We start from the raw sequence: 57,409 nt of genomic DNA, 5'->3' as shown, positions 1-57,409 counted from the left end.
TATGAAGAGACAAAAAAAATGGTTGTTGATATTTTGAAGACGGATGATGGAAAGAAAGCTCTTCAGGAAGTTATGAAAGATGATGGCATGAAACAAGAGCTTGTTATGGATCAAGCTATTGTCTCTCAAACAATAGAGACTACTCTTACTTCTGATAAAGGAACTGAGTTTTGGAAAAAGTCTTTCGAAGATCCTAAGTTTGCAGAAAGTGTCGCTAAGAGCATGAAAGCCGAACACGAGGCCCTTCTAAAATCTTTAATGAAGGATCCTGAATATAAAGCGATGATGATAGAAGTACTGAAGGACCCGGAGATTACAAAGGAAGTCACCACCTTATTAAAAAGCAAAGAATACAGAGAACATTTACAGAAAGTCATGACAGAGACATTCGAAAGTCCTCTCTACAAAGCAAAGATACAAGATATTCTTTTAAAAGCAGCTGCTGAGCAATCTGAAGGTGAGGAGAAAAAAGAAAAAGAAGAAGAAGCAGGTTCAGCATAGGAGTACTTTACAGACAATAAAGGACCTCTTCCAAACGGAAGAGGTCCTATTTATTTATCTTAGCCTAATTTCTCAACTACTTTTTCAGCTATACTTTGATAGATCTTACCGATTTTATGATCTTCTTGATAAATAGATGGTGCAAAATCCTTATCGTCCCAATCAGGTTGTCCAAGCGGCAGCTGACCTAACACTTCAGTTTGAAGTTCTTCGGCTAGTTTATCTCCTCCGCCTTGACCGAAAACAAGTTCTTTCTCACCTGTTACCTTACTTTCAAAATAAGCCATGTTTTCAATGACGCCCAATATCTCATGATCTGTCTTTAATGCCATCGCACCAGCTCGAGCCGCAACAAAAGCTGCAGTTGGATGTGGTGTTGTCACAATCACTTCTTTACATGCTGGGAGCATGCTATGAACATCAAGTGCTACATCACCTGTACCTGGAGGTAAGTCTAATAGTAAATAATCAACTTCTCCCCATTCTACTTCACTGAAGAAGCTGTTAAGCATTTTCCCAAGCATAGGACCACGCCAGATAATAGGAGCATTATCTTCAACAAAGAATCCCATTGAGATGACTTTTACTCCGTAGCGTTCTACCGGAATAATCTTTTCTCCTCTAACCACAGGTCGTTTTGTAATTCCCATCATATCAGGAACACTAAAGCCGTAAATATCTGCATCAATTAATCCAACTTTTTTCCCGAGCCGCGCTAGAGATACAGCTAAATTAACCGAAACAGTTGATTTTCCTACTCCACCCTTACCGCTTGCGATCGCAATGAACGTCGTTTTACTGTTAGGGGATAGTAGATTATCTGAATCATCCTCCTGCTGAGCAGTCTGATGCTGTGCCAGAACCTCACTTGGAAGTTCAGAAAATCTGATCCCAACTGTCGCTGCACCAGCTTCCTTCAGCGCATTTACTATTTCCTGTTGTAATTGCAGCTGCTCTGCGGTACCAGTTTTAGCAATGGCTACCTTTACACTCACATGATTTTTCTCTTCTTTTATTTTAATTTCCTCAATTGCATTCAATTCTTCTAACGTTTTATGTAAAAATGGTTCCTTCAATCCGTTTAGAATTTCAACAACTTTAGCTTCTGTAATCATGAATGTCACTCCTTTTGTATTCGTTTCCAACAACAGTATAACATATATCACATCTTTTACTGTTATTTCAATCACACCGCCATATGGAAAAAAATAAAAAGAAGGCGCAAACAGTGTACACCTTCTTTACTCTTCAATAACCAATTCTTTTTCATTAGAATAATAACGAAGAATCCCTTTATAAATAGAAGCAGCTACTTTTTCTTGATATTCTTCTTTTTTCAAATTTTGTTTTTCGGCTGGATTTGATAAGAACCCTACCTCCACTAATGCACCTGGCTTTTTTGCATATTTTAAAATATAAACATGATTAATTGGTTTTGCTTTTCTTGTAGTATTCTCCAAGTTAATAATAAGCTCATCTTGTATAAATTTCGCCGCCCGGGCATTCTCCTTCAACTGAGGCGCATAGAACGTTTGTGCTCCGCTCCACCTTGGAGAAGGAATCGCATTAAGATGAATGCTGACAAAAAAATCAGCCTCTGACTCATTAATTAATTTAAGACGTTTCTGAAGGTCTTCCGTCTTCCTTCTGCTTAACCCCCGTGTTCCTTCGCTAGCTAGGTCTTTATCTTCCTCTCTTGTCATCATGACGAGAGCACCTTGCTGCTGTAGATAATCACGCAGGATCAATGACACATTTAAAGCTATATCTTTTTCTAATGCATCCTGGTCACCGGCACCTCCATCAGGACCACCATGCCCAGGGTCTAAAAGGATAATCTCTCCAGATAAAGGCAGACTCCACGAGTTCATGGAATCTTTATCCTCGAAGTCATACTGCAGGATAAAAAATAACAGAGTAAGACCTACAATAAAGGCAGCTATTTTTATCTTCTTGTTCATTTGTCCTAATCAATCCTTCCCGGCTCGTCCTCAATTCAATATATGGGACAAAAAGGATGAATAGAACAGGTATTAAACTAAAATGATTGCTCCTTAAAAGTGTTAAGGCGACCGTTTAGTGAAGTCTTAGTTTATGTCTCCTTTCACCTTTTCGGAAACCTTCCATCCACCAGCTTTCAACGTATTGTTCGCATAAGTAATAGAGGGATTCACTATAGACACCTTCCATTCCCTTCCCCCAATAGAGCATGAAGTTATATAGTGTATCAATCAAGTGTTTTTCTTCTTTTATACACCTTCTTTTGACATCTTCAACAGATTCACCATAATAACCAAACTTACTAAAATGTGCCCCCAATAAATAGGCCTCTATCGCAACATCATAACAAGCTTCCTCTATACCTGAATGCATAATTAAGCTGGATGTTAAATCGGAACTCCCAAAGTATAGTTTCACCTTTTCTTTTAAGGCTTTTATGGAAATTTCCCTCAGTACCGATTTTTCATACTTAAGCTGTTTTTCTCTCCTTTTATCAACAAAGGTTGTAATCACTTTCACTAGATTGCTCACCCCTTTTGAATAGTTTCTATCTAGTCACATACAGTAATTCTGGCAATTGGTGACAAATACAGAAACCTGAGTATGAAGAGAAGGTATGTCACTTCCTTGAACTGCTTTAAAGCGCAAAAAAGCCCCCAACCAAATTGGTTGAGAGCTTTGATAAGCGATAATTAACGCTTTGAGAACTGAGGTGCACGACGAGCGCCTTTAAGACCGTATTTTTTACGTTCTTTCATGCGAGCATCACGAGTTAATAATCCAGCGCGCTTAAGTGTTGGACGGTATTCTGGGTCAGCTTGAAGTAACGCACGAGCGATACCATGACGGATAGCACCAGCTTGACCAGTGTAACCTCCACCTTTAACGTTAACAAGAACGTCGTAGCTGCCTAGAGTTTCAGTAGCATTTAGAGGTTGTTTAACAACTTCACGTAATGCTTCGAATGGAATGTAATCTTCGATTTGACGATCGTTTACTGTAATTTTACCGCTGCCTGGAACTAAACGAACTCGTGCAACGGAGCTCTTACGACGACCAGTACCAATATATTGAACCTGTGCCATATATAAAATCCTCCCTTAATTACCCACGAAGTTCGTAAACTTCAGGTTGTTGTGCTTGATGTGGATGCTCTGATCCAGCATATACATGTAACTTTTTAAACATTTGACGTCCCAAAGAGTTCTTTGGAAGCATACCTTTAATAGCAAGTTCTAACATTTGCTCAGGGTATTTTGTACGCATTTCATAAGCAGTTCTTGTTTTTAATCCGCCTGGGTGCATTGAATGACGGTAGTAGATTTTATCATTTAACTTATTACCAGTTAACTCGATTTTTGAAGCATTAATAATAATCACATGATCACCAGTGTCAACATGTGGTGTGAAAGTTGGTTTATGTTTTCCACGTAGAATTGAAGCTACTTCAGAAGTAAGACGACCTAATGTCTTGCCTGCAGCATCAACTACGTACCATTTACGTTCGATGTTGTTAGCGTTAGCCATAAACGTTGTACGCATGAGTTTCCCTCCTAAGATTCCTGTTCAATTTTGAATTCGTATATTCTTTATCACAATAAGTTCCGGGGCTTATCGTGGGATTAAAATTACATACCATATTATGATAAAGCACTGATAATCATATGTCAAGAAAATGTTACACCAGGTTTAGTTGTCATAGAAAAAATTTTTAGTTATAAAAAACTTGCCATAAATACAGGCCTTGAGGTGGTGCAGTCTTACCTGCTAATGTACGGTCTTTTCCTTCAAGGATTTCTTTTACCTTTTCATGATGTATATCTCCAGAACCAACCTGCAGCAATGTACCTACTAAAATTCTGACCATATTATATAAGAATCCATTACCAATAAACCGGAAGACGAGCATATCATCCTCTTGGTAAATATCAATTGTTTTAATTTCTCGAACTCGATTGATCACTTCTGTCTTTGCTGAGCAAAAGCTGGTGAAGTCATGAGTTCCTAAGAAAGCTTTACTAGCTTCGTTTATAGCAGACATTTCTAGGTCGTATGTGTATCGATAAGCATAAAAACGTTTAAAAGGATCTCTTACTTTCGATAAATGAACAAAGTAGCGATATTCCTTTCCGACTGCACTATATCTTGCGTGAAACTCAGGATCTGCTTTTTCTACAGATAAAATAGAGACGTCATCTGGCAAGAGGGAATTTAGCGCTATTTGCCACTTCTCTAACGGGATCGTTAAGGGAGAATCAAAATGGATAACTTGACCCCTGGCATGTACCCCGGCATCTGTCCTTCCCGATGCTGTTACTTTCACTTCAATGCCTTTGTGAAGCTTTTGCAGCGCCTTTTCCATTTCACCTTGAACAGTTCTTTTCTTCGGTTGTATTTGATAACCGTTAAATTGTGATCCATCATAGGAAATGGTACATTTTATCCTGTGCATTACCCTCACCTTACATTCTGAAAACAGCCAGCAGCAGAGTAACAAGCGCTAATAAAATCAGCATGCCTGTATCAAGCAGGCTCCATTGCAGAAGTCTGTATTTGGTTCGTCCCTCTCCACCTCTATATCCTCTTGCTTCCATCGCAACAGCGAGCTCCTCAGCTCTTTTAAACGAACTGATAAATAACGGGATAAGGAGTGGAATAATCGAATTTATACGTTCCTTTATCGTACCGCCTGAAAAATCTACACCTCTAGCTGTTTGAGCTTTCATAATTTTGTCAGTTTCGTCCATCAGCGTCGGGATAAACCGCAATGAAATGGACATCATCAAAGCAAGCTCATGAACTGGAAATTTAAATTTTTTCAATGGACCAAGCAATTCCTCAAGTCCATCTGTAATTTCAATTGGAGTAGTAGTCAACGTAAGCAAAGAAGTCATTAATATCAGCAAGAAGAATCGCATCGAAATAAAGATACCCTGCCGTAGACCACCTTCATAGACTGTAAACCAGCCCCATTGAAATAGGATGTCCCCTTCTTTCGTTAAAAAAAGATGAAGAATCATCGTGAATAGAATAAGCCAAAAAACAATTTTCAGACCGCCCATAATATATCTAAAGGGAACTTTTGAGGCAAATACCATTAAGAAAGTATAAACAGCTAAAATGCCATAGGTAATCGCATTATTCGCGAGAAAAACAATACATACAAATAGAAAAACAATCATTAACTTCGCCCTGGGATCCATACGGTGTAAGGGAGACTCTACTGGTATATATCTACCGATAATCATTTTTTCCATCATGTGAGTTCACCAACCTTTTTAAAAAGCCGGTGTATCTCTTCTGTTAACTCTTCTAATGTGACACAAGTCTTTGAGAATTTCACATGGAAGGTATCCTCGAGCTTGTTCTGAAATCTGACCACTTCCGGTACATCTAAGCCTAGTTCCATTAGTCCAACAGGTGATTGGAAAATTTCACGCGGGCTGCCTTTTTTGAATACCTTCCCTTGATGCATGACCACAATTTGATCCGCATAAAGCGCTGCATCCTCCATACTATGTGTAACTAGAATAGTCGATAGGTTTCTATCTTTATGCAAACGGTAAAACATATCCATAATTTCTTTACGGCCACGTGGATCCAAACCAGCCGTAGGCTCATCTAATACAATCACATCTGGTTCCATCGCCAATACCCCTGCAATCGCTACACGTCTCATTTGACCTCCGGATAAATCAAAAGGTGATTTGGCAAGAATCTCTTCGGATAGACCAACTTGAAGGATTGCCTCTCTAGCTCTCCTCTTTGCCTCAGATTCAGACACACCAAAATTCATTGGTCCAAAACAGATATCCTTTTCAACTGTTTCTTCAAAAAGCTGATGCTCAGGAAACTGAAAGACAATACCTACCTTTTTACGAATACTTTTTAAGTTCTTTTGTTTTTTTGCATTTGTTACTTCTTGATCTCCAATTATCACTTTTCCTTTAGTGGGCTTAAGAATTGCATTCAAATGCTGAAGAATCGTTGATTTTCCAGAACCTGTATGACCAATAATCGCTAGATATGTTCCAGAAGGAATATCAATCGAAACATCTTCTAAAGCTAAGTGTTCAAAAGGAGAGTTTACCTGATACCTGTACTCTACTTGTTGGAGTGAGATGTCCATAATTGTGCCACCAACTCTTCTTCTGTTAAGTAATGTTTATTAATGGGTATTCCTTTGCTTTTTAACAACTTACTCATTTTAACAGGGAAAGGAATATCAAGTCCTAACTCCACAAGTTCTTCATCCATTTGAAAGATTTCTTCAGGAGTACCTTCGCGGTATAATTGCCCTTTATTCATCACAATGATCCGATCAGCCTTTGCTGCTTCTTCGAGATCATGTGTAATAGAGACAACGGTCATTTGATTGCTTTCTTTTAATTCTCTAATGGTTTGCAAGACTTCTTCACGGCCCCGCGGATCAAGCATGGAAGTAGCTTCATCTAGCAGAATAATTTTCGGCCTTAGTGCCAGAACACCGGCAATCGCAACCCTTTGCTTTTGACCGCCTGATAAATGGTGTGGCTCTTGATCGAGAAACTTGTCCATTTTAACTTTTTCAAGGGACGTCTTCACTCGCTGAACCATTTCTTCTCTAGGCACACCGTTATTTTCTAAACCAAAAGCCACATCATCTTGAACCGTAGACCCGACAAACTGATTATCAGGATTCTGAAAAACCATACCTATTTGTTTTCTTGTATCCCAGACAGTTTCCTCAGTCAATTCAATCCCACATATTTGAATACTACCTTCTGAAGGAGTTTGCAGGCCGTTCAAAAGTTTTGCCATCGTGGACTTCCCTGACCCATTATGACCAACAATTGCGAGCCATTCCCCATCATTAATATGAAGCGAAACATTATTCAAAGCAAAATCAGACTGACCATCATACTTAAAGGACACATTCTCAATCCTAACAACAGCATCCGTCATAAAGGCCCTCCTCCCCTATATAAAAGGTACCAGGTACCATCAAAAGACACAATCCACTCCAGGCGGACAGGTGAGGATTGCTGATAGTACAAAGAAAACTCGCCATTTGGCGAGCCTTTCTATATGAAGACATTATTTAAATATTTACGATATAAAGATAAAAAATATATAATACCCATATTAATAAATGAGAATGTCTTCCTACTTGGCTCAACATTAAATGAACTGTGAATTATTAAGAAAGCCTGCACCTCTTAAAAAGAGGTGCATGAGCTAAACGAGACATGTTCACCTTATAACCCTTCCAAAATAACAAATACCAGTAAAGGATATCTAAAATATAAGTGTCCATAATATATGAATACAACATGCTCATCATAACACTCAGAAATGGCTTAGAAAACTAATAGTGGAATTGATACTACAGAAAAAGGGCATAGAACAAGTTTCTGTTCAAACTGTCCAAGCCCTTGTTGTCTGTTAGAAAAATTAAACTAACTCGATAATTACCATTGGAGCACCATCACCGCGACGTGGTCCAAGTTTCATGATACGAGTATATCCACCTTGACGCTCTTGATAACGAGTAGCGATATCAGAGAATAGTTTTTGTACAGCATCTTGGTTTTCTTCAGCATTAGCAACCTCATTACGAATATAAGCAGCAGCTTGACGACGAGCATGAAGATCTCCACGCTTACCAAGAGTAATCATTTTTTCTACAACTGAACGAAGTTCTTTCGCACGAGCTTCAGTTGTTTCAATACGCTCATTGATGATTAAGTCTGTAGCTAAGTCACGTAACATTGCTTTACGCTGAGCACTAGTGCGTCCTAACTTTCTGTATCCCATGAAAGTTTCCCTCCTTTGTTGAAGTCATCTTTGTCGCTTGGGGTTATCTCACATCAAGTTGACGATTACCTCAATCATCCTTGCGTAAGCCTAATCCAAGTTCCTCTAGTTTATGTTTTACTTCTTCAAGAGATTTCCGTCCTAAATTACGAACCTTCATCATATCTTCTTCAGTCTTGTTAGCAAGTTCCTGAACAGTATTAATTCCAGCACGCTTTAAGCAGTTATATGAACGAACAGATAAATCTAGTTCTTCAATCGTCATCTCTAAGACTTTTTCTTTTTGATCTTCTTCTTTTTCAACCATGATTTCTGCATTTTGTGCTTCATCTGTTAGACCAACAAAGATGTTCAAGTGCTCTGTGAATATCTTAGCTCCAAGCGCAATTGCATCCTGCGGGCCAGTACTTCCATCAGTCCAAACATCCAAAGTCAGCTTATCATAGTTTGTCAATTGACCAACACGTGTACTTTCAACTTGATAAGACACACGTGAAACTGGAGTATAGATAGAATCGATTGGAATGACACCGATCGGTTGATCTTCTCTTTTGTTTTGATCAGCAGGCGTATATCCTCGGCCGCGTTTAGCCGTAAGACGCATACGCAGATTACCATTCGCACCAAGTGTCGCAATGTGTAGATCTGGGTTTAGAATCTCCACATCACTATCATGAGTAATGTCAGCAGCAGTTACAACACCTTCACCTTGAATATCAATTTCTAAAGTTTTCTCTTCATCTGAGTAGATTTTTAGAGCTAACTTCTTAATATTAAGAATTATAGATGTTACGTCCTCAACGACACCTTCAATCGTTTGAAATTCATGAAGAACACCATCAGCTTGAATCGATGTGACAGCAGCACCTGGGAGAGACGATAGTAGGATACGACGTAAGGAGTTACCCAAAGTAGTACCATATCCACGTTCAAGTGGCTCTACGACGAACTTCCCGTACTTGGCATCATCGCTGATCTCAACCGTTTCGATTTTTGGTTTTTCTATTTCGATCATCAAATACACCCTCCTTCAAAACGTCGAAACCCCGGTTAAAACCTTTAACCGAAATTCCCCCTGTATACGTTCCCGATTGTGCACAACAACTGGTTTATTTCATTCTGTATTTATCTAGAAAAATTTGTTACATATCCCATTATAGACAGGGATACAAATTCTATACAGAAAAATTACACACGGCGACGTTTTGGTGGACGGCATCCGTTATGAGGAACAGGAGTTACGTCTCTGATAGCTGTAACTTCTAGACCTGCAGCTTGAAGAGCACGAATTGCTGCTTCACGGCCGGCACCAGGACCTTTAACAGTTACTTCAAGAGTTTTCATACCGTGTTCCATAGAAGATTTAGCTGCAGTTTCAGCTGCCATTTGCGCTGCAAAAGGAGTAGATTTACGAGAACCTTTAAATCCTAGAGCACCAGCACTTGACCATGAAAGAGCATTTCCATGAACGTCAGTAATAGTTACAATTGTGTTATTAAAAGTAGAACGAATGTGTGCAACACCTTGTTCAATATTCTTTTTAACACGACGTTTGCGTGTATTAGTTTTACGAGCCATTTAAAGTACCTCCTTTACAGATTATTTCTTCTTGTTAGCTACAGTTTTACGTGGGCCTTTACGCGTACGAGCATTGTTCTTCGTATTTTGACCACGAACAGGTAAACCACGACGATGACGAAGACCACGATAGCTTCCGATCTCCATTAAACGCTTGATGTTTAGTGATACTTCACGGCGAAGGTCACCTTCAACCTTTAATTTATCAATGATATCACGGATTTTGTTTAATTCATCTTCTGTTAAATCACGAACGCGAGTATCCTCAGAAACTCCAGCCTCAGCTAGTACCTTTTGAGCAGTACTTTTACCAATTCCATAAATGTATGTTAATGAGATAACTACACGCTTCTCACGTGGAACGTCTACACCAGCAATACGTGCCATTATATGCGCACCTCCTTAATATTAACCTTGTTTTTGTTTATGTTTAGGGTTTTCACATATAACCATAACTTTTCCGCGTCTACGGATAACTTTACATTTCTCGCAGATCGGTTTTACAGATGGTCTTACTTTCATTATCCTAACCTCCTTGGTAGTACGGAGTGCAATAGATTTATTTAAAACGGTAAGTAATTCTTCCGCGTGTTAAATCATATGGGGAAAGCTCAACAGTTACTTTATCTCCTGGCAGAATACGAATGAAGTGCATGCGGATCTTACCAGAAACATGAGCTAACACTGTATGACCATTTTCCAATTCTACCTTAAACATTGCATTTGGCAAAGTTTCAAGTACTGTACCTTCAATTTCAATTACATCATCTTTCGCCATCGAACTAGTCTCCCTTCTTTTAAAAAATATACGAACTTCCATAATGCAGTCTTTAGCTTTCCATTAGTAACATGACCGGATAGAATAAAATTCTATGAACTTTAGGTGAAAATAATTAGTAAGTTGGAGACGGAGAAATTATTTCTTTCTCAATCGTTCGTCAAACGCCCGACATGTTGTTTATTATGTTAACAAGCCATTCATCTGTCAACCTTACAATTATAGCATACAGACTTGTATCTCGTCCCCCGTAATTAAAACTAATTGCATTAATTTTGGACGCGAGTCAAAGTAAACCAATGGAACCACCTACATATTACGCTTGCGTTAAAATCTCGTAACCTGTTTCAGTGATAGCAATTGTATGTTCAAAGTGAGCACACCTGCTTCCGTCAATCGTTACAACAGTCCAATTATCGGCTAATGTTTTAACGTAACGGCTCCCTGCATTCACCATCGGTTCAATACATAGTACCATTCCCGGCTTTAAGCGTGGACCTTTATTAGGAGGACCAAAATGAGGGATTTGAGGATCCTCATGTAAGTCTTGCCCTATTCCATGTCCAACATACTCACGTACAATAGAAAAAGCGTTAGATTCTACATACGTTTGGATCGCATGGGAGATGTTCGAAAGACGTTCCCCTGGCTTAGCTTCATTAAGACCTTTATATAGTGATTCTTCCGTTATTTCTAAAAGATGAATCGTTTCTTTATCCACTGTGCCAACAGGATATGTCCATGCAGAATCACCGTGGTACCCATTATACTTAGCACCAATATCGATGCTGATAATGTCGCCCTCGTTTAAAACACGTTCCCCAGGAATGCCGTGAACGAGTTCATCGTTCACAGATGCGCAAATACTGCCAGAAAACCCATTGTACCCTTTGAAAGAAGGAATTGCACCATGATCACGAATAAAATTATCAGCAATTTTATCCAAGTCTTTTGTTTTAATTCCAGGTACAATATGTTTCTTCAATTCCTGATGTGTTAACGCAACGATACGGCCAGCTTCACGCATGATTTCGATCTCTCTTGGAGTCTTGCATATAATCATTAAGTCAAGCTCCCAAGAAGTTGGTCAACATCGACAAATACTTTGTCAATATCTTGCTGCCCATTTATATTCTTTAAATATCCTTTAGTTTCGTAAAAGTCTAAGAGTGGTTTTGATTGTTCAATATTAACTTGCAGACGATTATTAACTGTTTCAGCATTATCATCAGCTCGTTGATAAAGTTCTCCACCACAGCGATCACAAGTGCCTTCCTTAGATGGAGGGTTGAACACTAAGTGGTAAGTTGCACCACAGCTTTTACAAATACGACGTCCAGTTAAACGTTCCATTAAGATTTCTTGATCTACATCAATATTAATGACATAATCTATCTTCTTGTTTAGTTCAGTAAGAATATCTTCAAGTGCTTCTGCTTGTGGTACCGTTCTAGGGAATCCATCAAGTAGAAAACCTTTTTGACAATCTTCTTTACTTAAACGTTCACGAACAATTCCGATTGTTACTTCATCTGGAACAAGAGCACCTTGATCCATAAAAGATTTTGCTTTTAAACCAAGCTCCGTGCCTTCTTTCATAGCTGCACGAAACATGTCACCTGTTGAAATATGAGGAATGCCGTATTTTTCTACGATTTTCTCAGCTTGTGTTCCTTTACCGGCACCCGGAAGACCCATTAATACTAAATTCACACGAATTCCTCCTCAGTCCCTAATACGGTTTTGGGAACTTTTGTTGTCCCCAATACCGAATTATTTGATAAATCCTTTATAATGACGTTTAACAAGCTGTGCTTCAAGCTGTTTCATCGTCTCAAGCGCAACACCGACAACGATGAGCAAGCTTGTTCCGCCGATTTGAGCAGACTGTGGTAAACCAGCAAAGTTTATAAAAAACACCGGTAAAATAGCAATGACTGCTAAGAAAATCGAACCGACAAAAGTTAAACGATATAAGACACGAGTAAGATATGACTGCGTATCTTTTCCAGGACGAATACCCGGAATATATCCACCTTGTTTCTTCAAGTTTTCAGTGACTTGCTCAGGATTCACTTGGATAAAGGCATAGAAATACGTAAATGCGATGATTAACGCACTATATATCACCATACCAATCGGTTGTGTATAATCAAATACCCTTTGTATCCACAACGTTACATCATTTTGTTCAAAGAACTGTGCAATCGTCGTTGGTGTTACAATAAATGAAATCGCAAAGATTACTGGAATAACACCTGCAGCATTTACCTTTAAAGGTAGATGAGTAGATTGACCTGTAGGCATTCTTCCTGCTACCATACGCTTCGCATATTGAATAGGAATCTTACGTAATGCCTGATTGACAAATATAACACCAACCACAACAGCAACGATAGCGATAAGGATCAACAATACTGTAACAATTCGTAAAAATAATTGCTCACCCGCATCTTCAAATTGCTGAACGTAAATTTGATTTACGGTTGATGGGATACCAGCGACAATCCCAGCAAAGATGATAATAGAAATCCCATTACCTACACCCTTTGAAGTGATTTGTTCACCAAGCCACATCAAAAAAGCAGTACCAGCAGTTAACACAGTTGCGATTAGTAAATAGGATGCAATTCCGGGATTATCAATCAGCATACCACCTGCAAGATTGTTAAACCCGTATGACATTCCTAATGCCTGGATAAACCCAAGCACTATTGTAAAATAACGAGTAAACTGAGCTAACTTACGACGTCCGACATCTCCTTGCTTTGACCATTCCGTAAATTTTGGTACAACATCCATTTGCAGTAACTGAATAATAATGGACGCTGTAATATACGGCATTATCCCCATAGCCAAGATTGAGAAATTAAGAAGCGCACCGCCGCCGAATGTATTCAGGACCCCAAAGACATTCACTTGATCTTGTGCTTTAAGGACATCTGCATTTACGCCCGGAACAGGAATAAATGTACCGATACGAAATACAATCAACATTAAAAGGGTGAATATGATTTTTTGTCTTATATCACCCACACGCATAAAATTGGAGAATGTCTGAAACATTAAATCACCTCAGTTTTACCGCCGGCAGCTTCAATTGCTTCCTTTGCAGCAGAGGAGAATTTATGAGCTTTCACAGAAAGCTTTTTCTCAACTTTGCCTTTAGCAAGAATCTTAATTCCTGCTTTTTCGTTACTTACAACTCCTGTTTCAATTAATAATTCAGGAGTTACTTCAGTTCCGTCTTCGAAACGATTTAGGACGTCAAGATTCACGATAGCGAATTCTTTACGGTTAATGTTTGTGAAACCACGTTTAGGTAAACGACGATATAAAGGTGTTTGACCACCCTCGAATCCAGGGCGTACACCGCCGCCAGAACGAGCATTTTGACCTTTATGACCTTTACCAGCAGTTTTACCTTGCCCAGAACCGATACCACGACCTAGACGTTTACGTTCTTTACGAGAACCCTCTGCAGGTTTTAATTCATGAAGTTTCATGTTGGCACCTCCTTATTTTGAAGAAGAATGAAATTATATTTCTTTAACCGTTACTAAGTGAGCAACTTTGTTGATCATACCGCGGATAGCAGCATTATCATCTTTTTGTACAGTTTGGTTCGTTTTACGTAGACCAAGTGCTTTAACTGTATCTTTTTGATCTTGTGGGCGACCAATCACACTGCGAGTGAGGGTAATTTCTAATTTATTAGCCATTTGATTTCCCTCCTTATCCTAACAGTTCTTCTACTGATTTTCCACGTAATTTCGCTACGTCTTCAGCACGTTTTAATTGTTTTAGTCCATCGATAGTAGCACGGACCATATTAATTGGTGTGTTTGTTCCTAATGATTTAGAAAGGATATCACCTACACCAGCTAATTCTAGTACCGCACGAACAGGACCACCAGCGATTACTCCTGTACCTTCAGCAGCAGGTTTTAGAAGAATCTCACCCGCACCAAAGTGTCCGATAACTTGGTGAGGAAGTGTTGTTCCTACCATAGGTACTTCGATTAAGTTTTTCTTAGCATCTTCAATAGCTTTGCGGATTGCATCTGGTACTTCTTGTGCTTTACCAGTTCCGAAACCAACGTGACCGTTTTTGTCTCCAACCACTACAAGTGCAGTGAAACGGAAACGACGACCACCTTTAACAACCTTCGCAACACGATTGACTGTAACTACACGCTCTTCAAGTTCAAGTTTGTTTGGATCGATACGACGCATTCTTTTGTCCCTCCTTTATCTATTAAAATTCTAAGCCGTTCTCACGTGCCGCATCTGCTAATGCTTTAACACGTCCGTGATATAAATATCCTCCACGGTCAAACACTACAGATTTAATACCCTTTTCAACTGCACGTTTAGCAACTAGTTCACCGACCATTACTGCTGCATCTACGTTAGAAGTAGAGTCAAGACTTACTTCTTTATCTTTAGTTGAAGCACTCGCTAGAGTTACTCCATTTACATCGTCGATTAATTGTGCATAAATGTGTTTGTTTGAACGGAACACATTTAAACGAGGACGAGCTGCAGTACCACTAAGTTTAGAACGCACACGTGCGTGTCTTTTCTTACGTGTAGCATTTTTATCAGCCTTCGTAATCATTTAGGTCACTCCTTTCGTTTACCTATGAGGCATTACTTACCTGTTTTACCTTCTTTACGGCGTACATATTCACCTTCGTAGCGAATTCCTTTACCTTTATAAGGCTCTGGAGGACGTACATCGCGGATATTAGCAGCTAATGCACCAACACGTTCCTTGTCAATACCTTTTACTGATACCTTTGTGTTAGAAGCAACTTCAACTTCTACACCTTCTTCAGGTTCGATTTCAACAGGGTGAGAATAACCAACGTTTAAGACTAGTTTTTTACCTTGCTTAGCAGCACGGTAACCTACACCGATCAATTCTAGATTCTTCTCAAAACCTTTAGAAACACCTTCAACCATGTTTGCAAGTAAAGCACGAGTAGTTCCGTGTACTGTACGATGTTCTTTTGAATCAGAAGGACGAGTAACGTTCATTACGTTATCTTCAACCTTAATTTCCATATCAGGATTGAATGTACGAGTCAATTCACCTTTAGGACCTTTTACTGTAACAGTATTTCCATTCATAGTAATGGTAACACCAGTTGGGATTTCAATTGGTTTTTTACCTACACGAGACATTTATTGCACCTCCATTCTTTAAAAAACTCGATTACCAAACGTATGCTAAAACTTCTCCGCCGACTTGTTTAGCGCGAGCTTCTTTGTCTGTAAGAACGCCTTGAGAAGTAGATACTAAAGCGATTCCTAAGCCGTTTAATACGCGTGGAACTTCATCAGCTTTTGCATAAACACGAAGACCAGGCTTACTGATACGCTTTAGACCAGTAATAACACGATCGTTGTTATGACCGTACTTTAAGAAAATACGGATGATACCTTGTTTGTTATCTTCGATATATTCAACATCACGCACGAAACCTTCACGCTTTAAAATTTCAGCGATTTCTTTCTTGATATTAGAAGCAGGAACCTCTAATTTTTCGTGACGAACCATGTTCGCATTACGGATGCGAGTGAGCAAATCTGCAATTGGATCTGTCATGACCATTGTTTTTACCTCCTTCCCAATAATGGGTTTTACCAGCTAGCTTTTTTCACACCAGGAATTTGTCCTTTATATGCTAATTCACGGAAACAAATACGGCAAAGCTTAAATTTACGGTATACAGAATGTGGACGTCCACAACGTTCGCAACGTGTATATTCTTGAACCTTAAATTTAGGCGTGCGCTTTTGCTTCGCAATCATTGACTTTTTAGCCACATTTTCGCCTCCCTTATTTTAGCGATTACTTTTGGAATGGCATTCCAAATTGAGTTAAAAGTTCACGAGCTTCTTCATCAGTATTAGCTGTAGTTACGATAACAATATCCATACCACGAACTTTGCTTACTTTATCGTAATCAATTTCAGGGAAGATTAACTGTTCTTTTACACCTAAAGTGTAGTTTCCACGTCCGTCAAATGACTTTTTAGAGATACCACGGAAGTCACGTACACGCGGTAAAGAAACAGAAACCAATTTATCGAAGAATTCGTACATACGCTCTCCACGAAGAGTAACCTTCGCACCGATTGGCATACCTTCACGCAGACGGAAACCAGCGATAGATTTCTTCGCACGAGTAACCACTGGCTTTTGACCAGTAATTAACGCTAGCTCTTCAACAGCATTGTCAAGTGCTTTTGCGTTTTGTACTGCATCACCAATACCCATATTGATAACGATCTTTTCAAGCTTTGGTACTTGCATTACTGATTTATAGTTAAACTTGCTCATTAGAGCAGGAGTAATTTCTTTTGAATACTTTTCTTTTAGGCGGTTCATTCATTGTACCTCCCTTCTTCTTTTGACTATTTATCTAGAACTTCACCGGATTTTTTTGCAATACGTACTTTCTTGCCATCTTCCACTTTGTAGCCTACACGTGTTGGCTCACCAGATTTAGGATCGATAGGCATTACATTTGACACATGAATAGGTGCCTCCTGGCTGATGATTCCTCCATTTGGATTCATCTGGGATGGCTTAGAGTGTTTTTTCACGACGTTTACGCCTTCTACTAGCACGCGGTCTTTCTTAGGGAAAGCAGCTAGAATTACACCCGTTTTGCCTTTATCCTTACCAGAGATGACCATTACTTTATCACCTTTTTTTACATGCATCTGATCGCACCTCCTTAAAGGCAAATTGATTTGATATTATAGTACTTCTGGAGCTAATGATACGATTTTCATGAAGTTGTTTTCACGTAATTCACGTGCAACAGGTCCGAAAATACGAGTTCCGCGTGGGCTTTTGTCATCACGGATAATTACACATGCGTTTTCATCGAAACGAATGTATGAACCGTCACTACGGCGAGCACCACTCTTAGTACGAACGATAACTGCCTTAACAACGTCTCCTTTTTTAACAACGCCTCCTGGTGTTGCTTGTTTCACAGTACAAACGATAACATCACCAATATTAGCAGTCTTGCGGCCAGAACCACCAAGAACTTTAATAGTCAATACTTCACGAGCACCTGAGTTGTCAGCAACTTTTAAACGTGTTTCTTGTTGAATCATGTGTGTAACCTCCCTTCGGGATAAACCTTATTCCGAACAATTAGATAATAACTGCTTTCTCAACAACTTCTACTAGACGGAAGCGTTTTGTCGCAGATAAAGGACGAGTTTCCATAATACGAACTACATCGCCAATGTTAGCTTGGTTTTGCTCATCATGAGCTTTGTACTTTTTAGAGTACTTAACGCGTTTACCATATAAAGGATGCTTTTTGTATGTTTCGACAAGTACAGTAACAGTCTTATCCATTTTGTCAGAAACAACACGTCCTGTGTAAACTTTGCGTTGATTGCGTTCACTCATCGTGTGACCCTCCTCTCAGGTTATCGATTATTAACGCCGATCTCTCTTTCACGAATAACAGTTTTCATGCGAGCAATCGCTTTGCGTACTTCACGAATGCGAGCTGTGTTTTCAAGTTGTCCAGTCGCCAATTGAAAGCGAAGGTTGAAAAGCTCTTCTTTTAATGATTTAACTTTTTGTTCTATTTCGGCAGTGGTTAGGTCACGAATTTCATTAGCTTTCATTTGATTCACCACCAATTTCTTCTCGTTTTACAAACTTACACTTAACAGGAAGTTTGTGTGCTGCAAGACGTAATGCTTCACGAGCGATCTCTTCAGATACACCAGCGATTTCAAACATTACTTTACCTGGTTTAACAACTGCAACCCATCCTTCTGGAGCACCTTTACCGGAACCCATGCGGACTTCAAGAGGCTTAGCTGTGTATGGCTTATGCGGGAAAATTTTAATCCAAACTTTACCGCCACGTTTCATATAACGAGTCATTGCAATACGTGCAGCTTCGATTTGACGGTTTGTAATCCATGATGCTTCTGTTGCTTGTAGACCGAATTCACCAAATGTTACTTCAGTTCCGCCTTTCGCTTGACCGCGCATTTTCCCACGGTGTTGACGACGATATTTAACGCGTTTTGGCACTAACATATTATTTGCCTCCTTCCTCAGTTTTCTTCTTAGTTGGAAGGACTTCCCCTTTATAGATCCATACTTTTACGCCTAGCTTACCGTAAGTAGTATCTGCTTCTGCAGTTGCATAATCGATGTCTGCACGAAGAGTATGAAGTGGAACAGTACCTTCACTGTAAGATTCAGAACGAGCGATATCCGCACCACCAAGACGTCCAGATACCATTGTTTTGATACCTTTAGCACCAGCGCGCATAGCACGTTGAATTACTTGTTTTTGAGCACGACGGAAAGATACGCGGTTTTCTAATTGACGAGCAATGTTTTCCGCAACTAATTTCGCATCGATATCAGCTTTTTTGATTTCAAGAATATTGATGTGTACACGTTTGCCTGTTAGTGAGTTAAGAGCTTTACGAAGCGCTTCAACCTCAGTACCACCTTTACCAATAACCATTCCTGGCTTCGCTGTGTGGATTGTGATGTTTAAACGGTTCGCTGCACGTTCGATTTCTACTTTAGAAACAGAAGCATCGCTTAAACGCTTTGTGATATACTCACGAACTCTTAGGTCTTCGTGTAAAAGATCAGCATAGTCTTTACCTGCGTACCACTTAGACTCCCAATCACGGATGACTCCGATACGCAAACCGACTGGATTTACTTTTTGACCCACTGATTATCCCTCCTTCTTTTCTGATAGTACGATAGTAATATGGCTAGTACGCTTATTAATTGCACTCGCACGACCCATTGCACGAGGACGGAAACGTTTTAAAGTTGGTCCTTCGTCAACGAATGCTTGAGCTACTACTAAATTATTTACATCCATCTCGTAGTTATGCTCTGCGTTTGCTAATGCAGAATTTAACAATTTTTCAACGACTGGAGAAGCTGCTTTTGGAGTATGTTTCAAAATCGCAACCGCTTCACCAACTTGCTTTCCTCGAATTAGATCCACAACTAAACGAACTTTACGAGGAGCAATACGAACTGTTCTTGCAACAGCTTTTGCTTGCATTAGAATGCCCTCCTCTCATTAACGTCTTGTTTTCTTATCATCACTTGCGTGACCTTTGTAAGCACGTGTTGGAGCGAATTCTCCAAGTTTGTGACCAACCATGTCTTCAGTGATATATACAGGAACATGTTTACGACCATCATAAACAGCAATTGTGTGTCCGATAAATTGTGGGAAGATCGTAGAACGGCGTGACCAAGTTTTAACAACCTGTTTGCCTTCAGTTTCATTAAGCTTTTCGATCTTTGTCATTAAATGATCATCAACAAAAGGTCCTTTTTTCAAGCTGCGACCCATGTGTGAACCTCCCTTCGTGATTGCCCTACGGCTCTCTCACTGAACCGTAGCTCAATCTCGTTATTTTTTACGACTACGTACGATAAATTTATCTGATTTCTTGTTTTTCTTACGTGTCTTAGCACCAAGTGTAGGTTTACCCCATGGAGACATTGGTGATTTACGTCCGATTGGTGCACGTCCTTCACCACCACCGTGTGGGTGATCGTTAGGGTTCATAACAGATCCACGTACAGTTGGACGCTTACCTAACCAGCGAGAACGACCAGCTTTACCAATATTGATAAGCTCATGTTGTTCATTACCAACTTGACCTACAGTTGCGCGACACTCAGCAAGAATCATACGAACTTCACCAGAGTTCAAACGAACTAGAACGTATTTACCTTCTTTACCAAGAACTTGTGCAGATGTACCAGCAGAACGTACTAACTGTCCACCGCGACCTGGTTTTAATTCAATGTTGTGGATAACTGTACCAACAGGAATGTTTACAAGTGGTAATGCATTCCCTACTTTGATATCAGCAGTTGGCCCAGACATTACTTCCATACCAACTACTAAGTTCTTAGGAGCTAGGATGTAACGCTTTTCACCATCCACATAGTTAATTAATGCGATGTTCGCAGAACGATTCGGATCATATTCGATCGTAGCAACGCGTCCTGGAATGCCGTCTTTGTTACGTTTAAAATCGATAATACGATATTGACGTTTATGACCGCCAGCTTGATGACGAACTGTAATCTTACCTTGGTTGTTACGGCCTGCTTGTTTCTTTAAAGGAGCAAGCAATGACTTTTCTGGTTTATCTGTAGTGATTTCAGCAAAATCAGATGAAGTCATACCGCGACGACCATTAGAGGTTGGTTTATACTTCTTAATCGCCATTTATTTTCCCTCCTCTTCTATTTTCAAATTAAGCTTCGAAATATTCGATTTCTTTGCTATCAGCTGTTAATTTAACAATCGCTTTACGACGTTTGCTAGTATATCCACCAAAACGTCCCATACGCTTAAATTTACCCTTGTAGTTTTGAACATTTACTTTCTCAACTTTAACACCGAAGATTTCTTCTACAGCGTCTTTAACTTGAGTTTTATTTGCTCTAACATCAACTTCAAAAGTATATTTCTTTTCAGCCATTAGATCAGTAGTACGTTCAGTGATAACGGGGCGCTTAATGATATCGCGTGCATCCATTATGCAAGCACCTCCTCTACTTTTTCAACCGCTGCTTTTGTAATGATTAGTTTATCATGACCTAAAACATCTAGAACGTTAATTCCGTTTGCAGTCACTACTGTTACTCCAGGGATGTTACGTGCAGATAATGCTACGTTTTCATCTAGATCAGCTGTTACAATAAGTGCCTTAGAATCAACTGAAAGTCCTTTTAAAAGACCTTTGAAATCTTTTGTTTTTGGTGCATCAAAAGCAAGGTTTTCTAATACTAGGATATTTTCTTCTGCTACCTTAGATGATAAAGCAGATTTAATCGCTAGACGACGAACCTTCTTAGGTAATTTATAGCTATAGCTGCGTGGTACTGGTCCGAATACTGTTCCACCTCCGCGCCATTGTGGTGAACGGATAGAACCTTGACGAGCACGACCAGTTCCTTTTTGACGCCATGGCTTACGACCACCGCCCGCTACTTCAGAACGAATTTTTGTTTTATGAGTTCCCTGACGCAAAGATGCTCTTTGCATAACAACAGCTTCGAAAAGAACATGGCTGTTAGGCTCAATACCAAAGATTGAATCGTTAAGTTCGATTTCACCAACTTTAGATCCAGCTTGGTTAAACATTGCTACTTTAGGCATTCTTATTTCCTCCTTTCCGAATAAAAGTATTACGCTTTAACCGCACTTTTAATTTTGATTAGAGCTTTTCTAGCTCCTGGAACATTACCTTTAATTAATAGTAGATTGCGTTCTGTATCTACTTTTACAATTTCAAGGTTTTGAACAGTGATTTGCTCTCCGCCCATGCGTCCAGGTAGTAATTTACCTTTGAATACGCGGTTTGGAGCAACAGGACCCATTGAACCTGGGCGACGGTGGTAACGAGAACCGTGTGCCATTGGTCCGCGGGATTGTCCGTGGCGCTTGATTGCACCTTGGAATCCTTTACCTTTTGAAATTCCTGTTACATCAACTGTATCGCCTTCGGCGAAAATATCTACTTTGACTTCCTGACCAACTTCTAACTCACCTAATCCTTCTCCGCGGAATTCACGAACGAAGCGCTTAGGAGCAGTATTCGCTTTTGCAGTATGGCCTTTTTCAGGTTTGTTAGATAGCTTTTCACGCTTATCTTCAAATCCAAGCTGCACAGATACATAACCATCTGTTTCAACTGATTTCTTTTGAAGAACTACGTTCGGAACTGCTTCGATAACAGTAACCGGGATAAGGTCACCATTTTCAGCAAATACTTGAGTCATACCGATTTTTCTTCCTAAGATTCCTTTGGTCATTATAGTCACACCTCCTGTAAGTTTTCATATTTATTCATTAAAGTTTAATTTCAATATCTACACCAGATGGTAAATCTAAACGCATTAATGAATCAACAGTTTGTGGTGTTGGATTCACGATGTCGATTAGACGCTTATGAGTACGCATCTCAAATTGCTCACGAGAATCTTTGTACTTATGAACCGCACGAAGGATTGTGTAAATTGACTTTTCAGTTGGCAGCGGAATCGGACCTGATACAGCTGCACCTGAACGTTTTGCAGTTTCAACAATCTTCTCAGCAGATTGATCGAGAATTCTGTGATCATATGCTTTTAAACGGATACGAATTTTTTGTTTTGCCATTATTTTCCCTCCTTTTCGCCTATTTTAAAATAGACATTCTCCGTGAAAATTTCCCACACACTCGCCATGGCAAAGCGGCCGGGTGTGTCAGCAACCTTCCACATCATCGCAGTCAAAGACCAACATTGTCTATTATACATAAAACACAAATCAAATGCAACATTTAATTTAAAATGTTTTATGTCCTGAACACTTTTACTATTATATAGGCTGCGCGTCATGTTTTCAAGTCTAACTTAAAAAGTCTAACTATTTATATATTAGAAAGAGTTTTCATTTGATTTCTAAGTAAAGAGATTATCTGTTCTTCATTTATATATCCCCAAATGGAAGATACAAAGTTCAATAACACTTTTAAATACAAAGCAACAATTTATAAAAGAATATTTTAAACAAAAAAGCAGATGGATCGTCATCCATCTGCTTTCTCTTATTTAAAATTATTCTTGGATTGTAGCAACAACGCCAGCGCCTACAGTACGTCCACCCTCACGGATTGAGAATTTAGTTCCTTCTTCGATAGCGATTGGAGCGATAAGTTCCACTGTCATTTCAATATTATCTCCAGGCATAACCATTTCTACACCTTCAGGAAGATTACAGATACCAGTTACATCAGTTGTACGGAAGTAGAACTGAGGACGGTAGTTTGAGAAGAATGGAGTATGACGTCCACCTTCTTCTTTAGATAGAACATAAACTTCAGCCTTGAACTTTGTGTGTGGAGTGATTGAACCTGGCTTTGCAAGTACTTGTCCACGTTGGATATCTTCACGAGCAACACCACGAAGAAGTGCACCAATGTTATCACCAGCTTCAGCATAGTCAAGAAGCTTACGGAACATTTCAACACCTGTTACAGTAGTAGATTTTGGCTCTTCAGCAAGACCGATGATATCAACTACGTCACCAACTTTAACTTGTCCACGTTCAACACGGCCAGTTGCAACTGTTCCACGGCCAGTGATTGAGAATACATCCTCAACAGGCATCATGAATGGCTTATCAGTATCACGTTCTGGAGATGGGATATACTCATCAACAGCAGCCATTAGTTCAATGATTTTTTCTTCCCATTCAGCTTCGCCTTCTAATGCTTTAAGAGCTGAACCTTTAACTACAGGAATATCGTCACCTGGGAAATCATATTCTGATAATAGGTCACGTACTTCCATTTCAACTAATTCTAGTAGTTCTTCGTCATCAACCATATCACACTTGTTCATGAATACTACTAGGTAAGGAACACCTACCTGACGAGATAATAGGATGTGCTCACGAGTTTGTGGCATTGGGCCGTCAGCAGCAGATACTACAAGGATACCGCCGTCCATTTGAGCAGCACCAGTAATCATGTTCTTAACATAGTCAGCATGTCCTGGGCAGTCAACGTGTGCATAGTGACGGTTTGCTGTTTCATATTCAACGTGAGAAGTGTTGATTGTGATTCCACGCTCTTTTTCTTCTGGAGCGTTATCGATCATATCATAACCGCGAGCTTCACCGCCACCTGCTTTTGCAAGTACAGTTGTGATAGCAGCTGTTAAAGTAGTTTTACCATGGTCAACGTGTCCGATTGTTCCGATATTTACGTGTGGTTTTGAACGGTCAAATTTAGCTTTTGCCATTAGGAAAAATCCTCCTTCAATAAATAAATATTAAGTATTTTTTAAGCTGGAGAAAGGGGCGACCCTTCTCACAGCAACTTGCCTAAATTAAGTTATACTTTATATGCAGGTGAAAATCAATTATTCACCTTTATTTTTCTTGATGATTTCTTCTGAAATTGATTTTGGTACTTCTTCGTAATGATCAAAGTGCATAGAGAATACACCACGACCTTGTGTTGATGAACGTAGAGTGGTTGCATATCCGAACATTTCAGATAGTGGTACCATTGCACGTACAACCTGTGCGTTACCACGTGCATCCATACCTTCTACACGACCACGACGAGAAGTAATGTTACCCATGATATCTCCCATGTATTCTTCTGGAATGATAACTTCCACTCTCATAACAGGTTCAAGAATTACTGGGTTACATTTTGAAGCTGCGTTTTTAAGAGCCATAGACGCAGCAATCTTAAACGCCATTTCAGATGAGTCAACATCATGGTAAGAACCATCATATAGTCTTGCCTTAATATCAACGATAGGATATCCAGCAAGTACTCCTCTTTCAAGAGCATCTTCAAGACCAGCTTGTACTGCAGGAATGTATTCACGAGGAACAACCCCACCGACAATTCCGTTTTCGAACTCAAAGCCTTTTCCTTCTTCGTTTGGTGAGAATTCAATCCAAACGTGTCCGTACTGTCCGCGTCCACCAGATTGACGTGCAAACTTACCTTCTACTTGCGCAGAATTACGGAATGTTTCACGGTATGCAACCTGAGGAGCACCAACGTTAGCTTCAACTTTAAATTCACGCTTCATACGGTCTACTAAAATATCTAAGTGGAGTTCACCCATTCCAGCGATGATAACTTGACCTGTTTCTTGGTCAGTATGCGCACGGAAAGTTGGATCTTCCTCTTGTAATTTTTGTAGAGCAGTAGTCATCTTATCTTGGTCAGCTTTTGATTTAGGTTCAATTGATAACTGGATAACTGGCTCTGGGAATTCCATAGACTCTAGGATAACAAGATTTTTCTCTTCACATAGAGTATCACCAGTTGTTGTATCTTTCAAACCAACAGCAGCTGCGATATCACCTGAGTGTACTACTGAAATCTCTTCACGGCTGTTAGCGTGCATTTGCAGGATACGTCCTACACGTTCACGCTTGCCTTTTGTTGAGTTTTGTACATATGAACCTGAGCTCAATGTACCAGAGTACACACGGAAGAATGTTAACTTACCAACATAAGGGTCTGTCATAACTTTGAACGCTAACGCTGCGAATGGTTCTTCATCACTTGCATGACGTTCAACAACCTCTTCACTATCAGGAATAGTACCTTTAATTGCTGGTACATCTAATGGAGATGGTAGGTAGTCAATGACTGCATCCAGCATTTTTTGAACACCTTTGTTCTTAAATGCAGAACCGCAGATTACTGGGTATAACTCAACGTTAACAGTCCCTTTACGAATAGCCGCTTTAATTTCATCTACAGTGATTTCTTCCCCACCAAGATACTTCTCCATTAAAGCTTCATCAAGTTCAGATAACGCCTCGATTAATTTTTCACGATATTCTTCAGCTTGATCCATATATTCTTCAGGAATTTCACGATCTTCCATGTCTGTTCCAAGGTCATTGCCGTAGAAAGTAGCTTTCATTTCAACAAGGTCAATAATTCCTTCGAACTGATCTTCTGCACCAATTGGTAACTGGATTGCTACCGCATTAGCTTGAAGACGATCATGTAGAGTTCCTAATGAATAAAGGAAATCTGCACCTAGTTTATCCATCTTGTTTACAAAAACAACACGTGGTACACCGTAAGTTGTAGCTTGACGCCAAACTGTTTCAGTTTGCGGTTCAACACCTGATTGAGCATCAAGTACAGCTACAGCACCATCCAATACACGTAGTGAACGTTCAACTTCAACTGTGAAGTCTACGTGTCCTGGTGTATCGATGATATTAACACGGTGACCTTTCCATTGTGCTGTTGTTGCAGCAGATGTGATTGTGATTCCACGTTCTTGTTCTTGCTCCATCCAGTCCATTTGAGATGCACCTTCATGAGTTTCACCAATCTTATGAATACGACCAGTGTAATAGAGAACGCGTTCTGTTGTTGTTGTTTTACCAGCGTCAATGTGTGCCATGATGCCGATATTGCGAGTATTTTCTAAGGAGAACTCTCTAGCCATTCAGTTTTTCTCCTTCCTAATGTAAGAGTATTTTTTATTTTAAGGAGTATCTTACCAACGGTAATGAGCAAATGCTTTATTTGCTTCTGCCATTTTATGTGTATCTTCACGCTTCTTAACTGATGCACCAGTGTTGTTTGCTGCATCAAGGATTTCGTTAGCTAAACGCTCTTCCATTGTCTTTTCTCCGCGAAGGCGTGAGTAATTAACTAACCAACGCAGTCCAAGTGTTGTACGACGATCAGGGCGTACCTCAACTGGTACTTGGTAGTTAGAACCCCCTACACGACGTGCTTTTACTTCAAGTACAGGCATGATGTTTTTTAGTGCTGCATCGAACACTTCCATTGGTTCTTTACCCGTACGTTCACGAATAATATCAAATGCTGAGTATAGAATAGCTTGCGATTTTCCTCTTTTACCATCAACCATCATCTTGTTGATTAAACGAGTGATTAGCTTTGAGTTGTACATTGGATCAGGTAATACATCTCTTTTTGCTACAGGTCCTTTACGTGGCATTTTTTTTCCTCCTTTCAAAAGGTAATTATTTTCTAGTTAATTATTTTTTTGCTGCTTTAGGTTTCTTAGTACCGTACTTAGAACGACCTTGCATACGGTTGTTTACGCCAGCTGTATCTAACGCACCACGGACGATGTGATAACGTACCCCTGGTAAGTCTTTTACACGACCTCCACGGATTAATACAACGCTGTGCTCTTGTAGGTTGTGACCGATACCAGGGATATATGCAGTTACCTCAATTCCGTTTGTTAAACGAACACGTGCATATTTACGTAACGCTGAGTTCGGCTTCTTCGGAGTCATTGTACCAACACGAGTACAAACACCGCGTTTTTGTGGTGAAGATAAATTAGTTTGTGCTTTCTTGAAGCTGTTATAACCTTTGTTTAGCGCAGGTGATTTTGACTTTTCCTCTTTTGATTTACGAGGCTTGCGCACTAATTGATTAATAGTAGGCATTTATGTTTCCTCCCTTCGTTTTTGTTTAAGCCCACACATCCAGGTGGTTCATTTTGAAGCAAAAAACAAAGTCATTGTAGTATATGTGCTACAAGGACAGTTTTTAAATGGTTATTGCCACGGTTGAAGCTGAAACATCAATGCCGCATGCTTTTCCAAGCATCTTCATCGAGTCTACATATATAATTGGGATTTTCAACTCTTCAGCAGCACTTATAACTTTAGCTGTCAAATATCGATCAGCATCAGACGCTATAAGCACTTCCTTAGCTATCCCATTTTTTATCGCCTTAACCGTCTGCTTTGTTCCTATCGTGATGTTTTTCGCCTGAGCTACTTTTTCATAAGACATGAATACATCCTCCAAAGTATCAGGTAATAGGAGCACCTTTGCTATATTAGCATCTTAGAAAAGTAATGTCAACACTAGAAATTATTTTTTTACAAAACTAATTTTGCAGTCTCACAAATAATTCTTTAAAATGCGGCACATGTCTTGTAACATGCACCGCACCAGTTAACGATTACTCTACAATTACTGTGTCTTCTGGTTCTTCCGCAGTAATGACTGGTTCTGCTTTGCGATAGCGCTGCATACCTGTTCCTGCAGGAACCAACTTACCTATAATAACATTTTCTTTTAATCCTAGCAACTCATCACGTTTACCTTTTATAGCAGCATCTGTAAGAACTCTTGTTGTTTCTTGGAATGACGCTGCTGATAGGAATGGATCCGTTTCAAGAGATGCCTTTGTAATACCAAGCAATACCGGACGTCCAGTTGCTGGTAATTTTCCTTCTAACAAGGCTCTTTCGTTTGCATCAGTGAATTGGTGGATATCAAGCAGTGATCCTGGCAGAACATCCGTTTCCCCAGCGTCGATGACACGGATTTTACGAAGCATTTGTCGTACCATAACTTCAACGTGCTTATCTCCAATTTCAACCCCTTGCATACGATAAACCTTTTGTACTTCTTTAAGTAAATACTCTTGTACTGCATTTACATCTTTTACTTTTATTAATTCCTTCGGATCAATTGAACCTTCTGTTAGCTCTTGCCCGCGTTCTACTCTATCATTCACAGCTACTTTCAAACGCGCTGTGTATGGAGCAGTATAAGTACGGGATTCAAGTTCACCTTGTACGATGATTTCGTGTTGTCTGTCTCGACCTTCATTAATGCCGACGACAACCCCTTCTAACTCAGAGATTACAGCTTGCCCCTTAGGATTACGTGCTTCAAAAATTTCTTGGATACGAGGTAAACCTTGTGTAATATCGTCTCCGGCAACCCCACCAGTATGGAATGTACGCATTGTTAACTGAGTACCAGGTTCTCCAATGGATTGTGCAGCGATGATTCCAACTGCTTCACCCACTTCAACTTCCTGGCCAGTTGCTAAGTTACGGCCATAACACTTCTTACATACACCATGACGTGTGTTACACGTAAACGCAGAACGAATCCAAACTTCTTCAATATTCGCTTCTATTACTTCAACAGCTAAGTCTTCAGTAATCAATCCGTTTTCAGGAACAATCACTTCGTTCGTTTCTGGATGTTTGATCGCTTTTCTTGCATATCGGCCAATTAATCGTTCTTCCAATGGTTCAATAACTTCAGTACCATCCTTAAGAGCACTTATTAACAAGCCACGATCAGTACCACAGTCATCATCACGAACAATTACATCCTGAGCAACGTCAACAAGACGGCGAGTCAGATAACCTGAGTCAGCTGTTTTTAGTGCTGTATCTGCTAGACCTTTACGAGCACCGTGTGTTGAAATAAAGTATTCTAACACCGTTAATCCTTCACGGAAACTCGAAATGATCGGTAATTCAATGATACGTCCAGCCGGGTTGGCCATCAATCCACGCATACCAGCTAACTGTGTAAAGTTAGATGCGTTACCACGAGCTCCAGAATCACTCATCATGAAGATTGGGTTTGTTTTATCTAAAGACTTCATTAGTTTAGCTTGGATATTATCCTTCGCTGCACTCCAGATCGAAATGACGCGGTCATAACGTTCGTCTTCAGTAATCAAACCACGTCTGAACTGCTTCATCACGTTATCGACTTTGCTTTGGGCTTCATCAATAATTTCCTGCTTTTCCTTTAATACCACGATGTCAGCAACACCAACGGTAATACCAGCTTTTGTTGAGTGTCTGAATCCTAGGTTTTTCATACGGTCAAGCATTTTTGATGTTTCAGTAATTTTGAACTTCTTGAATACTTCAGCAATAATATTTCCAAGTATTTTCTTCTTAAACGGATCAACAAGCGGCATCCCTTTAATGATTTCTCTAACATCCGCGCCTTTTTCAACAAAATACTTACTAGGAGTTTCTTCTTCTAGGTTTCCTTTTGTCGGTTCGTTAATATACGGGAAAGACTCTGGTAAGATCTCATTAAAGATAAGTTTACCAACAGTTGTGATCAGCATCATATTGTTCTGTTCTTCAGTGAATGTTTGATTTTTTAATGAACCAGCATGCACAGCAACACGAGTATGCAAATGCACATAACCATTTTGGTATGCGAGCAATGCTTCATTCGTATCCTTAAAGATCATTCCTTCTCCTACGGCACCTTCACGTTCTAATGTTAGATAATAGTTTCCTAAAACCATATCCTGTGAAGGAGTTACTACTGGTTTCCCGTCTTTAGGATTAAGAATGTTCTGTGCAGCCAGCATCAATAGTCTAGCTTCTGCTTGAGCTTCTGCTGAAAGCGGTACGTGAACTGCCATCTGGTCTCCATCAAAGTCCGCATTGTATGCAGTACATACAAGTGGGTGCAGACGGATAGCACGACCTTCTACAAGAGTTGGTTCAAATGCTTGAATACCTAATCTATGCAATGTAGGGGCACGGTTTAACAGAACTGGGTGCTCCTTAATAACTTCTTCTAAAACATCCCAGACTTCTGGCTGCAATCTTTCAATTTTACGTTTTGCAGATTTAATATTATGAGCTAAGCCCTTTTCAACAAGTTCCTTCATGACAAATGGCTTAAATAACTCAATTGCCATTTCTTTTGGTAATCCACATTGATACATCTTCAAGTTCGGTCCAACTACGATAACTGAACGTCCAGAGTAATCAACACGCTTACCAAGCAAGTTTTGACGGAAGCGGCCTTGCTTCCCTTTTAGCATATGAGAAAGGGATTTTAATGGACGGTTACCCGGTCCTGTTACTGGACGGCCACGACGGCCATTATCAATTAGTGCGTCTACTGCTTCTTGAAGCATGCGCTTTTCATTCTGAACAATGATGCTTGGAGCGCCTAGATCTAGTAAACGTTTTAAGCGATTGTTTCTATTAATAACACGACGGTACAGGTCGTTTAGGTCAGACGTCGCAAAACGGCCTCCGTCTAATTGAACCATCGGACGCAGTTCAGGAGGAATTACAGGAAGTACATCTAGAATCATCCAAGAAGGCTCATTCCCAGAATTACGGAATGCCTCTAATACTTCCAGCCTTTTAATTGCTCTAGTACGACGTTGTCCTTGAGCTGTCTTTAACTCTTCTTTTAAAATATCAACTTCTTTGTCGAGGTCGATATCGGAGAGAAGCTTTTTGATTGATTCAGCACCCATCGATGCTTGAAATTTATTACCGAACTTATCACGGTATGCGCGATATTCTTTTTCGGATAAAAGCTGCTTCTTTTCAAGCGTAGTATCTCCAGGCTCTGTTACTACATAGGATGCAAAATAAATTACTTCTTCGAGCGCACGCGGAGACATATCAAGAATTAATCCCATTCTGCTTGGGATTCCTTTAAAATACCAAATATGAGAAACAGGAGCGGCTAGTTCAATATGCCCCATTCTTTCACGGCGTACCTTTGCTCTTGTAACTTCAACCCCACAACGGTCACATACAACACCTTTATAACGTACTCGTTTGTATTTTCCGCAGTGACATTCCCAGTCTTTTTGTGGTCCAAAGATACGTTCACAAAATAAACCGTCTTTTTCTGGCTTTAATGTACGATAGTTAATCGTTTCGGGTTTCTTTACTTCTCCAAAAGACCATGAACGAATCTTATCGGGCGAAGCAAGACCTATTTTCATATACTCAAAATTATTGACATCCAGCAAGGGGCCTACCTCCCTTTTGATCTACAGGTTTTACCCTTATTGCTAATCTAAAATTCAGCAAGTTATCCTCTCAAGCTAAGCTGTACGCTTCTTCCTGAGAGGATACATGAATATTACAATTTGTGTATTAATTATTCTTTAGATCCAACTGTTTCTGACTCAGCTTCTTGTGTTTCAGGAGCAACTGTTAGTGATTCAGCCTGTTGGACTTCGTCCTCATCTTCTAAATCACGCATTTCAATTTCCTTTTCGTCTCCGGAAAGGATTTTAACATCCATCCCTAAGCTTTGAAGTTCTTTCATTAATACCCTGAACGATTCCGGCACACCAGGTTCTGGAACATTTTCACCTTTCACAATCGCTTCATATGTTTTAACACGGCCAACAACGTCATCCGATTTAACCGTTAGAATTTCTTGAAGCGTATATGCTGCACCGTATGCTTCAAGTGCCCATACTTCCATTTCTCCAAAACGCTGACCGCCAAACTGAGCTTTACCGCCAAGTGGCTGCTGTGTAACTAGAGAGTATGGTCCAGTAGAACGTGCATGAAGCTTATCGTCAACCATGTGAGCAAGCTTGATCATGTACATAACACCGACAGAGACACGATTATCAAACGGTTCCCCAGTGCGGCCGTCATATAATACAGTTTTCGCATCACGAGCCATTCCAGCTTCTTCAATCGTTGACCAAACATCATCCTCCGTTGCACCATCGAATACCGGTGAAGCAACATGAATTCCAAGCTGTCTTGCAGCCATTCCTAAATGAAGCTCCAACACCTGCCCGATGTTCATACGAGAAGGAACCCCTAATGGGTTTAACATGATATCAACTGGCGTTCCGTCTGGCAGATAAGGCATATCCTCTTCTGGTAAAATTCTAGAGATAACCCCTTTGTTACCATGGCGCCCCGCCATCTTATCGCCTTCATGTATCTTACGCTTCTGTACAATGTACACACGAACAAGCTGATTTACACCTGGAGGCAGTTCATCTCCGTCTTCACGATTGAAGACTTTTACATCATGGACAATTCCACCGCCGCCATGCGGTACACGTAGAGAAGTATCACGAACTTCGCGTGCTTTTTCTCCAAAGATTGCATGAAGCAAACGTTCTTCTGCGGTAAGTTCCGTTACACCCTTAGGTGTCACTTTACCAACAAGCAGATCACCATCTTTTACTTCTGCACCAATACGGATAATTCCACGTTCGTCAAGATTTCTAAGCGCATCTTCCCCGACATTAGGAATATCTCGTGTAATTTCTTCAGGTCCTAATTTCGTATCACGAGATTCTGATTCATATTCTTCAATATGAATAGACGTGTATACATCATCTTTTACCAGTCTTTCACTCATGATGATGGCATCTTCATAGTTATAACCATCCCAAGTCATAAATGCTACCAGCACATTACGCCCTAGAGCTAATTCACCAAGTTCCATCGAAGGACCATCAGCAAGTATTTCACCTTTAGTCACATGATTTCCTACAGCTACTATCGGACGCTGGTTATAGCAAGTACCTTGGTTAGAACGAACAAATTTTAACAATCTATATTTATCTAGGTCACCTTTAACTTCTTGGCCATCGACGTTTGTTATGCGGCGAACCCAGATTTCACGAGCTTCAACATGTTCCACAATTCCTTCATGTTTGCAGATAACAGCGGCTCCAGAGTCTTTCCCTGAAACATACTCCATACCTGTACCAACTCTTGGTGCCTCCGGCTGCATAAGAGGAACAGCTTGACGTTGCATGTTCGCACCCATCAGCGCACGGTTTGAGTCATCATTCTCTAAGAATGGGATACATGCTGTCGCTGCCGATACAACCTGCTTAGGTGATACATCCATATAGTCGATACGATCACGGTGCATAACAGTGTTTTCTCCGCGGAAACGAGAAACGATATCTTCATCAATAAATGAACCATCTTCATCTAAGCGGGCATTCGCTTGGGCTACTACATAATTATCTTCTTCATCTGCTGTTAAGTAATCAATATGATTTGTCACTTTACCCGTTTCAGGGTCAACACGACGATATGGTGTTTCGATAAATCCAAATCGATTTACTTTCGCAAATGATGACAGGGAGTTAATCAAACCAATGTTCGGTCCCTCAGGTGTCTCAATTGGGCACATACGTCCATAGTGGGAATAGTGAACGTCACGCACTTCGAAACCTGCACGTTCACGAGTTAAACCACCCGGTCCAAGTGCAGATAAACGTCGCTTGTGAGTTAATTCTGCCAATGGGTTCGTCTGATCCATGAACTGAGAAAGCTGAGAGCTTCCAAAGAACTCTTTAATAGAGGCAATAACCGGTCGAATATTAATCAGCTGCTGTGGTGTAATCGTATTCGTATCTTGAATAGACATTCTCTCACGAACAACACGTTCCATTCTTGATAAACCAATTCTGAATTGGTTTTGGAGCAATTCACCTACAGAACGCAGACGACGGTTACCTAAGTGGTCGATATCATCGGTATCTCCCACGCCATGCAACAAGTTAAAGAAATAGCTGATAGAAGCAATGATATCTGCTGGAGAAATGTTCTTAACTGCTTCTTCCACATAAGCATTTCCAATAACATTGATGACTTTTTCTCCATCTTCATTTGGAGCATAAATTTTAATGGATTGTGTCAGAACCTCTTCCTCAACAACCCCTCCAACCGGACTAAATTTCTTGAACCCAATATCCTTCTCTAAGTTAGGAATAATACGGTCTAACGTCCGACGGTCAAGTAAAACACCTTTTTCCGCAATGATTTCACCAGTTTCTGGATCAACCAGCGTTTCAGCAAGACGCTGATTAAAAAGTCTATTTTTAATATGAAGCTTCTTATTTATTTTATAGCGGCCTACATTAGCTAAATCATAGCGTTTTGGATCAAAGAAACGAGATACCAATAAGCTTTTAGCATTATCTACTGTAGGTGGTTCTCCTGGGCGAAGACGTTCATAAATCTCCAGTAATGCTTTATCTGTACCCTCTGTGTTGTCTTTTTCTAAAGTGTTACGAAGATACTCGTTATCACCGACTAGATCTAGAATTTCTTGGTCTGAACCGAATCCAAGGGCACGCAAAAGAACCGTAACAGGCAGTTTCCTTGTACGATCGATTCTAACGTACACAACATCCTTAGCGTCGGTTTCATACTCCAGCCAAGCCCCGCGATTCGGGATAACTGTTGCAGTAAAGCCTCTCTTTCCATTTTTATCAAGCTTACCGCTATAATACACACTAGGTGAACGGACAAGCTGAGAGACAATAACGCGTTCTGCGCCGTTAATGACGAATGTACCAGTTTCTGTCATAAGCGGGAAGTCACCCATAAAGACATCCTGATCTTTTACTTCGCCTGTTTCTTTGTTAACAAGACGCACTTTGACACGTAATGGTGCAGAATATGTAACATCTCGTTCTTTTGATTCCTCAACGGAATACTTTGGATCGCCAAGACTGTAATCAATAAATTCAAGCGACAAATTACCAGTGAAGTCCTCAATCGGTGAAATATCCTGGAACATCTCACGTAAACCCTCATCAAGAAACCATTGATAAGAAGAGGTTTGGATTTCAATTAAATTTGGTAATTCCAATACTTCACTGATTCGTGCGTAACTTCTACGTTGGCGGTGTCGTCCATACTGAACTAGTTGACCTGTCAACTGATTCACCCCTCAAATCAAGCGTTATAGTGCATCTATTATCAGAAAAGCGGAAACGCACCTTCGACAACCCCGAAAGGCACAGCTCAAGCCGGCTTTTTACTATCCATAACCATTTAGACGGTTTGATTTGTGTTCTAAAAGAGCTATACGAGGCGCCGGAGCTAAACAACCACTTGCTCCAAACCACCTTTCTCATAAGACAAAAAGAAAAAGGGTTTTTAATCTCAAAAACCACATCTTCATAATACGAACTATTATTTTGTTAGTTTTCCCTTGCTATTCCAACTTTATACAGTAAACACAAAAAATAGTAAGAGAACCATAAAATATTATGTTGGCATTTTATAATATTAACATAGCGAAAATGTCAAGTCAAATATTTTTTCGCGCGTAAAATAAAATAGCCTTTTTTCTTTTCAACGATTTCAACATCTCCAAAAAGCTCAGTCATCTTATCGATTGCAGATGGAGCTCCTTGTTTCTTTTGAATAACAACCCAAAGCTCACCACCATTACACAAGTGATCAAAGCTCTGCACAAAAATATCATGCACTACTTTTTTCCCTGCACGAATCGGGGGATTAGTAAGAATAGCTGCAAATTGACTATGCTTTACATTTAATAAACGATCACTTTCGTATATTGAGACATTTGAAATACCATTTAATTGTGCATTTTCCTTTGCTAGACCAAGCGCACGATCATTGACATCTACCATATGTACGTTCCTGTTGGATTCCTTTGCAATAGATAACCCAATAGGACCGTACCCGCAGCCTACATCCAAAATATCTCCATCAACAGAAGGGTACTCGAACATTTCAATCAATAATCTTGACCCAAAGTCCACTTCGCTTTTTGAAAAAACTCCTTGATCAGTCTTAAATTTGAACCTATTATTCCTTAGTGTATATTCCCAATAAATCGGGTTGCTTTCCACCTTAGGTTCACGAGAGTAATAATGATCACCCATAGAGTCACCTCTTTCTACTATCCCGAACGAATTATAAATGATATTTTTTGAAAAAGCAAAAAAAGCCCGCTTTGCAGCGGACTTTTTTTTAATTCATTATTACTTAACTTCAACGTTAGCTCCAACTTCTTCAAGTTTAGCTTTGATTTCTTCAGCTTCTTCTTTAGAAACGCCTTCTTTAAGTGGCTTCGGAGCGTTATCAACAACTTCTTTAGCTTCTTTAAGTCCAAGGCCAGTGATTTCACGTACAACCTTGATAACTTTGATTTTTTGATCTCCTGCAGAAGCAAGAACAACATCAAATTCAGTTTTTTCTTCAGCAGCGCCACCAGCAGCAGCTCCACCCATAACAGCTACAGGAGCTGCAGCAGTTACACCAAATTCTTCTTCGATTGCTTTTACTAAGTCATTTAATTCTAAAACAGTCATATTTTTAACTGCTTCAATGATTTGTTCTTTAGTCATGATAAAATTTCCTCCTTGGAATGTTTTGTTTTATTTTAATAGAACGAGATTAATTTCAACTTATGCGCCTTGTTCTTCTTTTTGATCTGCCACAGCTTTTGCAGCAAGAGCAAGATTGCGAATAGGAGCTTGAAGTACGCTGAGTAACATTGAAAGTAAACCTTCGCGTGATGGTAGATCTGCAAGTGCTTTGATCTCCTCAACAGATACAATGTTTCCTTCAATAACACCTGCTTTAATTTCAAGAGCTTCATTCTTTTTAGAGAACTCATTTAAAATTTTAGCAGGAGCAACAACATCTTCCGTACTGAACGCAATTGCGTTTGGACCAGTTAGTGCGTCATTCAAACCTGCAAGTTCAGCAGCTTCAGATGCACGGCGTGTTAAAGAGTTTTTGTAAACTTTGAATTCAACTCCAGCTTCACGAAGTTGTTTACGAAGTTCAGTTACTTCCGCAACGTTAAGACCGCGGTAATCAACAACAATTGTTGATACGCTGTTTTTTAGTTTGTCAGCAATTTCTTCGACGACTTGTTTCTTTAGTTCGATAGCGTTGCCCATTTTTACACCTCCTGTGAATTTGCTACATTCATACCGTTCATATAAAAACCTCCACATCAACCAGACATGGAGGAGATATACAATAGTCGTAAAAAACGAACAATCATGTTTTTCTATCGTATTACCTCGGTAGGAAATTAAGCCGTTAAGCACCTACTGTCTGCGGTACAAATGTTATTTATTTTTAACAACAAAATCTATTATATAAAGTTAGATTCTGTTTGTCAATCACATCAATTTGGTAAAATATTACTTCGCTACAGATGAAGGATCTACTTTTACACCAGGTCCCATAGTAGTAGTTACAGTAACATTCTTCATGTAAGTTCCTTTTGCAGCAGCTGGCTTAGCTTTCATCATTGTATCGAAAATAGTGTTGAAGTTTTCAACAAGCTTTTCGTTATCAAATGATGTTTTACCAATTGGAACATGAACGTTTCCAGCTTTATCTACACGGTACTCAACTTTACCTGCTTTAATTTCGTTAACTGCTTTTGTTACATCAAATGTAACTGTACCAGTTTTAGGGTTTGGCATTAAACCTTTAGGTCCTAATACACGGCCAAGTTTACCAACTTCACCCATCATGTCTGGTGTAGCAACGATTACATCAAATTCAAACCAGCCTTGGTTGATTTTGTTGATGTATTCAGCATCTCCAACATAATCTGCTCCAGCCGCTTCAGCTTCTTTCATCTTTTCGCCTTTAGCGAAAACAAGAACGCGTTGCGTTTTACCAGTACCATTTGGAAGTACTACTGCTCCACGGATTTGTTGGTCAGCTTTCTTAGGGTCTACTCCTAGACGGAAAGCAGCTTCTACAGTTGCATCAAATTTAGCTGTGTTTGTTTGCTTAGCTAATTCGATTGCTTCAACAACTGGGTAAGCTTTTGTACGATCTACAAGCTTTGCAGCTTCTATATATTTCTTACCTTTTTTCGGCATTATAATTTCCTCCTAAATATTGTGGTTTTAGCGGAATAACCTCCCACTCAATGTTAGACGCAATAAAGGTTGCGAGTGAAACCAAATTCAACGTCGCAACCCCTAGAACCCTAACCTTTTAGCATGGATTAGTCTTCGATCGTGATACCCATGCTGCGTGCAGTACCTTCAACCATGCGCATAGCTGCTTCGACGCTAGCTGCATTTAAATCAGGCATTTTTGACTCAGCAATCTCGCGTACTTTATCACGCTTAACTGTTGCTACTTTATTACGGTTTGGTTCACCAGAACCTGACTCAATTCCAGCTGCTTTCTTTAGAAGAACGGCAGCAGGTGGAGTTTTCGTAATAAATGTAAATGAACGGTCTTCAAAAACCGTAATTTCAACAGGTATGATTAAACCAGCTTGTTCAGCCGTACGAGCGTTGAACTCTTTACAGAATCCCATGATATTAACACCTGCTTGACCTAGTGCTGGTCCTACTGGTGGCGCTGGATTAGCTTTAGCTGCAGGGATTTGCAATTTAACAACCTTAATTACTTTTTTAGCCACGAGACACACCTCCTTAAAGTCCGTGATGTGGTAATAGGGATAAACCCTCCCACTCATCTAATAAGTCTTTCATTTTAGAAAGACCTTGGCAATCTTGTCTTATCTAAGACATACTGACCTTTGAAATATTATCACTTTTCGATCTTGATTTCAAGTTTTTTTAAAAATAAATGGAATTGTTAAATTTATGAACTGCTAACTTACAGAATATATTTCTTCAAGACCATTTAATGCTTGTCCATTGTTGGACAATTCATTACAACTTATCAATTTGTGTAAAATCAAGCTCAACCGGTGTATCACGTCCAAACATGTTCACAAGCACCTTCAACTTTGCTTTATCCTTATCAATCTCTTCGATTGAACCAGTAAAGTTAGCAAATGGGCCTTCTTTAACACGTACAGTCTCACCAAGTTCAAAGTCAATGTCGATACGCTTTTCGTCAACACCCAGACTTTTTAGGATTGTAGCAATTTCTTCCGGTAATAATGGTGTTGGTTTTGATCCAGATCCTGCTGAACCTACAAACCCAGTCACCCCTGGCGTATTTCGAACTACATACCATGAATCATCAGTCATGACTAACTCTACTAATACGTAGCCAGGAAACACCTTTCGTTTTACTACCTTCTTTTTACCATCTTTTACTTCTGTTTCTTCTTCTTCAGGTACGATCACTCGGAAAATCTTATCATTCATTCCCATTGTTTCTACACGTTTCTCTAAGTTGGTCTTTACTTTATTTTCGTAACCTGAGTAAGTATGAACAACATACCAGTTCTTTTCCATCTAACAGGACAAACGTCCTTCCCTCCCCATCATCATTAAATAGGCTTTTCACAGACAAATTCTATCGAACGGTTATCGCTGGAATAATCCTTTATCCTTGTTAACGGCGTTTAAACCAAGAAGAGCCTAAAAAATTATAGTTTCTTGCATGTTTAATTTTTTTGCAAATTAAAAAACCCGTTTCCGGGCTTTACTGTTGTTCCTGTGTTTATTTCCATTATACCATTACTACACAGGTGTTATTCAAGGAATTAAACGAATCAATTCAGAAATGCCTAAATCAATGACAGCAAAGAAAAGCGAAAAGAAGATAACTGTTATAAGTACGGTTACTGTATAGTTCGTTAACTCTTTTCGTTTTGGCCAGCTAACCTTACGCATTTCACGGCCGACTTCTTTAAAAAAATTTACGATGCGTTGCATGAGTGAGACCTCCAACTTTCTTGCAGATGCTAAGGTTTATCTAAGATGAAACAGATTATTTCGTTTCACGATGAATGGTATGACTATTACAGTTATTACAAAACTTCTTTAATTCTAAACGCTCAGATTCCTTTTTCGAAGTGGTAGAATAATTTCTTGAACCACATTCTGAGCAGGCAAGAGCAACCTTTTTTATCATTATTGCCACCCACTATGTCCTATCATATTTTGTCCTTAAAACTTTATCATGGACAAATGTCTGTGTCAATGTTAGGTAAAAGGTAACTCTTACAATAAGACCGTTTTCATTAATATCAAAAAGAGTAAGGTTAATTACAGTGTCAACTCTCTAATTTCTAAGTATCTCTCAAGTTTCCGCTTTACTCTTTGCAAGGCATTGTCGATTGATTTAACATGACGATTTAATTCTTCTGAAATTTCCTGATAAGATTGTCCATCCAAATATAACGCAAGAACCTTTCGTTCTAAATCACTTAACAGCTCAGCCATTTTAACTTCAATGTGATCAAATTGCTCTTGGTTAATAATAAGCTCTTCCGGGTCCATTACTTTCGCACCCGAAATAACGTCCATTAATGTTCGATCGGACTCTTCATCATAGATGGGCTTGTCCAATGATACATACGAATTCAACGGAATATGCTTTTGCCTTGTAGCTGTTTTAATAGCCGTAATAATCTGTCTGGTGATACAGAGCTCTGCAAACGCTTTAAAAGAAGTTAACTTGTCCTCTCTAAAATCACGAATAGCCTTATAAAGGCCGATCATCCCTTCTTGTACGATGTCCTCTTTATCAGCACCGATTAGAAAGTATGATCTTGCCTTTGCTCGAACAAAATTTCGATACTTGTGAATTAAGTAATCTAATGCATCACCCGTACCATTATGAACCAATTCCACTATCTCTTCATCTTCAAGCTTCATAAAATCTAAATGATTTTCGTTGTTCTTTGTCTTGTAGTCAGCACTCACTGGGATCCCTCCGACCGCACAACGCTAGTTAGAAATATTATACAGTAGGGTATTTTAAGGCGTCAACCGTTCATTGCTCTCCTCTGCGCCATTTTTCAAAAATTTCTGCAACTTCCCTGCTAATTGGGATCTTAGAATTGGGAGCTTCAGCTTGAATATTTTTGACCTTTTTTTCAATACGTTTTTCAACTGACTCCATTTCTATTAGTAGTTCACGCGCCGATTTCCTTAGTGCTCCTTGACCAAAGATCTGCCATTGCTCCGTATAATCAGAGGTCGCAACATGAATTTGTGTTTTTCGGTTATTTAATGCAATGGCAAGTTTTTCAATTCTTTCATCTGCACTTTCATTTGTTTTTGTGAAAATAACCTGAACTTTATGATCTTTAAACGTTTTTTCCGTTCCTTTCACAAAATGCGCATCAAAAACAACGATTACTTTATAACCTGAGTAAGCTTGGTATTCTGCCATCTTTTCAATCAAACGGTCTCTAGCGGCTGATAAATCTTTATTTTTCAAGGCCCGAAGTTCAGGCCATGCCCCAATGATGTTGTAGCCATCCACTATCAGTATATCCATTACTAATCACTCAAGCGGGTAACGTTTTCGAAAAACTTCGTACATCAGAAGAGATGCTGCTACCGATGCATTTAAAGAGGTGACATGTCCTTTCATTGGCAAAGAAATAAGAAAATCACATTTATCACGAATCAAGCGGCCCATTCCTTTTCCTTCACTGCCAATAACAAGTCCCAGCGGCAGAGTGCCATCAAAAGAACGGAAGTCTTCCTTTCCTTTCGCATCTGTTCCAGCAATCCACACTCCTCTATCCTTTAATTCATCGATGGTTCTTGCCATATTTGTAACACGAACAACTGGAATGTATTCAATCGCACCGGTAGATGCCTTTGCAACCGTGGCTGTTAAACCTACTGCTCTGCGCTTAGGGATAATGATTCCGTGCGCACCTACAGCATCAGCCGTCCTCATAATAGATCCTAAATTATGCGGGTCTTCAATTTCATCTAAAAGAATAAAGAAAGGGGCTTCATTCTTTTTCTCTGCAGATGCAAATAAATCATCTATTTCAGCATATTGATAAGCGGCTACTTGCGCTATTACACCTTGATGATTCCCCTCCACCATCTGGTCAATTTTTTTCTTTGGCACAAACTGAACGAGAACATTATGTTCTTTTGCAAGACCAATTACTTGCTGCATTTGTCCTTTTTGAGAACCTTCCGCTATTAAAATTTTGTTTACATCTCTTTCTGATTTCAACGCTTCGATTACAGGGTTTTTTCCAATAATATAATCCTGGTTCACAGTTACTCTCCTCCTTTCTTTTCGTTTATCAACTCGAAGGCAGCGACAATCAGTTCTTCCAACCGGTCTGCCTGATTCAACAAGTACAAATAACCTATTAACGCTTCAAAAGCAGTACCATACCTGTATGTTTGAACATCTGTATTTTTCGGAATAGAACCTGATTTCGCATTGCGCCCTCGCATAACAACAGCCACTTCCTCATCTGATAATAACTGTCTATCGAGAAAATGATGGATGATTTCAGCTTGTGCTTTAGCTGATACATAACCTGTGGCCTCTTTATGCAGCTGATGCGGTCTCACCTTCCCGCTTTGAAGCAAGTGACGCCGAACATAAATTTCAAATACAGCGTCACCCATGTATGCGAGAGCTAGGCTATTGAGTTGTTTTACATCAAGTTTATTATCGTATTCAAGCATTCGTTCAGCCTCTTTTCCAGCGTGTCCCTTGAGCGGTATCTTCTAAGATGATGTTCATATCCTTTAGTTGATCTCGGATTTTATCCGCCAATTGGAAATCTCTATCTTTTCTTGCTTGAATTCTTTTTTGAATTAAGGCCTCAATCTCCTCGTCCAGCAATTCTTCCTTTTCAAGCGTTAAACCTAAAACATTAAATAAGGCCTCAAACTCTTTCATAAACTCTTCAATGACAGAAACTGAAGTGTTCTTTTCAAGAAGATAATGATTTGCCAGCTTAGAAAGCTCAAACAGAACGGAGATCCCATTTGCTGTATTGAAGTCATCATCCATTTCTTTAATAAACTGATCATGTAATTTTTTTATTTGGTCAATCCATTTTTGATTATCATCTGTTAGTTCTGTACTTGCTTCTTTTCGGTGTTTTAAATTTTGATAGGAAGTCTTTATTCGATCTAATGCAGACTTCGTATTTTCAAGCAGCTCTTGCGTATAGTTAATTGGATTACGATAGTGAACAGACAACATAAAGAATCGTAATACTTGTGGGTCATGGACCTTGATAATGTCATGAACAAGAACAAAGTTCCCTAATGACTTTGACATTTTTTCATTGTCAATATTAATATACCCATTATGCATCCAATAACGACTGAAGCTTTTTCCCGTTAATGCTTCCGATTGAGCAATCTCATTTTCATGATGCGGAAAAGCTAAATCCTGCCCCCCTGCATGAATATCAATTGTATCCCCGAGGTATTTTCGCGCCATCGCGGAGCATTCAATATGCCATCCAGGTCGACCTTGCCCCCAAGGACTATCCCAAGAAATCTCTCCTGGCTTTGCCGCTTTCCATAAAGCAAAATCGAGCGAATCCTGCTTTTTCTCACCTACTGCAATCCTTGCTCCGACACGCAGTTCATCTATCGATTGATGAGATAGCTTACCATATTCCTGGAACTTGCGAGTATGGTAATAAACATCCCCTTCAGATTCATAGGCATACCCTTTTTGGATTAACGTATTGATAAAGTCAATAATAATATCCATGTTTTCCGTTACTCTAGGGTGTACATCCGCTTTTTTACAGCCTAACGCGTCAACATCCTCAAAGTATGCTTGAATAAATCGGTCCGCAATATCAGGTACTTCCTCGCCAAGTTCTTTCGCAGCACGAATTAGTTTGTCATCGACATCAGTGAAATTGGAGATATAATTCACATCATATCCACGAAATTCCAGGTATCTTCTCACTGTATCAAATACGATGGCAGGCCGAGCATTTCCTATATGAATATAATTATAAACAGTAGGCCCGCAAACATACATCTTGACCTTTCCTTCTTCGAGCGGAATAAAGTCCTCCTTTTTCCTCGTTAATGTATTATAAATTTTAATTGCCATGTTTTAATCCCCTTTCTTGCTGAAGTTCCTCAATTTTTTTCTTCAGTTCATGTATGGTATCTTCCATTTTTTTAAACCGATCCCCTGTTGGATCTGGCAGGTTGGCGTGGTTTAAGTCTTTCTTGCCAACCCTGACTCCATCCTGAATCACCACTCTGCCAGGAATACCAACGACCGTTGAATTAGGCGGTACATCTTTAAGTACAACTGATCCCCCGCCAATTTTTGAATTTTCGCCAACGGTAAGGGACCCAAGTACCTTTGCACCAGTCGCTATCAATACATTGTTTTTAATAGTAGGATGCCGCTTTCCTTTTTCTTTTCCAGTACCGCCAAGCGTCACTCCTTGAAAAATGGTAACATTATCGCCAATCTCACAGGTCTCACCAATGACAATACCCATTCCATGGTCAATAAATAATCTTCTTCCTATTTTTGCTCCCGGATGTATTTCAATCCCTGTAAAAAATCTGCTGATTTGTGAGATAACACGAGCAATAAAGTAAAATTTCCGCTTATATAAACCATGTGCTAGCCGATGAGCCCATATCGCATGTAAACCAGCATAGGTTAAGATAACCTCCAAGTAGGTTCTGGCTGCTGGGTCTTGTTCGAAAACAACCTCTACGTCTTCCTTAAGTGTTTTAAACATAAGGAACGTCCCCCTCCTAACAGTTTGTAAGATGTTTCTCCTACTTTCTTAACCCTTTTATTTTTAAATTAATTAGGCCTTTTTAAAAAAGTAAAAAAGCGTCTCTGTCATAACGACAGAGACGCTTTCATGCGCGCGGTTCCACTCTGTTTAGGCTGATAAGTCAGCCTCAACTCAATCCTGTTAACGGAAGGAATCCGCCCAAATCTACTAAAGCTAACAGCATCTTTTTCGAAAAGGGACTCAGAGGTGCATTTCAAAAAGCAAGGGGCTTGAACCACTTTCAGCCGATGATGGTCCTCTCTTTAAAGCATTACTTTTCTACTTTTCCTCATCTACATTTTCATCTATTCTGGTACTTTTACTATATTACATTTTTTCTAAAATGTTAACTAATAATACTGCTTAAACGACTCTTTACCTTTTCTTTTCCTAACAGAGCAATAGCCTTTGGAAGGTCTGGTCCATGCATTTGACCCGTAGTGGCCACACGAATTGGCATAAACAGCTTTTTGCCCTTTTGTCCCGTTTGCTTTTGAACCGCCTTAATTGAAGCTTTGATCCCTTCTGCAGTGAACTCTTCCATGTTGTCTACCTCATTCAGAAAAGCAGTTAGTACTTGAGGTACATCTTCATCGCTAATGACCGCCTTTGCCTCTTCATCCATTTCCATCTCATCCTTGAAGAACAATCCTGATAAGTCGACGATTTCTGCACCAAAACTCATTTGCTCTTGATATAAAGCGATTAAATCCTCTGCCCACTTCAATTCTTCCCCTGTCATATTTTCGCTGACACGTCCCGCTTTAATAAGATGCGGCAAGGAGATCTCCACTAACTTTTCGATATCAAGCTTTTTAATATATTGATTATTCATCCAAGCCAGCTTCTGTTTATCAAATAATGCTGGTGATTTTGAAAGTCGGTCAGCATCAAAGATATTAATTAGCTCTTCTTTAGAGAAAATTTCTTCTTCACCTGATGGAGACCATCCCAGTAAAGCAATAAAGTTAAACAAAGCTTCAGGCAAATAACCAAGTTCTTCATATTGTTCAATAAACTGAATAATGGATTCATCACGCTTGCTAAGCTTTTTACGACTTTCATTAACAATTAACGTCATATGTCCAAATACAGGAGCTTCCCAGCCTAGCGCTTCATAGATCATTAATTGCTTAGGTGTGTTTGAAATATGGTCATCTCCACGGAGAACATGGGAAATCTTCATAAGATAGTCATCAACAGCAACAGCAAAATTATAGGTTGGTGTTCCATCCTTTTTCACAATAACGAAATCTCCGCCAACACCATCAGACTCAAACGAAACATGCCCTTTAACCATATCATCAAAAGCATAGACTTTCCCTTCAGGAACACGGAAGCGAATGCTTGGCTGTCTTCCTTCTTTTTCATATTGAGCCTTATCTTCCTCTGATAAGTTGCAGCACTTCCCTGAGTAGCCGGCAATTTCATTTGTATCTGTTTGAAGGTTTCGTTCAGCCTCAAGCTCTTCTTCTGTACAATAGCATTTATAGGCAAGTCCTTTTTCAAGCAGTTCGTTATAATATTTTTGATAAAGATGATTTCGCTCCGACTGACGGTAAGGTCCAAAGCCCCCATCCTTATCCACACTTTCATCCCAATCCATTCCAAGCCAATTTAAGAACTTCAGCTGGCTTTCTTCTCCACCTTGGATATTCCGCTTTTTATCAGTGTCTTCAATGCGAATAATAAATTTGCCGCCTTTATTTCTGGCAAAAAGATAGTTAAACAATGCTGTTCTAGCATTTCCAATATGTAAATGTCCTGTCGGGCTTGGCGCATAACGGACACGAATATCATTTGACATAATGATCCTCCTAAACGTTTTTCGAAGTTATTCTATCATTCCAAAACTTCAATATAAAGTAAAACTGACTCTTATATAATAACCAAATTAGATTTCAGTATTTTTCTGCAGAAGCACCACAGCTTGTGCCGCAATTCCTTCTCCGCGGCCCGTGAAGCCTAACTGTTCCGTTGTCGTTGCCTTCACATTAATCTCTTCCTGGCTGCATTCTAAAAGCTGAGCTACTCTTTCTTTAATTTGGTCAATATATGGAGCCATTTTTGGCTTTTGGGCGATTATGGTACAATCTGCATTCGCGAGCTTATAACCTTTATCTTTCACCATTTGCCAAACATGCTCAAGAAGCTTCCCTGAATCTGCATCTTTAAAAGCAGGGTCAGTATCAGGAAAATGCCTGCCAATATCTCCTTCCCCAATCGCTCCTAAACATGCATCTGCAATTGTATGTAGAAGTACATCTGCATCAGAGTGTCCTAGCAATCCCTTTTCATATGGAATTTCAATTCCGCCAATTATTAATGGTCTTCCCTCTGTTAATTGATGAACATCGAAGCCTTGTCCAATTCGATACATTCTTTACTCACCTTTCAAGGAAATATTTCTCAAGCTAATTTCCGCCGGAAAGCGGGATAACACCAATTTGTTTTTATTTCTGCTTTTTCATAATCGCTTCAGCAAAGTATAGGTCTTCTGAAGTAGTCAGCTTAATATTATCATAACTTCCCTGTACAATCTTTACAGGCTTATTGATTTTTTCAACTAAACTTGCATCATCCGTGCCGGTATAACCGTTTTCCTCTGCCCATTGATGTGCCTCTAACAGCAAAGGAACACGAAAAGCTTGTGGGGTTTGGATCGCCCACAAGCTAGACCGTTCAACCGTTTCAATCACTTCATTGTTTTCCACTCGTTTAATCGTGTCTTTAACAGGAACAGCTACAACCGCTGCACCATGTATATTTGCTTCATCAACTAGTGCGTGAATTGTGTCTATGTCAATAAAAGGTCTTGCTCCATCATGAACTAAAATAACTTCACTTGATTGGACCGCTTTCAACCCATTATATACACTATTTTGACGTTCCTTTCCACCATAAACGATAGCTGTAACCTTATGAATTTGATAATTAGATATGAGATCTTTAAATGTTTCTTCATCGTTAGGAGATATAACTAGAATAATTCCATCGCATTTCTCATCATTTTCAAAAACCATTAAAGTATGAACAAAAATTGGAATATCGTTAAGTGTAAGGAGAAGTTTATTCTTCCCTGCTCCCATTCTTTTTCCTTGCCCTGCGGCTGGAATGATGACCTGGTAAGCCATGTGAAAACCCCTATCTATCTACAAAGCTTTTTCTAATAATTTTGGTTTTGCAAATATCATTCTGCCTGCAGATGTCTGCAGAACACTAGTTACAAGCACATCAATATGCTTGCCAATATAATCGCGGCCGCCTTCTACAACAATCATTGTACCATCATCTAGATAGGCAATACCTTGATTCTGTTCTTTACCGTCTTTTATAACTTGTACACTCATTTCTTCTCCTGGAAGTACCACTGGTTTGACGGCATTAGCAAGGTCGTTGATATTTAGCACAGCAACCTTTTGTAATTCACAAACCTTATTCAGATTAAAATCATTGGTTACGACGGCACCACTAGTCAGTTTTGCTAATTTAACTAATTTACTGTCCACTTCTTGAATTTCCTCGAAGTCACCTTCATAAATTTCAACATTGATGGCCAGCTCTTTTTGGATGCGATTTAAAATATCCAGCCCTCTTCGCCCTCTGTTTCTTTTTAATACATCTGACGAATCGGCAATATGCTGCAATTCTTCTAATACAAATTGAGGGATGACAATCGTTCCTTCTAGGAAACCAGTTTGGCAAATATCTGCAATTCTCCCATCAATTATAACACTTGTATCCAGGATTTTTAGAGTGTGCTGCTTTTCAGGCACTTCTTGTTCTTCATCTCCGCCTTTTTTCTTCGGTCTTGTAAACAATGACATGATTTCATTCCGTTTTTTTAGACCTACTTGAAAACCTAAATAGCCAAAAAGAAGTGTAACAAGGATTGGTGCTACTGTATTAATAATCGGAACTTCAATCGAATTAAGTGCATATCCAAGAATAAAAGCAACCACTAATCCAAATAGTAAACCAACACTTCCGAAAAGAATGTCCATAATCGGGGCCTTTACAAGTGTTTCTTCAAACCATTTTACAAAATTAACAACATGATCAACCGCCCAAAAAGAAATAAGATAAAAAATAATAGCTCCTAAAATGGCGGTTACATATGGATTATTGATCATTGGAATGTCATTAAAATTCAATAGAATTAATAGCTCCGGGATTAAAAAAATACCAAGCGTACCACCTGTAATAAGGAAGCAGGCTTGAACGATTCGTTTTAACATTCCTTCACCTCCTTTTATACATTATAAACAAAATCAGCATTTTGAAACCTAATATTACAGAGAATTTTATTAATGTTATCATGCTGAAATATCGTTGTTATAAATTAATCTCCCTCAACAAAAATAGTTAGGGACGTCTCTTATAGGTTAGCACCGAAGCCATATATAGTCAAATAATTAAACATATCATTCTACCATACTCGAATAGGTATAATCAACGTTTTTTTATAAGCGCCGATCAGCAAAAAGCTGTTCTTTAATCAATTTCAGCCCTTCTTTTATCTTTCTTGCTCTCACCTCACCAATACCTTCTACATCATCTAGTTCAGCCACTGATGCAGCAATCACATGACGCAGTTCCTTAAATTGTTCTACCAAATTCTCAATAATAATTGGCGGTAAACGTGTAATTTTATTCAACATTCTATATCCTCTAGGACACTTAAATTCATCAAGATGTACGTATCCATTATAACCGAGCAGCCTGAGAACGGCAGTATCCTCGAGCATCTCACCATGTGACATTTCCTGAAGCTTACTAATAATTAAATTAGGATCCAAATCCTTTGTCACAGCATAGTCCTTTATAATGAGAGCCGCTTCTCTTTCCATATCTGTAAGAAGTTCTTTCATTTGCAGACGAATTAGTCTGCCTTCCGTACCTAGTTCACTAAGGTAGGTAAGAAGTTCATTCTTAATTCTTAACACCATTTCAAAGCGCCGGATAACCTTTATAATATCATTATAAGTAACCATTTCCTCAAACTCTAAAATACCCAAATTCGCCATACTTTGTTCAAAAACCGCTTTATACTTTTCAAGCGTTTGTATTGCTTGGTTTGCCTTTGTGAGAATAACTGCTATATCTCTTAGTGCGTAGCGGAAGTTGCCTTGATAAAGGGTAATGACATTCCTCCTTTGAGAGATAGCTATTACCAGTGTTTTCGTCTGCTTAGCTACACGTTCAGCTGTGCGATGCCGCATACCTGTTTCGGTTGAGGGGATACTAGGATCCGGTGCAAGCTGAGCATTTGCTATTAAAATTTTGTTACCCTCTTCATTTAAGATTATGGCACCATCCATTTTTGCCAACTCGTATAAATAACTAGGGGTAAAGGGGCAATGAATTTGAAAACCGCCATCCACAATGCTTTTCACACTCTCTGTAGAGCCAAATACAATCAGCCCCCCTGTATTTGCACGGAGAACATTGTCAATGCCCTCTCGAATGGGTGTTCCCGGAGCAATCAATTGAAGTATTTCTTTCATTGTTGTCTCGTTTAGCTTTCTGCTTTCCACCCTTCAGCCCCCTTATTTATTATTTGATTATAGTATGTAAATTTATTACATATATATGATTAGCACTTCAGAAAAATAAATAATTATCCTCTCAATAGAAGCATATGGTTATCAACAAGAATTATGCGCAACAACAATTATACTTATAAAAAAACTGGACTCTTTATGAATCCAGTTTTGCACTATTTTAAAATGGGGACGAATTGAAAACATGATTGATAACATCGGATAATGTATTGCAAGTAACAACTTGAATATCCTTAAATGCTCCTGGATGGCGCAGTGCATTCCTAGCTATATACACCTTCTTATAACCCATCCGTTCTAGTTCTCTTATTCTAGCCTCTAAAGTTGGAACCTTTTTTAACTCTCCGGTTAAGCCAATGTCAGCTATAAACACCACATCGTTAGGTATCCCTTGATGTTTATAGGAAGAGACGATACTCATTAAAACAGCCAGGTTGCTTGACTGTTCTTTTAGCCGTATCCCCCCAGTCGTCTTAATCACGACATTTTGCGTTAACATCTGCAAGCCAGCTCTTTCCTCAAGGATCGCTGTTAACGTACTAAGCTGATCCTTCCTCATGCACTCTCCTATCCTTGATGGATACGGAGTATATGTTGGCGTTACTAAACTTTCAACCTCCACAATAATCGGCCTTGTTCCTTCTTTAATCACCGTCAATGCACTGCCGCTTACAACTTCATTGCGCTGTGTAATAAAGAACTCAGAAGGATTATCAATGGCTCTTAATCCATGCTCTTCCATTGCAAAGAAGCCCATCTCTCCTGTACTCCCATAGCGATTCTTACTAGCTGAAAGCTGCTTTAGTTCCTCCCCATGTTCGCCATCTAGTATCAACACGGTATCAACTAAATGTTCAAGTGCCCTTAAGCCAGCAAGTTCATTATCCTTTGTCATTTGCCCAACCATCATGACTGCCCTAGGACGGTCCGAACTCTTAGCCACTTTCAGCATTGCGTTCGCACACTCCATTGTTTGTGTAGGACTGCCCGGCCTTGACGGGAACTCGTCCAAAACAAATGTTTGAATACTATCAATAATAATAATGTCAGGATCTATGTCCTCTATAATTCCAAGAACGTGATTCATACTAGTATCTGAATGAATCCATATGTTTTCATGAATATCTTCCAAAATTCGTTCAGCTCTATTTTTGATTTGACTCTCGCTTTCTTCTCCTGAGGCGTATAACACCTTATAGCCCTTTGACGCCAGATCCTGACTCACTTGAAGAAGCAAAGTTGACTTACCTGCACCTGGTACAGCAGTAATAATAGAGAGGGAATCCTTAACAATCCCACCACCCATCACTCGATTAAATTCAGAGATTGAAGTAATCATACGATCGCTTTTTGAAGAATTAGTATCAATCAGGCGCTTGACCGCAACGGAGCTTTTAGTAACCTGGGGCTTCGTTTGCATCGAACTGCCGCCTTTTGTTTCTTCCTTTAACGTCCCCATCTCTCCGCAACTATTACAAAAACCCTGCCATTTAGGGTGCTGATGATCACAACTCGAACAAACATAAACTGTTTTTACCTTTTTCACTTTACTCCTCATCCTCATCCCAAGTTATTATGGATCTATTTTAACTTAACAATAATACAAAACCTTTTAAAATACACGTATCTAAACATATATACGCAGCGGTAATATCATCCTTTTAATCGGAAGGATAATAAAAATGAGGTATACGCAGCAAAATACGTATACCTCTTGTTATCTCTTGAATTATTTATTTAATTGCGGTTGATTAGTATTTACAGTAAATTCACCATCCGCTACATCAATGATGATACGCTGGCCAGTTAAGACTGTTCCTTTTAATAGCTCCTCTGATAAACGGTCTTCAATATGTTTCTGAATGGCTCTTCTTAATGGACGTGCACCATACTCAGGATCATATCCCTCATCTGCAATTTTTTCTTTGGCTGCATCTGTTAATTCTAACGTAATATCTTGTTCTGTCAAACGCTTAATAAGCTGTTCTGACAATAGCGTTACAATTTCCTTCAGATGCTTCTTCTCAAGTGCATGGAATACAATAATTTCATCAATACGGTTCAGGAATTCTGGACGGAAAGCTCGTTTTAGTTCCTCCATTACCTTTCCTTTCATATCTTTGTAATCCTGTTCACCATCCTGAAGATTAAAGCCAACGTATTTATTACGTTTTAATGACTCCGCCCCAACGTTCGATGTCATAATTAACACCGTATTACGAAAATCTACTGTTCTTCCTTTTGAATCCGTTAGACGCCCGTCTTCTAAAACTTGAAGAAGAATATTAAAGACATCTGGATGGGCCTTTTCAATCTCATCGAGCAGGATAACAGAATAAGGCTTTCTGCGTACCTTCTCCGTTAATTGTCCGCCTTCCTCATAACCTACATACCCTGGAGGTGACCCAACTAATCGAGAAGTTGAATGCTTTTCCATGTACTCTGACATATCAACGCGAATCATCGCATCTTCATCACCAAACATTGCTTCAGCTAATGCACGGCCAAGCTCTGTTTTCCCTACCCCTGTTGGGCCAAGGAAAATGAATGAACCAATTGGTCTTTTCGGATCCTTTAAACCGGCACGGGCACGGCGTACAGCCTTTGAAATGGCATTTACGGCCTCTTCCTGACCTATGACACGTGAATGGAGAATCTTCTCTAAGTTAAGTAATTTATCTGTTTCAGTTTGGGCAAGCCTTGATACTGGAATCCCCGTCCAGCTGGATACAACGCTGGCAATATCCTCTACGGTAACTTCTGAATTCTCTGTACCTTGTTTTTCTTTCCATGTCTTCTTCGTTTCTTCCAGCTGTTCACGCAGACGCTGTTCAGAATCTCTTAATGAAGCAGCCTTTTCAAATTCCTGACTTTGAACTGCAGCATCTTTTTCTTTCCTAACTTCTTCAAGCTTCACTTCAAGCTCTTTTAAGTTAGGAGGCGTAGTATACGAACGAAGACGAACCTTTGAACCTGCTTCATCAATTAAGTCAATCGCTTTATCCGGAAGGAAACGGTCGGAAATATATCGATCGGATAGTTTGACAGCTGCTTCAATAGCTTCATCCGTAATCGAAACACGGTGATGCGCTTCATATCGATCTCTTAAACCTTTTAGGATTTGAACAGATTCTTCAGAAGTTGGTTCATCAACTGTAATCGGCTGGAATCGACGTTCAAGCGCTGCATCCTTCTCAATATACTTTCTATATTCGTCTAGGGTTGTTGCTCCAATACATTGAAGTTCTCCACGAGCTAATGATGGCTTTAGGATGTTAGAAGCATCAATTGCCCCTTCTGCGCCCCCTGCACCAATTAATGTATGAAGCTCATCAATAAAGAGAATAATGTTTCCCGCTTGACGAATCTCATCCATAACCTTTTTAAGACGGTCCTCAAATTCACCACGATATTTTGTACCCGCAACAACCGTACCCATATCCAATGTCATAACACGTTTATCACGAAGGATTTCTGGCACTTCATTATTGACGATCTGTTGAGCAAGCCCTTCAGCAATCGCTGTTTTACCAACTCCAGGCTCCCCAATCAGAACCGGGTTATTTTTCGTTCTTCTGCTTAATACTTCAATCACACGCTGAATTTCCTTAGCTCTGCCTATTACAGGGTCCAAGCTTCCCTCACGTGCAATTGCTGTTAAATCTCTTGCTAAACTATCAAGAGTTGGTGTATTTGCACTTGCAGCCGAACCTCCCTGATGTCCACTTGACTCACTGCTGCCTAGCAGTTGCAATACTTGCTGGCGCGCTTTATTTAGGCTCACACCTAAATTATTTAGAACTCTAGCAGCTACTCCTTCGCCTTCACGAATCAGTCCAAGTAGGATATGTTCAGTACCGACATAGGAATGACCTAGTTTTCTCGCTTCATCCATAGATAATTCAATTACCTTTTTGGCTCTGGGTGTATAATGGGGAACTTGAGAAACATCCTGGCCTCTCCCAATCAAGTTCTCAACTTCTTGCTGAATTTTTTCAGACCCTAATCCTAATGCATAAAGAGCCTTTGCAGCAATTCCTTCCCCTTCACGAACAAGTCCTAATAAAATATGCTCTGTTCCAATATTATTATGTCCTAGTCGATTCGCTTCCTCTTGTGCTAATGCCAGTACCTTTTGAGCTCTTTCTGTAAATCGTCCAAACATCATGGTTTTTTTCCTCCCAACTAAGATTAATTTTCCAAGTTCAATCTCTCTCTAATTAACGAAGCACGTCTAATATCTCGTTCATTTGGTCTTAGTGGACCACCTGCATACTGCTGTAAAAAACCTGGTTGTGTAAGGATCATTAACTCATTTAATATATTTTTAGAGATATTTTTGATATATCCCATATCTATACCAAGCCGTACATCAGAAAGGCAGCTTGCGGCTTCTTTCGTTTCAATGATACGGCTGTTAGCCAAAACTCCATAGGACCTAAATACTCTATCTTCTAATTGTATGTTAGAAGTTTTCGCTAATGCTTCTCTAGCTGATCTTTCTTCAGAGATCAACTGTGAAACAACGCTTTTTAAATCCTCTACAATATCATCTTCTGACTTACCAAGTGTAACTTGATTAGAAATTTGAAAAATATTTCCGAGGGCTTCACTTCCTTCTCCATATATACCGCGTACAACTAATCCGAGATGATTTATGGCTGGAATTATTCTATTCAATTGATGTGTTAAAATAAGCCCAGGCAAGTGCATCATGACCGATGCCCTCATTCCAGTCCCAACATTAGTTGGACAACTTGTCAAGTAGCCTATTTCCTCATCAAAAGCATAGTCTAAATTTTGTTCGATCGCATCATCAATTTGATTCGCTAATTTTAATGCCTCTGTGATTTGCAGTCCAGGGTATAAGCACTGAATTCTAATGTGATCTTCCTCATTGACCATGATGCTAGCCTCTTCATTTTCGGAAAGCAGACAGGCACCGAGAGTAGAATGTTCCGCTAAAAACGGACTGATTAAATGCTTTTCAACAAGGACCCTTTTTTGAAGAGGCTGAAGCTCATCCATCACTAAAAGTTCCAGCTTTCCAAGTTCAGAATTAGATAGGCTTTGTACACTTTGATCAACTGCCTGAATCACTTCACTTGCTTCTTCACTTGTAAAAACTGTAGGGAATTTAAAATTCCGGATATTTCGAGCTAGTCGAATCCGTGAACTTAAAACAATATCAGAATCAGGCCCTTCAGCGCTCATCCAAGAGCTAACTGCCTGATTTAAAAAGCGTTCCAGTGACATTTACATCCCTCCCTCGCTGCGTTGGTCATTCAATTGTTTCTCAAGTGACCGAATTCTGTCACGGATTTCTGCTGCTTGTTCGAATTCTTCAAGGGAGATGTATTCTTTCATTTTTTGCTTTAAATCCTCGATATTTTTACGAATATGGATCGTTCCGCCAATTCGTTCCGGAATCTTGCCATTATGAGATAAGTTACCAAAATGAACTTTTCTTAAAATAGGTTTAATTTGTTCCTTAAAGGTTTCATAACAGTTAGCGCATCCAAACTTACCAATCTGGGTAAACTCCTGATAAGTCATACTGCATTCCTGACATTGCAAGATCTCCTTTTGATAGAAAGGACTCTTTTGCGCTGGTTGAAAGGAATGATCCATATTTAACAACCCTGATAGTAAATTTGATAACGAGAAACCTGAACCTCCATTGGCCATAAAGGTTTCTCCTTTTTCCTGTGCACACTTTTCACACAAATGAAAAACCGTTTTTTCACCGTTATTTATTTTTGTGAAATGTAATGTTGCTGGTCTTTCCTGACACTCTTGACATATCACTTCAATCACCTCTAAAGCTCTTACTCTTATTTATATTTTAAAGTGGTGAGCATAGCCTTCAGCATTCTTGCACGTAGTTCATCACGATAAGGAAGATCAATGTATAGAACAGATCTATCCATTACGCTTAACATAATTTTAGCTTCTCTTTTAGAGATGACTTCTTCCTCCACAAGTCGAAGTATTACGTTTTCAGCGCTGTTTTGTGAGACTCGATTCTCGATTAAAGAGAGCAGTTGGTCAATAAGATGTGCATGATCATAGGATTTTACCTTCATGATGCGGATATATCCCCCACCACCCCTTTTACTTTCTACTGCATATCCTTTTTCGATGGTAAAACGGGTATTTATTACATAGTTTATTTGGGAGGGAACGCATTGAAATTTGTCCGCAATCTCACTTCTCTTGATTTCAACAATCTCTTTTTCACTTAATTCTAATACCTGTTTCAAGTATTGTTCGATGATATCGGAGATGTTTCTCACTAAACCCCCTCCTATCTGACTTTGACTATATTTGACTTTAATTATACATGAAAAATATACCCATTTGCAATGAACAACACTTTAATAATTTCCCCAAATTTCCACATTCTCAAACGTTATTGTCGAAACGAATGAGCTTAAAAAGGTATTCTCTAAAAAGATGTTGAATTCCTTTGTCTTCATTTACAAATTCATAGAAATTTAAATTATTGAATATAGGAATGGATTGATACAGGGTTCAAAGGTGTATTACAGAGGCAATTCACTGGCTATTTAGGGTTATCAGGAAATTAACAGCGAATAACAAAAAAGAGCATCCAAATGGATACTCTTTAATATTGCCTGGCGACGTCCTACTCTCACAAGGGGACAGCCCCTAACTACCATCGGCGCTGAGAAGCTTAACTTCCGTGTTCGGTATGGGAACGGGTGTGACCTTCTCGCCATCGTCACCAAGCCTGCTGCATTGAATTACTTCCCTGTTGGCTTGC

The 57,409-nt window shown here is 39.5% G+C and carries 71 protein-coding genes, 1 rRNA gene and 2 other annotated features (1 of these 74 only partly in view); of the genes, 1 reads left to right on the top strand and 71 read right to left on the bottom strand.

The window, feature by feature from the left end; all coding sequences use genetic code 11:
* Positions 1-501, top strand: the 3' portion of a protein-coding gene (gene gerD, locus CZ487_RS01150) for a spore germination lipoprotein GerD (RefSeq protein WP_077210509.1). The gene continues 96 nt to the left of window position 1, outside the view; the window shows 501 of its 597 coding nt (coding positions 97-597); its start codon lies off the left edge, out of view; the stop codon is at positions 499-501.
* Positions 502-560: 59 nt separating this feature from the next.
* On the opposite strand, the gene CZ487_RS01145 is transcribed toward gerD, so the two are convergent.
* From CZ487_RS01145 to rrf, 71 genes are all read right to left on the bottom strand, one after another.
* Complete coding sequence (locus tag CZ487_RS01145) at positions 561-1,616, bottom strand: Mrp/NBP35 family ATP-binding protein (protein WP_077210508.1); 1,056 nt, start codon at positions 1,614-1,616, stop codon at positions 561-563.
* A 126-nt stretch (positions 1,617-1,742) separates the two neighbouring features.
* Positions 1,743-2,462 carry an N-acetylmuramoyl-L-alanine amidase CwlD gene (gene cwlD, locus CZ487_RS01140; protein WP_077210507.1) on the bottom strand — a complete coding sequence of 240 codons (720 nt, stop codon included), beginning with the start codon at positions 2,460-2,462 and terminating at the stop codon, positions 1,743-1,745.
* A 115-nt stretch (positions 2,463-2,577) separates the two neighbouring features.
* Positions 2,578-3,021 carry a YbaK family protein gene (locus CZ487_RS01135; RefSeq protein WP_077210506.1) on the bottom strand — a complete coding sequence of 148 codons (444 nt, stop codon included), beginning with the start codon at positions 3,019-3,021 and terminating at the stop codon, positions 2,578-2,580.
* A 173-nt stretch (positions 3,022-3,194) separates the two neighbouring features.
* Complete coding sequence (gene rpsI, locus CZ487_RS01130) at positions 3,195-3,587, bottom strand: 30S ribosomal protein S9 (RefSeq protein WP_077210505.1); 393 nt, start codon at positions 3,585-3,587, stop codon at positions 3,195-3,197.
* Positions 3,588-3,606: 19 nt separating this feature from the next.
* A complete protein-coding gene (gene rplM, locus CZ487_RS01125; protein WP_077210504.1) occupies positions 3,607-4,044 on the bottom strand; it encodes a 50S ribosomal protein L13 in 438 nt (145 codons plus the stop codon).
* Between the two features lie 169 nt (positions 4,045-4,213).
* The gene (gene truA, locus CZ487_RS01120; protein ID WP_077210503.1) at positions 4,214-4,954 is read right to left on the bottom strand and encodes a tRNA pseudouridine(38-40) synthase TruA; all 741 of its coding nucleotides are present in this window, start codon (positions 4,952-4,954) and stop codon (positions 4,214-4,216) included.
* Between the two features lie 10 nt (positions 4,955-4,964).
* The gene (locus tag CZ487_RS01115; protein WP_077210502.1) at positions 4,965-5,762 is read right to left on the bottom strand and encodes an energy-coupling factor transporter transmembrane component T family protein; all 798 of its coding nucleotides are present in this window, start codon (positions 5,760-5,762) and stop codon (positions 4,965-4,967) included.
* Positions 5,759-6,631, bottom strand: a complete 873-nt coding sequence (locus tag CZ487_RS01110) for an energy-coupling factor ABC transporter ATP-binding protein (RefSeq protein ID WP_077210501.1) — start codon at positions 6,629-6,631, stop codon at positions 5,759-5,761. Before CZ487_RS01110 ends, CZ487_RS01115 begins: the two co-directional genes overlap by 4 nt.
* Entirely contained in the window at positions 6,607-7,446 is an 840-nt protein-coding gene (locus tag CZ487_RS01105) for an energy-coupling factor ABC transporter ATP-binding protein (RefSeq protein WP_077210500.1), read from the bottom strand. The genes CZ487_RS01110 and CZ487_RS01105 overlap by 25 nt, the downstream gene beginning before the upstream one ends.
* 489 nt (positions 7,447-7,935) lie before the next feature.
* Complete coding sequence (gene rplQ, locus CZ487_RS01100) at positions 7,936-8,298, bottom strand: 50S ribosomal protein L17 (RefSeq protein ID WP_077210499.1); 363 nt, start codon at positions 8,296-8,298, stop codon at positions 7,936-7,938.
* A 70-nt stretch (positions 8,299-8,368) separates the two neighbouring features.
* Complete coding sequence (locus tag CZ487_RS01095) at positions 8,369-9,313, bottom strand: DNA-directed RNA polymerase subunit alpha (RefSeq protein ID WP_077210498.1); 945 nt, start codon at positions 9,311-9,313, stop codon at positions 8,369-8,371.
* Between the two features lie 173 nt (positions 9,314-9,486).
* Complete coding sequence (gene rpsK, locus CZ487_RS01090) at positions 9,487-9,876, bottom strand: 30S ribosomal protein S11 (protein WP_077210497.1); 390 nt, start codon at positions 9,874-9,876, stop codon at positions 9,487-9,489.
* Between the two features lie 21 nt (positions 9,877-9,897).
* Complete coding sequence (rpsM, locus tag CZ487_RS01085; protein WP_077210496.1) at positions 9,898-10,263, bottom strand: 30S ribosomal protein S13; 366 nt, start codon at positions 10,261-10,263, stop codon at positions 9,898-9,900.
* A gap of 21 nt (positions 10,264-10,284) precedes the next feature.
* Positions 10,285-10,398 carry a 50S ribosomal protein L36 gene (rpmJ, locus tag CZ487_RS01080; protein WP_000868344.1) on the bottom strand — a complete coding sequence of 38 codons (114 nt, stop codon included), beginning with the start codon at positions 10,396-10,398 and terminating at the stop codon, positions 10,285-10,287.
* Between the two features lie 37 nt (positions 10,399-10,435).
* Entirely contained in the window at positions 10,436-10,654 is a 219-nt protein-coding gene (gene infA, locus CZ487_RS01075) for a translation initiation factor IF-1 (protein ID WP_019157108.1), read from the bottom strand.
* 316 nt (positions 10,655-10,970) lie between these two features.
* The gene (gene map / locus CZ487_RS01070; RefSeq protein ID WP_077210495.1) at positions 10,971-11,717 is read right to left on the bottom strand and encodes a type I methionyl aminopeptidase; all 747 of its coding nucleotides are present in this window, start codon (positions 11,715-11,717) and stop codon (positions 10,971-10,973) included.
* Entirely contained in the window at positions 11,717-12,367 is a 651-nt protein-coding gene (locus CZ487_RS01065; RefSeq protein WP_077210494.1) for an adenylate kinase, read from the bottom strand. Before CZ487_RS01065 ends, map begins: the two co-directional genes overlap by 1 nt.
* Before the next feature lie 60 nt (positions 12,368-12,427).
* Positions 12,428-13,720 (bottom strand): preprotein translocase subunit SecY, encoded by a 1,293-nt coding sequence (secY, locus tag CZ487_RS01060; RefSeq protein ID WP_077210493.1) that lies wholly within the window; start codon positions 13,718-13,720, stop codon positions 12,428-12,430.
* A complete protein-coding gene (gene rplO, locus CZ487_RS01055) occupies positions 13,720-14,160 on the bottom strand; it encodes a 50S ribosomal protein L15 (RefSeq protein ID WP_077210492.1) in 441 nt (146 codons plus the stop codon). The genes secY and rplO overlap by 1 nt, the downstream gene beginning before the upstream one ends.
* Positions 14,161-14,193: 33 nt before the next feature.
* A complete protein-coding gene (gene rpmD / locus CZ487_RS01050) occupies positions 14,194-14,376 on the bottom strand; it encodes a 50S ribosomal protein L30 (protein WP_077210491.1) in 183 nt (60 codons plus the stop codon).
* 13 nt (positions 14,377-14,389) lie between these two features.
* A complete protein-coding gene (gene rpsE / locus CZ487_RS01045; RefSeq protein ID WP_077210490.1) occupies positions 14,390-14,890 on the bottom strand; it encodes a 30S ribosomal protein S5 in 501 nt (166 codons plus the stop codon).
* A 22-nt stretch (positions 14,891-14,912) separates the two neighbouring features.
* A complete protein-coding gene (rplR, locus tag CZ487_RS01040; RefSeq protein ID WP_077210489.1) occupies positions 14,913-15,275 on the bottom strand; it encodes a 50S ribosomal protein L18 in 363 nt (120 codons plus the stop codon).
* Positions 15,276-15,307: 32 nt separating this feature from the next.
* Entirely contained in the window at positions 15,308-15,844 is a 537-nt protein-coding gene (gene rplF, locus CZ487_RS01035; RefSeq protein WP_077210488.1) for a 50S ribosomal protein L6, read from the bottom strand.
* Positions 15,845-15,875: 31 nt separating this feature from the next.
* Positions 15,876-16,274 (bottom strand): 30S ribosomal protein S8, encoded by a 399-nt coding sequence (gene rpsH / locus CZ487_RS01030; protein ID WP_077210487.1) that lies wholly within the window; start codon positions 16,272-16,274, stop codon positions 15,876-15,878.
* A 29-nt stretch (positions 16,275-16,303) separates the two neighbouring features.
* Complete coding sequence (rpsN, locus tag CZ487_RS01025; protein WP_001085700.1) at positions 16,304-16,489, bottom strand: 30S ribosomal protein S14; 186 nt, start codon at positions 16,487-16,489, stop codon at positions 16,304-16,306.
* 25 nt (positions 16,490-16,514) lie between these two features.
* Positions 16,515-17,054 carry a 50S ribosomal protein L5 gene (gene rplE / locus CZ487_RS01020; RefSeq protein ID WP_077210486.1) on the bottom strand — a complete coding sequence of 180 codons (540 nt, stop codon included), beginning with the start codon at positions 17,052-17,054 and terminating at the stop codon, positions 16,515-16,517.
* A gap of 26 nt (positions 17,055-17,080) precedes the next feature.
* Positions 17,081-17,392, bottom strand: a complete 312-nt coding sequence (rplX, locus tag CZ487_RS01015) for a 50S ribosomal protein L24 (protein ID WP_077210485.1) — start codon at positions 17,390-17,392, stop codon at positions 17,081-17,083.
* A 36-nt stretch (positions 17,393-17,428) separates the two neighbouring features.
* Positions 17,429-17,797, bottom strand: a complete 369-nt coding sequence (gene rplN / locus CZ487_RS01010) for a 50S ribosomal protein L14 (protein ID WP_077210484.1) — start codon at positions 17,795-17,797, stop codon at positions 17,429-17,431.
* Positions 17,798-17,837: 40 nt separating this feature from the next.
* The gene (gene rpsQ / locus CZ487_RS01005; RefSeq protein ID WP_077210483.1) at positions 17,838-18,101 is read right to left on the bottom strand and encodes a 30S ribosomal protein S17; all 264 of its coding nucleotides are present in this window, start codon (positions 18,099-18,101) and stop codon (positions 17,838-17,840) included.
* 20 nt (positions 18,102-18,121) lie between these two features.
* Positions 18,122-18,325 (bottom strand): 50S ribosomal protein L29, encoded by a 204-nt coding sequence (rpmC, locus tag CZ487_RS01000; protein WP_003351417.1) that lies wholly within the window; start codon positions 18,323-18,325, stop codon positions 18,122-18,124.
* Complete coding sequence (gene rplP, locus CZ487_RS00995) at positions 18,315-18,749, bottom strand: 50S ribosomal protein L16 (protein ID WP_077210482.1); 435 nt, start codon at positions 18,747-18,749, stop codon at positions 18,315-18,317. The genes rpmC and rplP overlap by 11 nt, the downstream gene beginning before the upstream one ends.
* Position 18,750: 1 nt before the next feature.
* Positions 18,751-19,407 carry a 30S ribosomal protein S3 gene (gene rpsC / locus CZ487_RS00990; RefSeq protein ID WP_077210481.1) on the bottom strand — a complete coding sequence of 219 codons (657 nt, stop codon included), beginning with the start codon at positions 19,405-19,407 and terminating at the stop codon, positions 18,751-18,753.
* Positions 19,408-19,410: 3 nt separating this feature from the next.
* Complete coding sequence (gene rplV / locus CZ487_RS00985; protein WP_077210480.1) at positions 19,411-19,752, bottom strand: 50S ribosomal protein L22; 342 nt, start codon at positions 19,750-19,752, stop codon at positions 19,411-19,413.
* A gap of 18 nt (positions 19,753-19,770) precedes the next feature.
* On the bottom strand, positions 19,771-20,049 hold the full coding sequence (gene rpsS / locus CZ487_RS00980; RefSeq protein ID WP_077210479.1) for a 30S ribosomal protein S19: 279 nt from the start codon (positions 20,047-20,049) through the stop codon (positions 19,771-19,773).
* A 60-nt stretch (positions 20,050-20,109) separates the two neighbouring features.
* Positions 20,110-20,940 (bottom strand): 50S ribosomal protein L2, encoded by an 831-nt coding sequence (rplB, locus tag CZ487_RS00975; protein WP_077210478.1) that lies wholly within the window; start codon positions 20,938-20,940, stop codon positions 20,110-20,112.
* A gap of 28 nt (positions 20,941-20,968) precedes the next feature.
* Positions 20,969-21,253 carry a 50S ribosomal protein L23 gene (gene rplW, locus CZ487_RS00970; RefSeq protein WP_077210477.1) on the bottom strand — a complete coding sequence of 95 codons (285 nt, stop codon included), beginning with the start codon at positions 21,251-21,253 and terminating at the stop codon, positions 20,969-20,971.
* Entirely contained in the window at positions 21,253-21,876 is a 624-nt protein-coding gene (rplD, locus tag CZ487_RS00965) for a 50S ribosomal protein L4 (RefSeq protein WP_077210476.1), read from the bottom strand. The genes rplW and rplD overlap by 1 nt, the downstream gene beginning before the upstream one ends.
* 29 nt (positions 21,877-21,905) lie before the next feature.
* Entirely contained in the window at positions 21,906-22,532 is a 627-nt protein-coding gene (rplC, locus tag CZ487_RS00960; protein WP_077210475.1) for a 50S ribosomal protein L3, read from the bottom strand.
* A gap of 37 nt (positions 22,533-22,569) precedes the next feature.
* Positions 22,570-22,878, bottom strand: a complete 309-nt coding sequence (gene rpsJ, locus CZ487_RS00955; protein ID WP_009336571.1) for a 30S ribosomal protein S10 — start codon at positions 22,876-22,878, stop codon at positions 22,570-22,572.
* 440 nt (positions 22,879-23,318) lie between these two features.
* A complete protein-coding gene (gene tuf / locus CZ487_RS00945; RefSeq protein WP_077210473.1) occupies positions 23,319-24,506 on the bottom strand; it encodes an elongation factor Tu in 1,188 nt (395 codons plus the stop codon).
* Between the two features lie 120 nt (positions 24,507-24,626).
* Positions 24,627-26,705: an elongation factor G gene (gene fusA, locus CZ487_RS00940; protein WP_077210472.1), complete on the bottom strand. Its 2,079-nt coding sequence runs from the start codon at positions 26,703-26,705 to the stop codon at positions 24,627-24,629.
* A gap of 51 nt (positions 26,706-26,756) precedes the next feature.
* Positions 26,757-27,227, bottom strand: a complete 471-nt coding sequence (rpsG, locus tag CZ487_RS00935; protein WP_077210471.1) for a 30S ribosomal protein S7 — start codon at positions 27,225-27,227, stop codon at positions 26,757-26,759.
* 40 nt (positions 27,228-27,267) lie between these two features.
* Positions 27,268-27,690, bottom strand: a complete 423-nt coding sequence (gene rpsL, locus CZ487_RS00930; protein ID WP_077210470.1) for a 30S ribosomal protein S12 — start codon at positions 27,688-27,690, stop codon at positions 27,268-27,270.
* A 103-nt stretch (positions 27,691-27,793) separates the two neighbouring features.
* Positions 27,794-28,042, bottom strand: coding sequence for a 50S ribosomal protein L7ae-like protein (locus tag CZ487_RS00925; RefSeq protein WP_077210469.1), 249 nt, complete (start codon positions 28,040-28,042; stop codon positions 27,794-27,796).
* 172 nt (positions 28,043-28,214) lie between these two features.
* The gene (gene rpoC / locus CZ487_RS00920) at positions 28,215-31,814 is read right to left on the bottom strand and encodes a DNA-directed RNA polymerase subunit beta' (RefSeq protein ID WP_077210468.1); all 3,600 of its coding nucleotides are present in this window, start codon (positions 31,812-31,814) and stop codon (positions 28,215-28,217) included.
* Positions 31,815-31,945: 131 nt separating this feature from the next.
* Positions 31,946-35,506 carry a DNA-directed RNA polymerase subunit beta gene (gene rpoB / locus CZ487_RS00915; protein ID WP_077210467.1) on the bottom strand — a complete coding sequence of 1,187 codons (3,561 nt, stop codon included), beginning with the start codon at positions 35,504-35,506 and terminating at the stop codon, positions 31,946-31,948.
* Between the two features lie 370 nt (positions 35,507-35,876).
* Positions 35,877-36,482 (bottom strand): class I SAM-dependent methyltransferase, encoded by a 606-nt coding sequence (locus CZ487_RS00910; protein ID WP_077210466.1) that lies wholly within the window; start codon positions 36,480-36,482, stop codon positions 35,877-35,879.
* Between the two features lie 99 nt (positions 36,483-36,581).
* Positions 36,582-36,947 (bottom strand): 50S ribosomal protein L7/L12, encoded by a 366-nt coding sequence (gene rplL, locus CZ487_RS00905; RefSeq protein WP_077210465.1) that lies wholly within the window; start codon positions 36,945-36,947, stop codon positions 36,582-36,584.
* Between the two features lie 60 nt (positions 36,948-37,007).
* Entirely contained in the window at positions 37,008-37,508 is a 501-nt protein-coding gene (rplJ, locus tag CZ487_RS00900) for a 50S ribosomal protein L10 (protein WP_077210464.1), read from the bottom strand.
* Between the two features lie 33 nt (positions 37,509-37,541).
* Positions 37,542-37,692 (bottom strand) — a sequence feature (ribosomal protein L10 leader region).
* Positions 37,693-37,757: 65 nt separating this feature from the next.
* Positions 37,758-38,453, bottom strand: coding sequence for a 50S ribosomal protein L1 (rplA, locus tag CZ487_RS00895; RefSeq protein ID WP_077210463.1), 696 nt, complete (start codon positions 38,451-38,453; stop codon positions 37,758-37,760).
* Between the two features lie 128 nt (positions 38,454-38,581).
* Positions 38,582-39,007, bottom strand: coding sequence for a 50S ribosomal protein L11 (rplK, locus tag CZ487_RS00890; protein WP_139339510.1), 426 nt, complete (start codon positions 39,005-39,007; stop codon positions 38,582-38,584).
* A 256-nt stretch (positions 39,008-39,263) separates the two neighbouring features.
* Positions 39,264-39,797 (bottom strand): transcription termination/antitermination protein NusG, encoded by a 534-nt coding sequence (gene nusG / locus CZ487_RS00885; protein ID WP_077210462.1) that lies wholly within the window; start codon positions 39,795-39,797, stop codon positions 39,264-39,266.
* Between the two features lie 243 nt (positions 39,798-40,040).
* Positions 40,041-40,220: a preprotein translocase subunit SecE gene (gene secE / locus CZ487_RS00880; protein WP_077210461.1), complete on the bottom strand. Its 180-nt coding sequence runs from the start codon at positions 40,218-40,220 to the stop codon at positions 40,041-40,043.
* A gap of 55 nt (positions 40,221-40,275) precedes the next feature.
* The gene (gene rpmG, locus CZ487_RS00875) at positions 40,276-40,419 is read right to left on the bottom strand and encodes a 50S ribosomal protein L33 (protein ID WP_077210460.1); all 144 of its coding nucleotides are present in this window, start codon (positions 40,417-40,419) and stop codon (positions 40,276-40,278) included.
* Between the two features lie 134 nt (positions 40,420-40,553).
* Entirely contained in the window at positions 40,554-41,213 is a 660-nt protein-coding gene (sigH, locus tag CZ487_RS00870; RefSeq protein ID WP_077210459.1) for an RNA polymerase sporulation sigma factor SigH, read from the bottom strand.
* A gap of 70 nt (positions 41,214-41,283) precedes the next feature.
* Positions 41,284-41,793: an NYN domain-containing protein gene (locus CZ487_RS00865; protein ID WP_077210458.1), complete on the bottom strand. Its 510-nt coding sequence runs from the start codon at positions 41,791-41,793 to the stop codon at positions 41,284-41,286.
* Positions 41,794-41,799: 6 nt separating this feature from the next.
* Positions 41,800-42,540, bottom strand: coding sequence for a 23S rRNA (guanosine(2251)-2'-O)-methyltransferase RlmB (rlmB, locus tag CZ487_RS00860; protein ID WP_077210457.1), 741 nt, complete (start codon positions 42,538-42,540; stop codon positions 41,800-41,802).
* Between the two features lie 2 nt (positions 42,541-42,542).
* Entirely contained in the window at positions 42,543-42,962 is a 420-nt protein-coding gene (locus tag CZ487_RS00855; protein WP_077210456.1) for a Mini-ribonuclease 3, read from the bottom strand.
* A 4-nt stretch (positions 42,963-42,966) separates the two neighbouring features.
* Entirely contained in the window at positions 42,967-44,364 is a 1,398-nt protein-coding gene (gene cysS / locus CZ487_RS00850; RefSeq protein ID WP_077210455.1) for a cysteine--tRNA ligase, read from the bottom strand.
* Positions 44,354-45,016: a serine O-acetyltransferase gene (gene cysE, locus CZ487_RS00845; RefSeq protein WP_077210454.1), complete on the bottom strand. Its 663-nt coding sequence runs from the start codon at positions 45,014-45,016 to the stop codon at positions 44,354-44,356. Before cysE ends, cysS begins: the two co-directional genes overlap by 11 nt.
* A gap of 114 nt (positions 45,017-45,130) precedes the next feature.
* Positions 45,131-45,363, bottom strand: a binding site (T-box leader).
* A 41-nt stretch (positions 45,364-45,404) separates the two neighbouring features.
* Positions 45,405-46,865, bottom strand: coding sequence for a glutamate--tRNA ligase (gltX, locus tag CZ487_RS00840; protein WP_077210453.1), 1,461 nt, complete (start codon positions 46,863-46,865; stop codon positions 45,405-45,407).
* Positions 46,866-46,952: 87 nt separating this feature from the next.
* Complete coding sequence (gene ispF / locus CZ487_RS00835) at positions 46,953-47,438, bottom strand: 2-C-methyl-D-erythritol 2,4-cyclodiphosphate synthase (protein WP_077210452.1); 486 nt, start codon at positions 47,436-47,438, stop codon at positions 46,953-46,955.
* A gap of 73 nt (positions 47,439-47,511) precedes the next feature.
* Positions 47,512-48,192, bottom strand: a complete 681-nt coding sequence (ispD, locus tag CZ487_RS00830; RefSeq protein WP_077210451.1) for a 2-C-methyl-D-erythritol 4-phosphate cytidylyltransferase — start codon at positions 48,190-48,192, stop codon at positions 47,512-47,514.
* Between the two features lie 18 nt (positions 48,193-48,210).
* Positions 48,211-49,296, bottom strand: a complete 1,086-nt coding sequence (locus CZ487_RS00825) for a PIN/TRAM domain-containing protein (protein ID WP_077210450.1) — start codon at positions 49,294-49,296, stop codon at positions 48,211-48,213.
* Positions 49,297-49,521: 225 nt separating this feature from the next.
* A complete protein-coding gene (disA, locus tag CZ487_RS00820) occupies positions 49,522-50,595 on the bottom strand; it encodes a DNA integrity scanning diadenylate cyclase DisA (RefSeq protein ID WP_084783102.1) in 1,074 nt (357 codons plus the stop codon).
* 187 nt (positions 50,596-50,782) lie between these two features.
* Positions 50,783-52,168 carry a DNA repair protein RadA gene (radA, locus tag CZ487_RS00815; protein WP_084783101.1) on the bottom strand — a complete coding sequence of 462 codons (1,386 nt, stop codon included), beginning with the start codon at positions 52,166-52,168 and terminating at the stop codon, positions 50,783-50,785.
* Positions 52,169-52,351: 183 nt separating this feature from the next.
* A complete protein-coding gene (gene clpC, locus CZ487_RS00810) occupies positions 52,352-54,790 on the bottom strand; it encodes an ATP-dependent protease ATP-binding subunit ClpC (protein WP_077210448.1) in 2,439 nt (812 codons plus the stop codon).
* A gap of 23 nt (positions 54,791-54,813) precedes the next feature.
* The gene (locus tag CZ487_RS00805) at positions 54,814-55,878 is read right to left on the bottom strand and encodes a protein-arginine kinase McsB (RefSeq protein ID WP_077210447.1); all 1,065 of its coding nucleotides are present in this window, start codon (positions 55,876-55,878) and stop codon (positions 54,814-54,816) included.
* Positions 55,879-56,430: a protein-arginine kinase activator protein McsA gene (locus tag CZ487_RS00800; protein ID WP_077211812.1), complete on the bottom strand. Its 552-nt coding sequence runs from the start codon at positions 56,428-56,430 to the stop codon at positions 55,879-55,881.
* Between the two features lie 26 nt (positions 56,431-56,456).
* Entirely contained in the window at positions 56,457-56,918 is a 462-nt protein-coding gene (locus CZ487_RS00795; protein ID WP_077210446.1) for a CtsR family transcriptional regulator, read from the bottom strand.
* Between the two features lie 340 nt (positions 56,919-57,258).
* Positions 57,259-57,375 (bottom strand): 5S ribosomal RNA (rrf, locus tag CZ487_RS00790).
* Between the last annotated feature and the right edge of the window lie 34 nt (positions 57,376-57,409).

Origin of the sequence: Robertmurraya dakarensis, assembly GCF_900156875.1 — a bacterium.
GTDB classification, from domain to species: Bacteria; Bacillota; Bacilli; order Bacillales; family Cytobacillaceae; genus Robertmurraya; species Robertmurraya dakarensis.
This window is presented reverse-complemented; position numbering and strand designations above follow the sequence as displayed.

Bases quoted from the DNA above. Each gene is read 5' to 3' on its own strand.
- rpsJ (WP_009336571.1), bottom strand. From the start codon at position 22,878: ATGGCAAAACAAAAAATTCGTATCCGTTTAAAAGCATATGATCACAGA.
- rpmD (WP_077210491.1), bottom strand. From the start codon at position 14,376: ATGGCTAATAAATTAGAAATTACCCTCACTCGCAGTGTGATTGGTCGC.
- CZ487_RS00910 (WP_077210466.1), bottom strand. From the start codon at position 36,482: ATGGGTGATCATTATTACTCTCGTGAACCTAAGGTGGAAAGCAACCCG.
- cwlD (WP_077210507.1), bottom strand. From the start codon at position 2,462: ATGAACAAGAAGATAAAAATAGCTGCCTTTATTGTAGGTCTTACTCTG.
- cysS (WP_077210455.1), bottom strand. From the start codon at position 44,364: ATGGCAATTAAAATTTATAATACATTAACGAGGAAAAAGGAGGACTTT.
- rplD (WP_077210476.1), bottom strand. From the start codon at position 21,876: ATGCCTAAAGTAGCAATGTTTAACCAAGCTGGATCTAAAGTTGGTGAA.
- rpsE (WP_077210490.1), bottom strand. From the start codon at position 14,890: ATGCGTCGTATCGATCCAAACAAACTTGAACTTGAAGAGCGTGTAGTT.
- rpmJ (WP_000868344.1), bottom strand. From the start codon at position 10,398: ATGAAAGTAAGACCATCTGTAAAACCGATCTGCGAGAAATGTAAAGTT.
- CZ487_RS00855 (WP_077210456.1), bottom strand. From the start codon at position 42,962: ATGCTTGAATACGATAATAAACTTGATGTAAAACAACTCAATAGCCTA.
- rpsK (WP_077210497.1), bottom strand. From the start codon at position 9,876: ATGGCTCGTAAAACTAATACACGCAAACGTCGTGTTAAAAAGAATATT.
- clpC (WP_077210448.1), bottom strand. From the start codon at position 54,790: ATGATGTTTGGACGATTTACAGAAAGAGCTCAAAAGGTACTGGCATTA.
- tuf (WP_077210473.1), bottom strand. From the start codon at position 24,506: ATGGCAAAAGCTAAATTTGACCGTTCAAAACCACACGTAAATATCGGA.
- rpsG (WP_077210471.1), bottom strand. From the start codon at position 27,227: ATGCCACGTAAAGGACCTGTAGCAAAAAGAGATGTATTACCTGATCCA.
- rpsM (WP_077210496.1), bottom strand. From the start codon at position 10,263: ATGGCACGTATTGCTGGTGTAGACGTTCCACGTGAGAAGCGTGTAGTT.
- CZ487_RS01115 (WP_077210502.1), bottom strand. From the start codon at position 5,762: ATGATGGAAAAAATGATTATCGGTAGATATATACCAGTAGAGTCTCCC.
- rplX (WP_077210485.1), bottom strand. From the start codon at position 17,392: ATGCATGTAAAAAAAGGTGATAAAGTAATGGTCATCTCTGGTAAGGAT.
- rplN (WP_077210484.1), bottom strand. From the start codon at position 17,797: ATGATTCAACAAGAAACACGTTTAAAAGTTGCTGACAACTCAGGTGCT.
- truA (WP_077210503.1), bottom strand. From the start codon at position 4,954: ATGCACAGGATAAAATGTACCATTTCCTATGATGGATCACAATTTAAC.
- CZ487_RS00805 (WP_077210447.1), bottom strand. From the start codon at position 55,878: ATGTCACTGGAACGCTTTTTAAATCAGGCAGTTAGCTCTTGGATGAGC.
- rplR (WP_077210489.1), bottom strand. From the start codon at position 15,275: ATGATTACGAAGGCTGATAAAAATGCTACACGTAAGAAAAGACACGCA.
- rplJ (WP_077210464.1), bottom strand. From the start codon at position 37,508: ATGGGCAACGCTATCGAACTAAAGAAACAAGTCGTCGAAGAAATTGCT.
- cysE (WP_077210454.1), bottom strand. From the start codon at position 45,016: ATGTTTAAAACACTTAAGGAAGACGTAGAGGTTGTTTTCGAACAAGAC.
- rplC (WP_077210475.1), bottom strand. From the start codon at position 22,532: ATGACCAAAGGAATCTTAGGAAGAAAAATCGGTATGACTCAAGTATTT.
- gltX (WP_077210453.1), bottom strand. From the start codon at position 46,865: ATGTCAAATGATATTCGTGTCCGTTATGCGCCAAGCCCGACAGGACAT.
- rpsI (WP_077210505.1), bottom strand. From the start codon at position 3,587: ATGGCACAGGTTCAATATATTGGTACTGGTCGTCGTAAGAGCTCCGTT.
- CZ487_RS01110 (WP_077210501.1), bottom strand. From the start codon at position 6,631: ATGGACATCTCACTCCAACAAGTAGAGTACAGGTATCAGGTAAACTCT.
- rpsS (WP_077210479.1), bottom strand. From the start codon at position 20,049: ATGGGTCGCAGCTTGAAAAAAGGACCTTTTGTTGATGATCATTTAATG.
- CZ487_RS00925 (WP_077210469.1), bottom strand. From the start codon at position 28,042: ATGTCTTATGAAAAAGTAGCTCAGGCGAAAAACATCACGATAGGAACA.
- fusA (WP_077210472.1), bottom strand. From the start codon at position 26,705: ATGGCTAGAGAGTTCTCCTTAGAAAATACTCGCAATATCGGCATCATG.
- rplQ (WP_077210499.1), bottom strand. From the start codon at position 8,298: ATGGGATACAGAAAGTTAGGACGCACTAGTGCTCAGCGTAAAGCAATG.
- ispF (WP_077210452.1), bottom strand. From the start codon at position 47,438: ATGTATCGAATTGGACAAGGCTTCGATGTTCATCAATTAACAGAGGGA.
- rplE (WP_077210486.1), bottom strand. From the start codon at position 17,054: ATGAACCGCCTAAAAGAAAAGTATTCAAAAGAAATTACTCCTGCTCTA.
- infA (WP_019157108.1), bottom strand. From the start codon at position 10,654: ATGGCGAAAGATGATGTAATTGAAATTGAAGGTACAGTACTTGAAACT.
- rpsL (WP_077210470.1), bottom strand. From the start codon at position 27,690: ATGCCTACTATTAATCAATTAGTGCGCAAGCCTCGTAAATCAAAAGAG.
- CZ487_RS00865 (WP_077210458.1), bottom strand. From the start codon at position 41,793: ATGGATATACTGATAGTGGATGGCTACAACATCATTGGGGCATGGCCT.
- secY (WP_077210493.1), bottom strand. From the start codon at position 13,720: ATGTTTCAGACATTCTCCAATTTTATGCGTGTGGGTGATATAAGACAA.
- rplW (WP_077210477.1), bottom strand. From the start codon at position 21,253: ATGGATGCACGCGATATCATTAAGCGCCCCGTTATCACTGAACGTACT.
- CZ487_RS00825 (WP_077210450.1), bottom strand. From the start codon at position 49,296: ATGTTAAAACGAATCGTTCAAGCCTGCTTCCTTATTACAGGTGGTACG.
- rpsH (WP_077210487.1), bottom strand. From the start codon at position 16,274: ATGGTCATGACAGATCCAATTGCAGATTTGCTCACTCGCATCCGTAAT.
- CZ487_RS01145 (WP_077210508.1), bottom strand. From the start codon at position 1,616: ATGATTACAGAAGCTAAAGTTGTTGAAATTCTAAACGGATTGAAGGAA.
- rplL (WP_077210465.1), bottom strand. From the start codon at position 36,947: ATGACTAAAGAACAAATCATTGAAGCAGTTAAAAATATGACTGTTTTA.
- rplV (WP_077210480.1), bottom strand. From the start codon at position 19,752: ATGCAAGCAAAAGCTGTTGCAAGAACAGTTCGTATTGCTCCTCGTAAA.
- secE (WP_077210461.1), bottom strand. From the start codon at position 40,220: ATGCAACGCATCGTAAATTTTTTTAAAGAAGTCGGCCGTGAAATGCGT.
- rpmC (WP_003351417.1), bottom strand. From the start codon at position 18,325: ATGAAAGCTAATGAAATTCGTGACCTAACCACTGCCGAAATAGAACAA.
- CZ487_RS01105 (WP_077210500.1), bottom strand. From the start codon at position 7,446: ATGACGGATGCTGTTGTTAGGATTGAGAATGTGTCCTTTAAGTATGAT.
- rplA (WP_077210463.1), bottom strand. From the start codon at position 38,453: ATGCCGAAAAAAGGTAAGAAATATATAGAAGCTGCAAAGCTTGTAGAT.
- rplM (WP_077210504.1), bottom strand. From the start codon at position 4,044: ATGCGTACAACGTTTATGGCTAACGCTAACAACATCGAACGTAAATGG.
- nusG (WP_077210462.1), bottom strand. From the start codon at position 39,797: ATGGAAAAGAACTGGTATGTTGTTCATACTTACTCAGGTTACGAAAAT.
- rpmG (WP_077210460.1), bottom strand. From the start codon at position 40,419: ATGATAAAAAAGGTTGCTCTTGCCTGCTCAGAATGTGGTTCAAGAAAT.
- rpsQ (WP_077210483.1), bottom strand. From the start codon at position 18,101: ATGAGTGAACGCAATCAACGCAAAGTTTACACAGGACGTGTTGTTTCT.
- CZ487_RS01095 (WP_077210498.1), bottom strand. From the start codon at position 9,313: ATGATCGAAATAGAAAAACCAAAAATCGAAACGGTTGAGATCAGCGAT.
- rplP (WP_077210482.1), bottom strand. From the start codon at position 18,749: ATGTTAGTGCCAAAACGCGTTAAATATCGTCGTCAACACCGTGGGAAA.
- ispD (WP_077210451.1), bottom strand. From the start codon at position 48,192: ATGGCTTACCAGGTCATCATTCCAGCCGCAGGGCAAGGAAAAAGAATG.
- rplF (WP_077210488.1), bottom strand. From the start codon at position 15,844: ATGTCTCGTGTAGGTAAAAAACCAATTGAAATCCCAACTGGTGTTACC.
- rplO (WP_077210492.1), bottom strand. From the start codon at position 14,160: ATGAAACTTCATGAATTAAAACCTGCAGAGGGTTCTCGTAAAGAACGT.
- map (WP_077210495.1), bottom strand. From the start codon at position 11,717: ATGATTATATGCAAGACTCCAAGAGAGATCGAAATCATGCGTGAAGCT.
- rplB (WP_077210478.1), bottom strand. From the start codon at position 20,940: ATGGCGATTAAGAAGTATAAACCAACCTCTAATGGTCGTCGCGGTATG.